Source organism: Mesorhizobium sp. M0563 (assembly GCF_040321065.1).
Classification (GTDB): domain Bacteria; phylum Pseudomonadota; class Alphaproteobacteria; order Rhizobiales; family Rhizobiaceae; genus Mesorhizobium.
Genome location: NZ_JAMYQV010000006.1, coordinates 1 through 56,957, shown reverse-complemented (window position 1 = coordinate 56,957; position 56,957 = coordinate 1). Strand labels below are relative to the sequence as shown.

At 63.2% G+C, this 56,957-nt stretch carries 49 protein-coding genes and 2 pseudogenes (1 of these 51 running past the window's edge); 28 read left to right on the top strand and 23 right to left on the bottom strand.

The window, feature by feature from the left end; all coding sequences use genetic code 11:
- Both xdhB and xdhC read left to right on the top strand, forming a co-directional pair.
- On the top strand, nt 1–1,152 hold the 3' end of the coding sequence (gene xdhB, locus NKI50_RS10460; protein ID WP_352716571.1) for a xanthine dehydrogenase molybdopterin binding subunit. The gene continues 1,200 nt to the left of window position 1, outside the view; only the last 1,152 of its 2,352 coding nucleotides appear in the window; its start codon lies beyond the left edge, outside the window; it ends in the stop codon at nt 1,150–1,152.
- Nucleotides 1,153–1,214: 62 nt separating this feature from the next.
- Nucleotides 1,215–2,177 carry a xanthine dehydrogenase accessory protein XdhC gene (gene xdhC, locus NKI50_RS10455; protein WP_352716569.1) on the top strand — a complete coding sequence of 321 codons (963 nt, stop codon included), beginning with the start codon at nt 1,215–1,217 and terminating at the stop codon, nt 2,175–2,177.
- A gap of 9 nt (nt 2,178–2,186) precedes the next feature.
- Here xdhC and dps read toward each other — a convergent pair whose 3' ends face one another.
- The 4 genes and pseudogenes from dps to NKI50_RS10435 all read right to left on the bottom strand — a co-directional run bounded on the left by dps (nt 2,187) and on the right by NKI50_RS10435 (nt 6,073).
- Complete coding sequence (dps, locus tag NKI50_RS10450) at nt 2,187–2,675, bottom strand: DNA starvation/stationary phase protection protein Dps (protein ID WP_023718076.1); 489 nt, start codon at nt 2,673–2,675, stop codon at nt 2,187–2,189.
- Nucleotides 2,676–2,819: 144 nt separating this feature from the next.
- A pseudogene (locus NKI50_RS10445) lies at nt 2,820–4,072 on the bottom strand (LLM class flavin-dependent oxidoreductase).
- Nucleotides 4,069–5,076, bottom strand: a complete 1,008-nt coding sequence (locus tag NKI50_RS10440) for an LLM class flavin-dependent oxidoreductase (protein ID WP_352716450.1) — start codon at nt 5,074–5,076, stop codon at nt 4,069–4,071. Before NKI50_RS10440 ends, NKI50_RS10445 begins: the two are co-directional and overlap by 4 nt.
- Before the next feature lie 76 nt (nt 5,077–5,152).
- Nucleotides 5,153–6,073 (bottom strand): LysR family transcriptional regulator, encoded by a 921-nt coding sequence (locus tag NKI50_RS10435; RefSeq protein ID WP_023718073.1) that lies wholly within the window; start codon nt 6,071–6,073, stop codon nt 5,153–5,155.
- 139 nt (nt 6,074–6,212) lie between these two features.
- Here NKI50_RS10435 and NKI50_RS10430 point away from each other — a divergent pair, with 139 nt between their 5' ends.
- The 4 genes from NKI50_RS10430 to NKI50_RS10415 all read left to right on the top strand — a co-directional run bounded on the left by NKI50_RS10430 (nt 6,213) and on the right by NKI50_RS10415 (nt 10,763).
- Nucleotides 6,213–7,430 (top strand): urate hydroxylase PuuD, encoded by a 1,218-nt coding sequence (locus tag NKI50_RS10430; protein ID WP_023718072.1) that lies wholly within the window; start codon nt 6,213–6,215, stop codon nt 7,428–7,430.
- Nucleotides 7,427–8,740: a guanine deaminase gene (guaD, locus tag NKI50_RS10425; protein WP_023718071.1), complete on the top strand. Its 1,314-nt coding sequence runs from the start codon at nt 7,427–7,429 to the stop codon at nt 8,738–8,740. The genes NKI50_RS10430 and guaD overlap by 4 nt, the downstream gene beginning before the upstream one ends.
- 75 nt (nt 8,741–8,815) lie before the next feature.
- Entirely contained in the window at nt 8,816–9,322 is a 507-nt protein-coding gene (locus NKI50_RS10420) for a heme-degrading domain-containing protein (RefSeq protein WP_352716448.1), read from the top strand.
- A gap of 175 nt (nt 9,323–9,497) precedes the next feature.
- A complete protein-coding gene (locus NKI50_RS10415; RefSeq protein WP_352716446.1) occupies nt 9,498–10,763 on the top strand; it encodes a glycerate kinase type-2 family protein in 1,266 nt (421 codons plus the stop codon).
- A gap of 1 nt (nt 10,764) precedes the next feature.
- On the opposite strand, the gene NKI50_RS10410 is transcribed toward NKI50_RS10415, so the two are convergent.
- The 3 genes from NKI50_RS10410 to NKI50_RS10400 all read right to left on the bottom strand — a co-directional run bounded on the left by NKI50_RS10410 (nt 10,765) and on the right by NKI50_RS10400 (nt 14,392).
- Entirely contained in the window at nt 10,765–11,487 is a 723-nt protein-coding gene (locus tag NKI50_RS10410; protein WP_280940411.1) for a UdgX family uracil-DNA binding protein, read from the bottom strand.
- A gap of 86 nt (nt 11,488–11,573) precedes the next feature.
- Nucleotides 11,574–12,995 carry a glutamine synthetase family protein gene (locus tag NKI50_RS10405; protein WP_352547943.1) on the bottom strand — a complete coding sequence of 474 codons (1,422 nt, stop codon included), beginning with the start codon at nt 12,993–12,995 and terminating at the stop codon, nt 11,574–11,576.
- 14 nt (nt 12,996–13,009) lie between these two features.
- Complete coding sequence (locus NKI50_RS10400) at nt 13,010–14,392, bottom strand: aspartate aminotransferase family protein (protein ID WP_023718066.1); 1,383 nt, start codon at nt 14,390–14,392, stop codon at nt 13,010–13,012.
- Between the two features lie 89 nt (nt 14,393–14,481).
- On the opposite strand from NKI50_RS10400, the gene NKI50_RS10395 reads away from it, so the two are divergent.
- Nucleotides 14,482–15,003: a hypothetical protein gene (locus tag NKI50_RS10395; RefSeq protein WP_348633211.1), complete on the top strand. Its 522-nt coding sequence runs from the start codon at nt 14,482–14,484 to the stop codon at nt 15,001–15,003.
- A 4-nt stretch (nt 15,004–15,007) separates the two neighbouring features.
- Here the strand turns inward: NKI50_RS10395 and NKI50_RS10390 are convergent, their stop codons facing one another.
- Nucleotides 15,008–15,982 carry a WD40 repeat domain-containing protein gene (locus NKI50_RS10390; RefSeq protein WP_352495212.1) on the bottom strand — a complete coding sequence of 325 codons (975 nt, stop codon included), beginning with the start codon at nt 15,980–15,982 and terminating at the stop codon, nt 15,008–15,010.
- 153 nt (nt 15,983–16,135) lie between these two features.
- Nucleotides 16,136–17,197, bottom strand: coding sequence for a CobW family GTP-binding protein (locus tag NKI50_RS10385; RefSeq protein ID WP_023718063.1), 1,062 nt, complete (start codon nt 17,195–17,197; stop codon nt 16,136–16,138).
- 186 nt (nt 17,198–17,383) lie between these two features.
- On the opposite strand from NKI50_RS10385, the gene NKI50_RS10380 reads away from it, so the two are divergent.
- Both NKI50_RS10380 and NKI50_RS10375 read left to right on the top strand, forming a co-directional pair.
- The gene (locus tag NKI50_RS10380; protein ID WP_352716444.1) at nt 17,384–18,106 is read left to right on the top strand and encodes an intradiol ring-cleavage dioxygenase; all 723 of its coding nucleotides are present in this window, start codon (nt 17,384–17,386) and stop codon (nt 18,104–18,106) included.
- A 203-nt stretch (nt 18,107–18,309) separates the two neighbouring features.
- Nucleotides 18,310–18,792, top strand: coding sequence for a MarR family winged helix-turn-helix transcriptional regulator (locus NKI50_RS10375; RefSeq protein ID WP_023718061.1), 483 nt, complete (start codon nt 18,310–18,312; stop codon nt 18,790–18,792).
- 1 nt (nt 18,793) lies between these two features.
- Here NKI50_RS10375 and NKI50_RS10370 read toward each other — a convergent pair whose 3' ends face one another.
- Nucleotides 18,794–19,666 (bottom strand): AraC family transcriptional regulator, encoded by an 873-nt coding sequence (locus tag NKI50_RS10370; protein WP_352716442.1) that lies wholly within the window; start codon nt 19,664–19,666, stop codon nt 18,794–18,796.
- Between the two features lie 51 nt (nt 19,667–19,717).
- Between NKI50_RS10370 and NKI50_RS10365 the strand changes: the two genes are divergently transcribed.
- From NKI50_RS10365 to NKI50_RS10345, 5 genes are all read left to right on the top strand, one after another.
- Nucleotides 19,718–20,125, top strand: a complete 408-nt coding sequence (locus NKI50_RS10365; protein ID WP_352640551.1) for a DUF2000 family protein — start codon at nt 19,718–19,720, stop codon at nt 20,123–20,125.
- A 185-nt stretch (nt 20,126–20,310) separates the two neighbouring features.
- Nucleotides 20,311–21,195: a DMT family transporter gene (locus tag NKI50_RS10360; protein WP_352484377.1), complete on the top strand. Its 885-nt coding sequence runs from the start codon at nt 20,311–20,313 to the stop codon at nt 21,193–21,195.
- A gap of 68 nt (nt 21,196–21,263) precedes the next feature.
- Complete coding sequence (locus NKI50_RS10355) at nt 21,264–22,286, top strand: LacI family DNA-binding transcriptional regulator (protein ID WP_023676245.1); 1,023 nt, start codon at nt 21,264–21,266, stop codon at nt 22,284–22,286.
- Entirely contained in the window at nt 22,283–23,263 is a 981-nt protein-coding gene (locus tag NKI50_RS10350; RefSeq protein ID WP_023718057.1) for a 2-hydroxyacid dehydrogenase, read from the top strand. Before NKI50_RS10355 ends, NKI50_RS10350 begins: the two co-directional genes overlap by 4 nt.
- 154 nt (nt 23,264–23,417) lie before the next feature.
- Nucleotides 23,418–23,813, top strand: a complete 396-nt coding sequence (locus NKI50_RS10345; protein ID WP_352484378.1) for a hypothetical protein — start codon at nt 23,418–23,420, stop codon at nt 23,811–23,813.
- 6 nt (nt 23,814–23,819) lie between these two features.
- Here the strand turns inward: NKI50_RS10345 and NKI50_RS10340 are convergent, their stop codons facing one another.
- A complete protein-coding gene (locus tag NKI50_RS10340; RefSeq protein ID WP_352484379.1) occupies nt 23,820–24,593 on the bottom strand; it encodes a gamma-glutamyl-gamma-aminobutyrate hydrolase family protein in 774 nt (257 codons plus the stop codon).
- Between the two features lie 285 nt (nt 24,594–24,878).
- Here NKI50_RS10340 and NKI50_RS10335 point away from each other — a divergent pair, with 285 nt between their 5' ends.
- Nucleotides 24,879–25,988: a TRAP transporter substrate-binding protein gene (locus NKI50_RS10335; protein ID WP_023718055.1), complete on the top strand. Its 1,110-nt coding sequence runs from the start codon at nt 24,879–24,881 to the stop codon at nt 25,986–25,988.
- Nucleotides 25,989–26,138: 150 nt separating this feature from the next.
- On the opposite strand, the gene NKI50_RS10330 is transcribed toward NKI50_RS10335, so the two are convergent.
- From NKI50_RS10330 to NKI50_RS10310, 5 genes are all read right to left on the bottom strand, one after another.
- Nucleotides 26,139–26,513: a VOC family protein gene (locus tag NKI50_RS10330; protein WP_352484380.1), complete on the bottom strand. Its 375-nt coding sequence runs from the start codon at nt 26,511–26,513 to the stop codon at nt 26,139–26,141.
- A 275-nt stretch (nt 26,514–26,788) separates the two neighbouring features.
- Complete coding sequence (locus NKI50_RS10325) at nt 26,789–27,814, bottom strand: zinc-dependent alcohol dehydrogenase family protein (protein ID WP_023718053.1); 1,026 nt, start codon at nt 27,812–27,814, stop codon at nt 26,789–26,791.
- 16 nt (nt 27,815–27,830) lie between these two features.
- Nucleotides 27,831–29,603, bottom strand: coding sequence for a TRAP transporter large permease (locus NKI50_RS10320; protein ID WP_352716567.1), 1,773 nt, complete (start codon nt 29,601–29,603; stop codon nt 27,831–27,833).
- Entirely contained in the window at nt 29,603–30,187 is a 585-nt protein-coding gene (locus NKI50_RS10315; protein ID WP_352716440.1) for a TRAP transporter small permease subunit, read from the bottom strand. The genes NKI50_RS10320 and NKI50_RS10315 overlap by 1 nt, the downstream gene beginning before the upstream one ends.
- 204 nt (nt 30,188–30,391) lie before the next feature.
- Nucleotides 30,392–31,297 (bottom strand): branched-chain amino acid ABC transporter permease, encoded by a 906-nt coding sequence (locus NKI50_RS10310; protein ID WP_023718050.1) that lies wholly within the window; start codon nt 31,295–31,297, stop codon nt 30,392–30,394.
- Nucleotides 31,298–31,457: 160 nt separating this feature from the next.
- Between NKI50_RS10310 and NKI50_RS10305 the strand changes: the two genes are divergently transcribed.
- The 11 genes from NKI50_RS10305 to NKI50_RS10255 all read left to right on the top strand — a co-directional run bounded on the left by NKI50_RS10305 (nt 31,458) and on the right by NKI50_RS10255 (nt 45,241).
- Entirely contained in the window at nt 31,458–32,081 is a 624-nt protein-coding gene (locus NKI50_RS10305) for a CGNR zinc finger domain-containing protein (RefSeq protein ID WP_023718049.1), read from the top strand.
- Nucleotides 32,074–32,619 carry a hypothetical protein gene (locus NKI50_RS10300; RefSeq protein WP_023718048.1) on the top strand — a complete coding sequence of 182 codons (546 nt, stop codon included), beginning with the start codon at nt 32,074–32,076 and terminating at the stop codon, nt 32,617–32,619. Before NKI50_RS10305 ends, NKI50_RS10300 begins: the two co-directional genes overlap by 8 nt.
- Nucleotides 32,620–32,843: 224 nt before the next feature.
- Nucleotides 32,844–36,323, top strand: coding sequence for an indolepyruvate ferredoxin oxidoreductase family protein (locus NKI50_RS10295; protein WP_352716438.1), 3,480 nt, complete (start codon nt 32,844–32,846; stop codon nt 36,321–36,323).
- A 152-nt stretch (nt 36,324–36,475) separates the two neighbouring features.
- A complete protein-coding gene (locus tag NKI50_RS10290; protein WP_023718046.1) occupies nt 36,476–38,788 on the top strand; it encodes a putative bifunctional diguanylate cyclase/phosphodiesterase in 2,313 nt (770 codons plus the stop codon).
- 148 nt (nt 38,789–38,936) lie between these two features.
- A complete protein-coding gene (locus NKI50_RS10285; RefSeq protein WP_023718045.1) occupies nt 38,937–39,716 on the top strand; it encodes an N-acyl amino acid synthase FeeM domain-containing protein in 780 nt (259 codons plus the stop codon).
- A gap of 125 nt (nt 39,717–39,841) precedes the next feature.
- Nucleotides 39,842–39,991 (top strand): DUF3096 domain-containing protein, encoded by a 150-nt coding sequence (locus NKI50_RS10280; RefSeq protein ID WP_023718043.1) that lies wholly within the window; start codon nt 39,842–39,844, stop codon nt 39,989–39,991.
- Between the two features lie 236 nt (nt 39,992–40,227).
- On the top strand, nt 40,228–40,452 hold the full coding sequence (locus NKI50_RS10275) for an aa3-type cytochrome c oxidase subunit IV (protein WP_023718042.1): 225 nt from the start codon (nt 40,228–40,230) through the stop codon (nt 40,450–40,452).
- A gap of 81 nt (nt 40,453–40,533) precedes the next feature.
- Entirely contained in the window at nt 40,534–41,808 is a 1,275-nt protein-coding gene (locus NKI50_RS10270; RefSeq protein WP_352484384.1) for a Re/Si-specific NAD(P)(+) transhydrogenase subunit alpha, read from the top strand.
- Nucleotides 41,808–42,230, top strand: a complete 423-nt coding sequence (locus NKI50_RS10265) for an NAD(P) transhydrogenase subunit alpha part 2 (protein ID WP_036244434.1) — start codon at nt 41,808–41,810, stop codon at nt 42,228–42,230. Before NKI50_RS10270 ends, NKI50_RS10265 begins: the two co-directional genes overlap by 1 nt.
- Nucleotides 42,231–42,236: 6 nt before the next feature.
- On the top strand, nt 42,237–43,634 hold the full coding sequence (locus tag NKI50_RS10260; protein ID WP_352484385.1) for an NAD(P)(+) transhydrogenase (Re/Si-specific) subunit beta: 1,398 nt from the start codon (nt 42,237–42,239) through the stop codon (nt 43,632–43,634).
- 140 nt (nt 43,635–43,774) lie between these two features.
- Entirely contained in the window at nt 43,775–45,241 is a 1,467-nt protein-coding gene (locus tag NKI50_RS10255) for a hypothetical protein (RefSeq protein WP_352484386.1), read from the top strand.
- Between the two features lie 103 nt (nt 45,242–45,344).
- Here the strand turns inward: NKI50_RS10255 and NKI50_RS10250 are convergent, their stop codons facing one another.
- From NKI50_RS10250 to NKI50_RS10235, 4 genes and pseudogenes are all read right to left on the bottom strand, one after another.
- Nucleotides 45,345–46,262 carry a hypothetical protein gene (locus NKI50_RS10250; RefSeq protein WP_023718037.1) on the bottom strand — a complete coding sequence of 306 codons (918 nt, stop codon included), beginning with the start codon at nt 46,260–46,262 and terminating at the stop codon, nt 45,345–45,347.
- A 248-nt stretch (nt 46,263–46,510) separates the two neighbouring features.
- The gene (gyrB, locus tag NKI50_RS10245) at nt 46,511–48,982 is read right to left on the bottom strand and encodes a DNA topoisomerase (ATP-hydrolyzing) subunit B (protein WP_352716434.1); all 2,472 of its coding nucleotides are present in this window, start codon (nt 48,980–48,982) and stop codon (nt 46,511–46,513) included.
- A gap of 146 nt (nt 48,983–49,128) precedes the next feature.
- On the bottom strand, nt 49,129–51,795 hold the full coding sequence (locus NKI50_RS10240) for a caspase family protein (protein ID WP_352716432.1): 2,667 nt from the start codon (nt 51,793–51,795) through the stop codon (nt 49,129–49,131).
- Between the two features lie 58 nt (nt 51,796–51,853).
- Nucleotides 51,854–52,422: pseudogene (locus NKI50_RS10235) on the bottom strand (NADPH-dependent FMN reductase).
- 184 nt (nt 52,423–52,606) lie between these two features.
- Between NKI50_RS10235 and NKI50_RS10230 the strand changes: the two are divergent.
- Nucleotides 52,607–53,980, top strand: a complete 1,374-nt coding sequence (locus NKI50_RS10230) for a cytochrome P450 (RefSeq protein ID WP_023718033.1) — start codon at nt 52,607–52,609, stop codon at nt 53,978–53,980.
- 27 nt (nt 53,981–54,007) lie between these two features.
- On the opposite strand, the gene NKI50_RS10225 is transcribed toward NKI50_RS10230, so the two are convergent.
- Entirely contained in the window at nt 54,008–54,982 is a 975-nt protein-coding gene (locus NKI50_RS10225; RefSeq protein ID WP_352716429.1) for a complex I NDUFA9 subunit family protein, read from the bottom strand.
- Nucleotides 54,983–55,225: 243 nt separating this feature from the next.
- On the opposite strand from NKI50_RS10225, the gene NKI50_RS10220 reads away from it, so the two are divergent.
- Nucleotides 55,226–55,495, top strand: coding sequence for a hypothetical protein (locus NKI50_RS10220; RefSeq protein ID WP_352484389.1), 270 nt, complete (start codon nt 55,226–55,228; stop codon nt 55,493–55,495).
- A 57-nt stretch (nt 55,496–55,552) separates the two neighbouring features.
- Here the strand turns inward: NKI50_RS10220 and NKI50_RS10215 are convergent, their stop codons facing one another.
- On the bottom strand, nt 55,553–56,554 hold the full coding sequence (locus NKI50_RS10215) for an Ldh family oxidoreductase (RefSeq protein WP_023718030.1): 1,002 nt from the start codon (nt 56,552–56,554) through the stop codon (nt 55,553–55,555).
- 33 nt (nt 56,555–56,587) lie between these two features.
- The coding region (locus NKI50_RS10210; protein ID WP_352716426.1) for an ABC transporter permease subunit at nt 56,588–56,957 on the bottom strand (370 nt) is incomplete at its 5' end.

The following is a 56,957-nucleotide window of genomic DNA, read 5'->3' as shown; positions in this document are numbered from 1 at the left end:
ATCACGCCCTATCACCAGACGGTCGAGGACAACATCATCCACCGCATCGTCGCCGAGCTGGAGGCGAGTTCCGACTATGCGAGGCGCCGCCGCACCATCGATGCTTTCAATGCCAACAGCCGCTTCATCAAGCGCGGACTGGCGCTGACGCCAGTCAAGTTCGGCATCTCGTTCACCGCCACCCACTACAACCAGGCCGGCGCGCTGGTGCATGTCTATACCGACGGTTCGGTGCATCTGAACCACGGCGGCACCGAGATGGGGCAGGGCCTCTATGTCAAGGTGGCGCAGGTCGTGGCGGAAGAGTTCCAGATCGACCTCGATCAGGTCAAGATCACCGCGACGACGACCGGCAAGGTGCCGAACACCTCGGCCACCGCCGCGTCTTCCGGCTCCGATCTCAACGGCATGGCGGCGCAGAATGCCGCCCGCCAGATCAAGGACCGGTTGATCAATTTCGCCGTCGAGAGATACCAGGTGCCGCGCGACCAGGTGCTGTTCTTGCCCAACCGCGTGCGCATCGGAAACCAGGAGATCGCCTTCGCCGATCTCGTCAGGCAGGCCTATATGGCGCGCATCCAGCTTTCGGCGGCGGGTTTCTACAAGACGCCGAAAATCCATTGGGACCGCGACAAGGGCGAGGGCCATCCCTTCTACTATTTCGCCTATGGCGCCGCGTGCTCGGAAGTCTCGGTCGATACGCTGACCGGCGAATATGTCGTCGAGCGCACCGACATCCTGCACGAAACCGGCCGCTCGCTGAACCGCGCCATCGACCTCGGCCAGATCGAGGGCGGCTTCATCCAGGGCATGGGCTGGCTGACGACGGAGGAACTGTGGTGGGACGACAAGGGGCGGCTGCGCACCCATGCGCCATCGACCTACAAGATCCCGCTCGCGTCGGACCGGCCGAAGATTTTTAATGTGACTTTGGCCGACTGGGCGCAAGCAGGCGAGCCGACGGTGCACCGCTCCAAGGCGGTCGGCGAGCCGCCCTTTCCGCTCGCAATGTCGGTGCTGCATGCGCTGTCGGACGCAGTTGCGAGCGTTGCCAGCCACAAGATCTGCCCGCGCCTCGACCCGCCGGCCACGCCGGAGCGGGTGCTGATGGCGATCGAACGGCTGAAGCGAGAAGCCAGGACCGGCACTTGAATCCCGGAAAACGTGCAATTCAGGCCGAAAAACTCTATATTTCCCAACAGGGAACGCGAATGATGAACGCGAAAATGCAGAGCCTGAAAGCCCTTCTTGCCGGTGCCTGCCGGGTCGCCTTGGTTGAGGTGGCCGGGACAAAAGGCTCGACGCCGCGCGAGAGGGGTGCCTTCATGCTCGTCTCAGGATCGGCCACTTTCGGCACGATCGGCGGCGGCCAGCTCGAATATATGGCGATCGACAAAGCGCGGCAGATGCTTGGTCGATCGGCCTCAGGTTCTGGCGAATCTGTCGAGGCTGGCGCCGCCCCTCATCCGCCTGCCGGCCCCTTCTCCCCGTATAGTTACGGGGAGAAGGGGGCTGGCCGCAACGCTGTCGCGACGCTCGACGTCGCGCTCGGCCCGGAGATCGGGCAGTGCTGCGGCGGCAGGGTCGAGGTGCTGATCCGGCTGGTTGACGCCGCGCTTGAGGCCAAGTTGGTCGCGGCGGCGGAAGCCGAGGAGGCGCAGCTGCCGCATGTCTACATCTTCGGCGGCGGCCATGTCGGCCATGCGTTGGCCTCGGCGGTGGCTTTGCTGCCGGTGCATGTCGTCATTGCCGAGACGCGAGCCGGAGCGCTGGAGGGCATGCCAGACACGGTCGAAACCTGTTTGACGCCGATGCCTGAGGCGATGGTGCGCGAAGCCCCGGCTGGATCCGCCTTCGTCGTCCTTACCCATGACCACGCGCTGGATTTCCTGATCGTCGCCGAGGCGCTGAAACGCCGGGATGCCGCCTATGTCGGCATGATAGGCTCCAGAACCAAGAAGGCGACGTTTCGGAACTGGTTCCTTAAGTCGGCGGACGGAAGCGAGGCGGAATTTGACCGCCTCGTCTCGCCGATCGGCGGCGATGCCGTCAAGGACAAGCGCCCGCAAGTGATCGCCGCACTCGCCGCAGCCGAGATCATGACGGCGTTGGCCGCCCACGCGATAGAACCGGCAGCTCCGTCCAAAGCACGTCGTGGCAAGGCGATGGCGGGCTGACGTTTCCTTCTATTCCTGTTCCTGCGTGTGTGCCTCGAGGAACCACAGCAATTTGTCGAGCGAGCGTGAATAGGCGGTGAAGATGTCGGCGGTGTCGGCGTCGCCCGCTCCCGCCGCTTCGTCGATCGCCGCGCGTGCCCGCTTGGCGGTCGCGGCATAGCGGTCGATCAGCGCCGCCAGATGATCTCGGGTCTTGTGGATGTCGGTCGGATAGGCCTCGAGCATAGTCGCCTTCGACACCTCCTGCGACGTGCCGAGCGCCGTGCCGCCGAGCTGTACGGCGCGCTCGGCAATGGTGTCGACATGTCCGTCGATCTCCTCGCGGAACGTGTCGAGCATCTCATGGATGGCGATGAATTGCGGCCCCTTGACGTTCCAGTGCGCCTGCTTGGTGATCAAGGCCAGATCTATGGCGTCGGCGAGGCGGGCGTTGAGAAGATCGATACACTCTTTCTTGGCATTGGATTGCAGGTCGTTGCGGGTGGCGATGGCATCCATGATCGGCTCCTGTGGCGGTTGCGTCCGCGTGGTTTGAAGAGGGCGAAGGTTGTGGAAGGTCAATCGAACATGCGCGCAGACGCCCTCATCGCCGCGGCACAGCATCCCAAAACGGCGATCTCCGACTTTCGTTCCGCTCGTCGTTTACGCTGGCCTTTTCAAGCCCAGATGGTCGCGCAGCGTGCTGCCGTCATAATCCGTACGGAACAGACCGCGCCGCTGCAGCTCCGGCACGACAAGCGTGGCAAAGGCATCGAGTTCGCCGGGAAAATAGGATGGCATCAGGTTGAAACCGTCTGCCGCGCCGCCCTCGAAGCGTGCTGCGAGCTGGTCGGCGATCTGGGCCGGAGTTCCGACGACGCGCCAATGGCCGCGCGCGCCGGCGAAATGACGGGCAAGCTGGCGAATGGACAGGTTGTCGCGGCGCGATTGCTCGATGACGAGCGCCTGCCGGCTCTGCATGCCTTCGCTGGCCGGCAGCTGCGGCAGCGGTCCGTCGATGGGATAGCGCGAGAGATCGGATATGCTGAGATAGCTGGAAAGCAGCGCAACGCCGACATCGTCCGGTATCAGCTCCTGCAGTTCATCATGTTTGCCCGGGCTTCCGCTTCGCTTGCCGCGACGACCGGCGCCACCCCAGGCATGATCTTGAGGTCGTCCGGCTTGCGCCCATAGGCAGCCAGCCGTCCCTTGAGGTCGTCGTAGAAGGCCTTCGCTTCCTCGAATGTCTGCGCCGCCGTAAAGACCACGTCGGCGGTCCGGGCGGCGAGGTCACGACCCTCGTCCGACGCTCCCGCTTGCACCATGACCGGTGCACCTTGTGGCGAGCGCGGCAGATCGAGCGGGTCACGCACCGAAAAACTTCTGCCTTCGTGTCCACCCTGGCCTCGCCAAAGGCCGGCAACCACGGCAGCGAATTCGCGCGCCCGCCCGTAACGGTCCGCATGCGGGCGCAGACCGGTCGAGCCGAAATTGGCGGCCTCGATCTGGCTGGCCGAAGTGACAAGGTTCCAGCCGGCACGCCCGCCGCTCAGATGGTCGAGCGACAGGAAGGTCCGCGCCAGCCCGTAAGGCTCGTTGTAACTCGTCGATGCCGTGGAGACGAGGCCGATGCGCTCCGTCTGCACCGCGAGCGCCGCAAGCAGGCTGATCGGCTCGAAGCCAATCGAGCGCGACGTTTGGCTGGCGATGTCGACATTGGCCTCGCGCACACCGGCGGCGTCCTCGCAGAAGATCATGTCGAACTTCGCCGCTTCCGCCGTCCGCGCCAGCTGGATGTAATGATCGATGTCGATGCCAGCCGTGACATGCGCCTGCGGATGGCGCCAGGCGGCGATGTGGTGGCCTGTCGCCCATAGGAAGGCGCCGAGCTTCATCTGGCCTCGACCGGCGCTCATTGCCGATCCTCCCCTGCAAGCCCGAGATGGGCCCGCAGTGTCGCCGCGCTGTAGCCGGACCGGACAAGGCCGCGGCGGCGAAGCTCCGGCAGCACGAGACCGATGAAATCGTCGAGCGCCGACGTGAGCGGCACGGCGATGTTGAAACCGTCGCAGGCTTTCGAGCGAAAGCACTCTTCGAGCCTATCCGCAAACATATCCGGCATGGCGGCCATCTCGCCATCCGTGACAACATTCATCAGCACCTTCAGCCCCTCCGGCCTGCGCCCGAAGGCAAGCGCACGGCGCTTCAGATCGTCAGCCCAGTCGATCGATCGCTGGTCTAGCAGGACAACATCGGCGGTGCGGGCGGCGATATCCATGTCGGGCTCGGACAGGCCCGACATGACCAGCACCGGCGTGTCCTGCGGCGACCGCGCCACGTTGAGCGGCCCGCGCACAGAAAAATATTCGCCCCTGTGGTCGAGAAGGTGCATCTTCTCGGGATCGAAGAAGCGGCCGCCACTTTTGTCGAACAGAAGCGCGTCTGCGTCCCAGCCTTTCCACAAGCCTTGCACGATGCCGACGAATTCCTCGGCGCGCAGGCGGAATGCGTCGCCGGAAAACCCTTCCGGTCGGCTGAAATTGGCCGCCTCGCGCGGGTCGGGCATCATGCTGGCGTTCCAGCCGGCGCGGCCATGGCTGATAATGTCGAGCGAAGCGAAACGGCGCGCGAGATTATAGGGCTGGTGGGCGACCATTGACGCCGCGGCGATGAGACCGATCTTGCTTGTCACCGTCGCCAGCGCTGCCAGCAAGGTCGTTGCTTCGAAGCGCATTTGCCGGTTCGGTCCGCCTGCAACCGGCGCGGAATCGGCGAGCAACACCATATCCAGGCCGGCCGCTTCGGCTTTTTGCACGGACCGCGTCAGCAGACTGAAATCCGGAACGACGTCGGACGGAGAGGAGGGAGCAGTTTCCGGAGCTAGTGAAACGGCTAGATGCATTGTGGCGCCGCTGGCCATCGGTCTTCCCTGGTGAGTGAGATTCCATAAGAAATATCTTCGCCGGCTGGACGGAAAGCAACCGGCCAGCCGGCGATCATTTGCCGGCCAGAATATCCCTGATCAGCCGCTGGCAGCGCTCGGCCATGAAGTCGAGCAGCAGCCGCACCTTCGGATCCTGCAGCTTCTTATGCGGGTAGACGGCGGCGAATTGCACCGGCGTCGGCGGCGTTTTGCTCAGGATCACCTTCAGCCGCTGGTCGCGGATAAACGGCTCGACCTCGAAGCGCGGCTTGTTGATGATGCCGCGGCCGGACAGCGCCCAGCCGGTCAGCACGTCGCCGTCATCGGTATCGTAGGGGCCGTGCACTTCGAACTTTTGCGGCCCGTTCCGCGTCTGCAGGGTCCAGACATATTCGCGCGCGCCGGAATAGCGCAGCATCAGGCAATCGTGCTTCTTGCCGATCAACTCGCTCGGCTCGCTCGGCTCGCCGCGCGCCTCCAGATATTGCGGAGCCGCCACCAGCACTCGCTCGCAGTCCATGATGCCGCGCATCCTGAGGCTGGAATCCTCGATGATGCCCAGCCGGAACGCAACGTCGATGCCTTCCTTCATGATATCGACATTGTGGTCGGAAAGCCGGAGCCGCACCTCGATATCTGGGTATCTGTCGTGGAAATCCGGGATGCCGGATGCCACCAGTCTCCGCCCGAGGCCGAGCGGCGCTGTCACCTTTATGGTGCCGCGCGGCTGGCCGGATAACGCGCTGACCGCAGCTTCGGCCTCGGTGACCGCCTCGAGCACCTGCTTGGCGCCGGAATAGAACACCGTGCCGTGCTCGGTCGGCATCAACTGCCGCGTCGTGCGGTTGAACAGCCTGACACCGAGATGCTTCTCGAGCTCCTTGATCCGGTTGGAAGCGACCGCCGGCGAAATGCGCATGTCGCGCCCAGCCGCCGACAAATTGCCGAGTTCGACGACGCGAACAAAAACGGCGATGTTATCGAGATAGGCCATGCGGCTTTCGGGGCTCTCATGTGGCTGCGTATGATCAGCCTAGTATTTTCCAATTTTTTTTGAAAGTCATCGTGCACCTCAGCCCTTTCCGTTTGCGCTCCAGTCCGTAAAGTCAGTCGATCGGCAGGGACGATTTTTCATGATGGATTTCGCGATATTCTGGGATTGGCTGAGTTTCGCCGTGCGCTGGCTGCACGTCGTCACCGGCATCGCCTGGATCGGCTCGTCCTTTTATTTCGTCGCGCTCGACCTCGGCCTGCGCCAACGCCCGGGCATGCCTGCAGGCGCTTTCGGCGAGGAATGGCAGGTGCATGGCGGCGGCTTCTACCACGTGCAGAAATATCTGGTGGCACCGGCCGAAATGCCCGAGCACCTGACCTGGTTCAAGTGGGAATCCTACGCCACCTGGCTGTCAGGCTTCGCGATGCTGTGCGTGGTCTATTATGCCGGGGCGGACCTGTTCCTGATCGATCCGAATGTGCTTGCCATGTCGGTGCCTACAGGCATCTTGCTGTCGCTGGCGACGATCGGCGTCGGCTGGGTGGTCTACGATCTCCTGTGCCGTTCGCCGCTCGGCAACAGCGACACCGGCCTGATGCTGGTGCTGTATGGGGTGCTGGTATTCATGGCCTGGGGACTGACCCACCTGTTCACCGGCCGCGCCGCGTTCCTGCATCTTGGCGCCATCACCGCGACGATCATGTCGGCCAACGTCTTCATGGTCATCATCCCCAACCAGAAGATCGTCGTCGCCGACCTGATCGCCGGCCGTAAGCCCGATCCGAAATACGGCAAGATCGCCAAGCAGCGCTCGCTGCACAACAACTACCTGACGCTGCCCGTTTTGTTCCTGATGCTGTCGAACCATTATCCGCTGGCGTTCGGGACAGAGTTCAACTGGGTCATCGCCTCGCTGGTGTTCATCATCGGCGTGCTGATCCGGCACTATTTCAACACCAGGCATGCGCGCAAAGGCAATCCGACCTGGACCTGGCTGGCGGCGGCCGTGCTGTTCTTGGTCATCATCTGGCTGTCGACGGTGCCGAAGTTGCTGACCGGCGAGGCGAAGGCGTCGGCGGCGGCCCAGGTCTACGTTGCCTCGGCGCATTTCCCTGCCGTGCGCGATACGGTGCTTGGCCGCTGTTCGATGTGCCACGCCGCGGAGCCGTCCTACGAGGGCATCTACCACGCGCCGAAGGGCGTGATGCTCGACACCGATGCCGGCATCGCCGAGCACGCCGGCGAGATCTACCTGCAGGCCGGCCGCAGCCACGCCATGCCGCCCGCCAACGTCACCCAGATCACCGACAAGGAACGGGCGCTGCTGGTGGCATGGTTCGAAGGCGCAAGGAAATGACCAGCACGCTCCTGCGCGGCCGCACGCTGTCGTTTTTGCGCTGGCCCGAAACCGTCGACGACCATTCCGCCTGGCGCTACGAGCAAGATGGCGGCCTGCTGCTCCGCGATGGTAGGATCATTGCCGCCGGCGCCTATGCCGAGGTCGAGAAAAAGGCGGGCGAGGGAACAAGAAAGGTCGACCATCGGCCGCATCTGCTGCTGCCCGGGTTCATCGATGCGCACGCGCATTTTCCGCAGATGCAGGTCATCGCTTCCTTCGGCGCCGAGCTGCTCGACTGGCTGAACACCTACACTTTTCCGGAAGAGACAAAATTCGGGAACGCTCAGCATGGCCGCCGTATCGCCAGGCTGTTCCTGGATGAAGTATTGCGTCATGGCACGACGACTGTCGCCGCCTATTGCTCGGTACACAAGGAATCGGCCGAGGCGTTCTTTGCCGAGTCGCATGACCGCAACATGCTCAACATCGCCGGCAAGGTGATGATGGACCGCAACGCGCCGGACGGCGTGCTCGACACGCCGCAATCGGGTTATGACGACAGCAAGGCGCTGATCGAGGAGTGGCACGGCAAGGGGCGCCAGCACTATGCCATCACCCCGCGCTTCGCCATCACCTCGTCACCCGAGCAATTGGAAACGGCGGGCGCGCTCTGCCGCGAATATCCGCAATTGCATATGCAGACGCATCTGTCGGAAAACCACGCCGAGATCGCCTTCACGCAGCAGCTTCATCCGCAGGCGCGCGACTATACCGATGTTTATGAGCATTACGGGCTGCTCGGGCGCAGAAGCCTGTTCGGCCATTGCATCCATCTGTCGGAACGCGAGGCGGATGCGCTTTCCGATAGCGGCTCGGTGGCGGTGTTCTGCCCGACCTCCAACCTGTTTCTCGGCTCGGGCCTGTTCGATTATCAGCGCTATCGCCGCCGCGAGAAGCCGCTCCGCATCGCCGCCGCCACCGATGTCGGCGGTGGCACCAACTATTCGATGCTGCGCACCATGGACGAGGGCTACAAGGTGATCGCGCTGAATGGCGAGAAGCTCAATCCGTTTCAGTCATTCTGGCAACTGACCCGCGGCAATGCTGAGGCGCTGTCGCTTGTGGAAAAGATCGGCACTCTGGAGGAAGGCAGCGACGCCGATATCGTCGTGCTCGACGCCCGCGCCACGCCGGCGATGCGGCTGCGGGTGGAGACGGCGGACACGCTCGCCGAGGAATTGTTTCTGCTGCAGACGCTCGGCGACGACCGCGCCGTGCACGAGGTCTATGTCGCCGGTCGGGCAGCTAAGGCGGACATGGCGACCTAGCTGGTCCCGGCGTCCCGGCTTGACCGAACGGCAGCCATCGGCCAAAGCGTGCGGCGAGATTGACAGGGGAACGACATGGCCGTTGCGGACGACATCGCTCTGATCAAGAAACAGGAAGCCGCGCTTGTTTTCTCCGCCTTCGACGAGGCTGTCGCTTTCGAGATCGGCTCGGCGATCCGCGACCGGGCTTTGACCGAGAACCTGCCGATCATCATCGATATCAGAACCTTCGATCGGCCGCTGTTCTATGCGGCAATGCCCGGCTCGAACGCTTCCAATCCGGACTGGGCGCGGCGCAAGATCAACGTCGTGCGGCGATTCCTGAAAAGCACCTACCACATGGTGCTGGAGCAGCAGCGCCCCGACCGCAGCTTCAAGCCTGGCGAGGGGCTGGACATTGTCGACTACGTGCTGGCCGGCGGCGGCTTTCCCATCACTGTCAAGGGCGCCGGTGTCATCGGCGTGATCGCCGTCTCGGGCCTGCCGGAGCGTGAGGACCATGGTGTGGTCGTCGATGCGCTCTGTGCCTATTTGGGCGTGGATAACCAGGAGTTGGTCCTGCCGCCGGAAGCAACATCGTGACGTTGGCGCCGCCCCTCATCCGCCTGCCGGCACCTTCTCCCCGTCTAGCGACTGGGAGAAGGGAAGCGCTCCAACGCTGGCTACCCCCTCTCCCCGTCTCTAGACGGGGAGAGGGTAAGGGTGAGGGGCAGCGCAAACGCCGCAGAAGTTCGCAGAACGTCGGTGGCAGCTCAGTATGACCATTCTCGACCCGAAATCCTTCCTTATATCCATCTTCAACGCCGCCGTTGCCGCCGCCGATCCCCAGAGGACGATCAAGAATCATTTGCCCGCAAGGCCGAAGGGCCGCACGATCGTCATCGGTGCAGGAAAAGGCTCGGCGCAGATGGCGGCGGCTTTCGAGAAAGTGTGGGACCGGCCGATCGAAGGTTTGGTCGTCACCCGCTACGGCTATGGCGCGGCCTGCCGGCGCATCGAGATCATCGAGGCGGCGCATCCGGTGCCGGATGCCGCCGGGCTGGAAGCTTCGCGACGGCTGCTCGAAAAAGTCCAGGGACTGACTGCGGACGACCTGGTCATAGCGCTCATTTCCGGCGGTGGCTCGGCGCTGCTGCCGTCACCCGCCGAAGGTCTGACGCTGGCCGATGAGATCGCCGTCAACGAGGCGCTGCTCGCCTCCGGCGCGCCGATCGCCGCGATGAACACGATCCGTAAGCACCTTTCCACCATCAAGGGCGGCAGGCTGGCGGCCGCCGCATATCCGGCCAAGGTGGTCTCGCTGGTGGTATCAGACATTCCGGGCGACAATCCGGCTCTGGTCGCTTCTGGTCCGACCGTGCCGGACATAGGCAGCCGTGAGGACGCACTGGCGTCGATCGCTGCCTATGGCATGAAGCTGCCGGCTTCGGTCATGGCGCATATCAAGTCGCCGGCGGCCGATGCGCCACGTCCGGACGATCCGCGTTTTATCCGCAACGAGGTGCATCTGATCGCTTCGGCCGGCGTCTCGCTGGAAGCAGCAGCGGCCGAAGCGAAGCGCCGAGGTATTCAGGCCGTCATTCTCTCCGATTCCATCGAGGGCGAGGCACGCGAGGTCGGTGGCATCCACGCCGCAATCGCGCGCGAGGTGGCGACGCGCAGCCGGCCATTTGCAAAGCCGGTGCTGATCCTGTCGGGCGGCGAGACGACGGTGACCCTGCGCGCGAAAGGCAAAGGCGGCCGTAACTCGGAATTCCTGCTCGCCTTCGCCATCGGCATCACCGGCATGGCGGGCGTGCACGCACTGGCCGCCGACACCGACGGCATTGACGGTTCGGAAGACAATGCCGGCGCCTTCGCCGACGGCTCGACAGTTTCGCGGATGCGCGCGGCGGGCGTCGATGCCAAGGCCATGCTTGCCGGCAACAACGCCTGGACGGCATTCAATGCCGTAGATGACCTTTTCGTACCCGGTCCGACCGGCACAAACATCAACGATCTCCGGGCGATATTGATCAAATAGCTCAGGCCGCCATCAGCCTTTTCACCGCTCTCATATCCTGCAGGAACCGCTCGCGTTCGGCCCGCTTGTCCGCCGGCTCGCGAATGCGCAGAATGAAGGACGGGTGGATGGTGACGAAGACACGCAAGCCATCGTCGCGCTCCACTACCGCCCCGCGCATCTTCATGATCGGCACCACCTTGCCGAGCAGCGCCTGCGCTGCAGTGGCGCCGAGTGCCACCGCCAGGTTGGGCTTGATCAGATCGATCTCTTTGTCCAGCCACCAGCGGCAAGCCTGCACCTCGCCGGCATTCGGCTTGGAGTGGATGCGCCGCTTGCCGCGCGGCTCGAACTTGAAATGCTTAACCGCGTTGGTGACGTAGACTTTCAGCCGATCGACGCCGGCATCATCCAGGATCGCGTCGAACACCTTGCCGGCCGGACCGACGAAAGGCTTGCCCGCCAGGTCCTCTTGGTCGCCCGGCTGTTCGCCGACGAAGATCACCTTGGCTTTATCAGGACCCTCACCGAACACGGTCTGCGTGGCATCGCGCCATAGCGGACAGCGGCGGCAGATCTTGGCCGTTTCGCGCAGTTCAGGAATCGTCCTGGCGTCGATTTCTGTCGTGTCCGGGGACTTGCTTGCAGGCAAGCCTCTCGACTGCACCTTGGCATGGTGCGGCGTCGGGGTTGTCTGCATCCTGGCGATCATGACTAAGGCGGCCTTGTTCGCTCCTGCAATCAGACACGCAATGAGCAAAGCCCGCCGAAGGTTCCGCTGAAATTATTTCGCATGGGCCTTCACCGGCAGATGGCCGACGATGTGAAGCCCTAAACCTCGTGCAGATAGAGGTGATAATCCAGTTCGCTGACCGTGCGCGCCACGCGCAGATATTCCGACTGCTTGATCGCCACGAATGTCCGGTGCAGGTCTTCGCCCAATGCGCCCTTGAGGAAGGTCGACGCCCTTGCCGCCTCGATCGCGGCACGCCAGTCGACCGGCATCGTCGTGCGCGTGACGGCGGATTCGTAGCCATTGCCGGTGGTTTCAGGGCCGGGGTCAAGACCTTCGTCGAGACCCCTAGTGATGCCGGCCAGCACCGTTGCCGCGACTAGATAAGGGTTGGCGTCGACGCCCGATGGCCGGTGCTCGATGCGGCGGTTCTTGGCATCGCCGGCCGGCACACGCAGCGCCACCGAACGGTTGTTGACGCCCCAGGTCGGCGCCACCGGCGCATAGGATTGCGATACGAAGCGCCGCCATGAATTGGCGTGCGGCGCGAACACCAGCATCGATTCCGCCATCGTCTGGATCAGTCCGCCGAGACCGCGCAGCAGCGGAAGCGACCAGCTTTCGCCGCCGGCTTCGGCAAAGACGTTCTTGCCGGCATCATCCAGCAGCGAGACATGAAAATGCATGCCAGAGCCGGCATACTTCTCGATCGGCTTGGCCATGAAGCAAGCGGTGACACCATGACGGCGTGCCTGCGCCCGCACCAGCCGCTTGAGCATGACGAGATCGTCGGCCGCCCGCATCACGTCCTTGCGGTAATTGAGCGTCAGTTCGTACTGGCCGGGCGCATATTCCGAGATGACCGTCTCGGCCGGGATGCCTTGCACCTTGGCCGCGGCATAGATGTCGGAAAACAGCGGCTCCATGCCGTGCAGATGGTCGACGGAATAGACCTCTGTCTTGGCCGAGCGGCGGCCGTCGAGCACCGCATGCGCCGGCTGCACCTTGCCTTCGGCATCGCGCTCATTGGCGAGCAGGAAGAACTCGAGCTCGAAGGCGCCGGCCGGATGCAGGCCCTTGGCCGCGAGGATATCTACCTGGCGGGCGAGCGCCAGCCGCGGGTCGGACGACATCGGCTGGCCATCGAGATGGTACATCGCCATCAACACCTGGCCGCGCGGCGGCTGGGTGCCGAACAGCGGCACCAGCGTGCCGGGGATCGGCCACGCCCGCAGGTCGCCGTCGCCGGTCGTCCAGATCAGCCCGGTCTCGTGAACATCCTCGCCGGTGATGTCGAGGCCGAGGATCGAGATCGGCATGTGCCGGCCGCCCTCGAAGATGCTCATCAACTCATGTCGGCGCACGATCTTGCCGCGCCCCACGCCATTGGCGTCGGTCAGCACGATGTCGAACGCTTCGATCTCCGGATGGGCGTCGAGAAAGGCCTGCGCCTCGGCGGGCGTCGAGCCCGAAGGGGATGCCGTGACCAGGTTCAAACTTTGCTTGGGCGCTTGTTTCATGCTGCCAGCTTGTCTCATGCCGTAAGCTTTGCCGCAACCGCGCCGAAGGCGGTGATCAGCCGGTTCACCTGGGCGGCGCGAGTTGCCGGCGAGATCAGCATCATATTGTGGAACGGTGCGATCAGCACGCCGCGATTGACCAGCGCGACATGCATCGCCGCTTCGAGCTCCGGCGCATGCGCCCTCTCGGCTTCGCCGCCATTCCTCAGCGGGCCTGGCGCGCAGATGAACTCGACGCGGGCGCCGACCCGAGCAACATGCCAGGGCAGGCGATAGCGATCGATAACGGCAGTCAGCCCGGCGTCGAGCCGCCGCGCCAGATGGTCCATATGGCTGTAGTTCTCGTCGGTCATGACGTCTTCGAGCGTGGCACGCATCGCCGCGAATTGCAGCGGATTGGCCGACAGCGTTGTCCCCATGCCGGAATAGCCGGGCTCTTTCCGGCTGATATAAGCGGCATAGCGCGCCGCAACGCCTTCGCTCATGCCCCACACACTCGCCGGTATGCCGCCGGCAATCGGCTTGCCGAGCACGAACAGGTCCGGCTCCAGCCCGTATTTGCTTGTATAGCCGCCGGGACCGGTCGAGATCGTATGCGTCTCGTCGATTAGAAGCAGCGTGCCGGTCGCACGGGTGAGACGCCGCAAGCCGTCATGAAAGCCGGCTTCGGGCAGCACCATGCAGGAATTGGTCAGCACCGGCTCGGCGATGACGCAGGCGACATCGTTGCCCTGAAGTGCGGCCTCAAGCGCCGGCAGATCGTTGAACTCGACGATATCAGTTGCCCGCGTCAGGTCGCGGAATTCGCCGGCCAGTCCCGGTCGGTTCACCGCTTTGCCGTCGACCAGCCGGACCATCGTCTCGTCGACCGAGCCATGATAGCAGCCGTTGAAGACCAGGATCTTCTCCCGGCCGGTAACGGCACGGGCAACCCGCAGCGCGAAGCGGTTGGCGTCGGTTGCCGTCGTCGCGATCTGCCACAACGGCAGACCGAAGCGCTGTTGCAGCAGCGGGCCGATGGCGAGCGCGTCCTCGGCAGGCAGCATGTAGGTCAGACCGCGTCCGGCCTGCCGGCGGATGGCGCGGGCGACCGGCGGCGGCGAATGACCGAACATCGAGCCGGTGTCGCCGAGGCAGAAATCGTCGAGCCGGTTGCCGTCGATATCTCTGATGGCGGTGCCTTTGGCCTTATCAACGAGGATCGGGAACGGCGTCGGCCAGTCGTTCATCCAGTGCATCGGCACGCCGCCGAAGAAGCCGGGCAGGCCATTGCCGATTTTCGCCATCGATTTCGGCCGCGCCTGGCGGAAGGCTTCTGCCTCGGTCTCGCGCAACTCGGCAATCCGGGCCGGGCCGATGCCGCCGATGGAGGTCTTTGAATGGTCGATGACGTTCATGGCGGCCCTCTCCGCCGCACTTTAGACAATCGGCATCCGCCACCGCAATTGGCGGGCGGCTGCCCTGTGTTGGGTCAGCGGTCATTTGAATGGAACAGGCGCTTGACCGCGAGCCGCCTTCGGGCGCCAATGGCACTTCGGCTGGAGGGGACACGATGGTGCGGGCGATCATCTGCGCGGCAACGCTGCTGTCGTCGGTTGGTGCGGCTTTGGCATCCGGCGGCATCTGGTGTTCCGCCGAGGATGCAGCCGTCAAATTTGAGGTCGATGCCGGGGTCACCAGAGGCATGGGCGGGCCGACCTTCAATTTTCGCGGCGAGCTCGAAATTCTGGGCAGGCCAGTCGGCGACAGTCTGCGCAAGACTGTGTTCGAGGATCAGAACCTCACGCAATATTGGCTCGACAACAAGGAATTGCGGCTGCTCGTCTATCGCGAACGGCAGGTCGAAAACGCCTACGACTATGTCGAACTGGCGATCCTGACCAAGGCCAGCGACGAAGGCGTCTATGACGGCCGCTATTTGCTCTCAATCTATGATGTAACGGACGATGCCGAAAAGGATGGCAAGCCGGCTGAATTGACCGGCAAAGTATCTTGCGGAGCCGACTAACGGGCTAGGCGGAAATGTCGATGACGCCGCAATCGCCGGCGGCGCTGCCGAACGCGACGCGGCGCTCTTCCTTGTCCCACATCATCGATGTGATGGCGCCCTTGCCTGGCCGGCGCAACAGCACTTCCCTGGCGTCGGCGAAGCGCACCGCCATCACCATGCCGTCATCATACCCTATCGCCACTACATCTTGGCTCGGATGGCAGGCGACGGAGGTGACCATCGCATTGCCGCGCGTGCCGAGTTCCAGCGGCGCCTTGCCCATCGGCCCATCCTTGCCCGAAAACGGCCAGACGATCGCCGCCGGAGCGCCCGAACTCGCCAGCCATTTGCCCTTGGCGCTCCACGACAGGCTTTTGACCTTGCCGGGATAGCCGGACATCCGCATGTGCTTGCCGTCGGCGAGTTTCCAGCCATGCAGCGCGTTTTCCTGCATTGTGGTGACGACGAAGCCGCCGTCCGGCGAAAACGTGATGCCGGTGTGGGCGCCGGCCCATTCGAGCTCGACCGGCTTGCCGTCGGCGGCCGGGAAATGCAGCGTCGCGCCATTGTAGCGGGCAACGCCGAAGCGCATGCCCTTGGGCGAGAAGGCCAGCCCCTCGACCGAGCGCGGATGCGAGAATTCCCTGGTCTTGCCGTCAGCAAAACGCACATAGGCAATTTTGCCCGAAGCATACGCAACAGCGCCTTGCGGCCCGGCGGCGACGCTGGTGATCCATTTTTTGCCTGCGGTCGCCAATTCCGCAGTATTGCCGCCTGCGGTCACGGCAAAGATCTTGCCGTCCTCACCGCCGGTGATCAGCCGGTCGTTTGCGCCATCGTGAAGGGCGGCGAGCAGCCCGTCATTGGCCTGCACCGTCTTGTGGCCATGGTCGAGCCGATGGATTGTGCCGTCGGCCAGCGCGAAATGCGGCACGTCGCCAAGGAACACGGCGGCGAGGCAGTGGCCTTCGAGATCGAGCGGGGCGACTGTCGGCATGAGAGACCATTCCGTTCGAGATTTCTGCTGCCCCACCCTTAAGGGGTTGAGCTGCGGGTCTCAACCCGTGCTTCGGATCGTCGTGAGGAGAGAGCGCCAGCGTTGCGGGCGCCCCTTCTCCCACAAGGGGAGAAGGGGGAAAGGGCAGCTAAATCAAGCGGCGTGGCAGGCCTGGAAGCTTGTCTTCAGCCGCTCGGCGTCGAGTTCGCGGCCGATGAACACCAGCCGGCTCTCGTGCTTCTCGCCGTCCTTCCAGGCGCGTTGGTGGTCGCCTTCGATGATCATGTGCACGCCCTGGATGACATAGCGCTCGTCATCGCCTTTCAGCGCGATGATACCTTTCAGCCGCAGGATGTTCGGGCCTTCCATTTGGGTGACCTTCTCGATCCACGGGAAGAACTTTTTCGGGTCCATCTCGCCGCCGCGCAGCGACACCGACTGCACCGTCACATCATGGATGTCGGAAGGGTGCGCGTGATGATGGTCATGCCCGTCATGATCGTGATGATCATGGCCCTCGTGATCATGGTGATCATGATCATGATGGTCGTGATCGTCATGCGCCTCGAGGAAGTGCGGATCGTTCTCCAGCGCCCGGGACAGGTCGAACGCACCGCGATCGAGCACCTCGGACAGCGCCACGCCGGCGCGTGTGGTGCGATGGATGCGTGCCGCCGGGTTGATGGCGCGGATCGTCGCCTCCACCTTGCTCAGCTCTTCGGGGGTGACCAGGTCGGTCTTGTTGAGCACGACGACATCGGCAAAGGCGATCTGGTCCTCGGCCTCGCGGGAATCCTTGAGGCGCAGCGGCAGGTGCTTGGCGTCGACCAGCGCCACCACCGCATCGAGCCTGGTCTTGGAACGCACATCGTCGTCCATGAAGAAGGTTTGCGCTACCGGCACGGGATCGGCGAGGCCTGTGGTCTCGACGACGATGGCGTCGAAGCGGCCGGGCCTGCGCATCAGACCTTCGACGACGCGGATCAGGTCGCCGCGCACGGTGCAGCAGATGCAGCCATTGTTCATCTCGTAGATTTCCTCGTCGGATTCCACGATCAACTCGTTGTCGATGCCGATCTCGCCGAACTCATTGACGATGACGGCGTAGCGCTTGCCATGGTTTTCCGAAAGGATGCGGTTGAGCAGTGTCGTCTTGCCGGCGCCGAGATAGCCGGTAAGGACGGTAACGGGGATCTGCGTCTGTGCGTCGCTCATATTGTGCCTCGAATAGGGATTGTCGGCTCCATATAGGATGTGTGCTCGGCTTTTGCACGAGGCAAACCGATGGGCCAAAGAGGCCGGTATTGCCGAACTTTCCTCACATTGCCGAACGTTCATTGGCGCGGGCTGGCGGTGGGGCCTAGATAGGGCGAGGGGTTGTTCGCACTGAGGAGGCGCCAGATGTCCGACAAGTCCTTGCCATTAAGCCGGCGGCAGGCTCTCGGTCTTGTAGCGGTCACCACGGGCGGCATATTCCTGCCCGCCGGCGCAAGGGCCGGGCAGGTCTCGCCCTATGCCGGGCTTGCTTTGTTCGAAGCCGGTGCCGGCGTCTGCACCATGACGCCCGAGGTCACCGAAGGACCGTTCTATTTCGACCCGAAGCTCGAACGCGCCGATATCACCGAGGGCAAGAAGGGCGTCGCCCTCAATGTGCGGCTGCAAATCGTCGACGCCGCCTGCCGGCCGCTTCCCGGCGCACGCGTCGATATCTGGCATTGCGACGCCCAGGGCGCCTATTCCGGCTATCCCGGACAGGGCGACGGGCAGGATATCGACACGTCCGGCCAGAGCTTTCTGCGCGGCTGGCAGAGAAGCGATGGAAGCGGCATCGCTTCTTTCGCCACCATCTATCCCGGCTGGTATCGCGGCCGCACCACCCACATCCATTTCAAGATCTTCCCCGACGACCGCTCGGCAATGACCGGCCAGATGTTCTTCCCCGACAGCTTGAGCGAGCAGATATTCGCCACCGTCGCGCCCTATAACGATCGCCCCGGCAAACGCGATACATCGAACATGCGGGACGGCATTGCGCGGCAGGCCGGGCCGCCGTCGCAGGCAGCGCTGCGGGAAATGGCGGACGCCTATCAGGCCTTGATGGTGGTCGCGGTGAGGGCCGGTTGAGGACACCTCGTCACGTCGCCATCCAGCCGTCGCGGAAAGTCGTTTGTCATCTAACTGAAATAAACATCTGGCATTAGCCACGGCGAACACCGCGATGCTTGCCGGCAAAGCTATTTTCCGAGCCGGAATGTTTTCGATCGTCATTGCCAATCGGCGGCCTGCTTCTATGCTGTCCGCACCGGTTCGGCCGAGGAGGGATGAGCATGGCCAAGGCGGACAAGACTGCAACAATGAGCCGGCTGCATTCGGCGGCGCGGCTGGCGCGCACGGCGCTCGCCGCCCGGCTTCTGGCGCATGGCTTCTATGCCGGTCAGGACCAGATCATGCTGGCGCTCGACCGCGAGGACGGGCAGACGCCCGGCAATCTTGCCGGCCGCCTCGGCGTGCGTCCGCCGACCATCACCAAGACCATCAACCGGCTGCAGGCGCAGGGTTTTCTGGAAAAGCGGGCCTCCTCCGCCGATGCCCGCCAGGCGCATATTTTCCTCACCGACACCGGCCGCGAAATTATCCACGCCATCGAGAAATCGGTGAAGAAGACCGAAAAGCAGGCATTGAAGGGTCTCGACAAGAAGGATCAGAAATCGCTGTTCAAGCTGCTTGCCCGTGTCGAAGCGAATCTTTCGAACGGCGAAATGGTGCTCCCCGATGACGAACTGGATATCGAGGACAAGATCCTTGAATAGGTCACGCGTTCGCCGCTGACGGCCGGCGCGTCAGTGCCGACCAGCGTCCGGGTGTGACGCCGAACGCCTTCTTGAAATGCCGATTGAAATGGCTTTGGTCACTGAAGCCGGCTGCGATGGCGATTTGCGCCAGCGGCTCGTCGGCTTCGATCATCCGACGGGCTCGCTGAAGCCGGCGCATCAACAAGAACCGGTGCGGGCTGGTCGAGAAGGTGGCGCGGAAATGCCGCGACAGGGCATAACGGTCCAATCCGGTGATCGCCTCCAATTCATCCGAACGTACAATCCGCGCGACATTTTTCTCCAGATAGTCGCGCGCTAGGCTGGCGGCGCGCCACGCAGTTTTCGCAACCGGTTTCCCCGGCCGACCGGCGTGCCGGGCCAGGCTTTGCATAAGCTGCGTCATGAAATCGACGACAAACAGCTCGTCCAGTTCCTGATTCAGCGGCCCGAGCGCCGAAAGCAGCGTCGCGCGGAGATCGCGGTCTGTCACCACGGCATTCCCGACGAATGGCAGTGATCCGCCGCCGAGACAATCGAGCATCAGGGACGGCTCCAAATACAGCATTCTGTATCGCAAGCCGTCTTCTGTGCCGGCGCCGCCATCGTGCATTTCGTCGGGATGAAGGATAATGATCTGGCCAGGCAGGCTCTGATGCGTCGCGCCGCGATAGCGGAAGCTCTGTACGCCATAAAGCGTCACCCCGATTGCATAGGTGTCGTGGCGATGGAGATCGAAGGCGTTGCCGTGGAACCGGGCCTCGATGCGTTCCATGCCGGCAGTACCGGGTGCCGATACGATGCAGTTCTCGGCTGCATCCACGCACAAACGTCCAAGACCCTGAAAGGCTTCCCCGTCTAGACCGTGCGGCATCGCTTCACTCGCAGCCTCGGATTGGCCCCCTTTCGGATTGGAAACTGTCGCATGTTCGATACGAAATTTGCAATCGTGCTCAGGGACGATCTTCCCGTCTGGCAGAAGCTCAACGTCACCGCCTTTCTGACCAGCGGCATCGTCGCGCAGTTTCCCGAGCTCATCGGCGAGCCCTACCGTGACCGCGCCGGCAATATCTACAACCCGCTATCGATCCAGCCGGTCATCGTGCTTTCGGCAGACGGCCAGGCGCTCGGAACGATCCAGCGGCGGGCGCTGGAGCGTGGTGTGAGGGTTTCGCTCTATGTCGAGGAAATGTTTTCGACTGGGTACGATCTGGCCAACCGTGCCGTCTTTGCCGAATTTGCGCCGGAGGATGCCAAGGTGGTCGGCATCGCGCTTCGCGCCGAAAAGAAGCTCGTCGACAAGATCACCAAGGGTGCCCGCATGCACACCTGACTCTCCGGCCACCAGGAACAAAACTGAGCCTGTCGTCGCCTGTCGGTGTGCCAGCCTCTTTTGGCTTGCCCGCTGGCGACAATTCCCGCATTGGTGAGGGACTGCCTTGCTTCCCGTCCGGCCTGAAATTGAATGCTCCCCCAAGACAAGACGAAAGCGCGACGTCGCCGGCGGCGATCCTGTGCATGCTTTCCGTCTATGTGTTTTTCACCTTCCTCGACACCAGCAGCAAGTACCTTGTGCTGGCTGGCGTCTCGGCGCTGATCGTCGCCTGGACCCGCTTCGCGGTCCATGTCCTGCTTGTCGGCGTCTTTCTGCGCGGATGGCGTGAGCCGTTGCGTTTTCGTCCCGCCAACCTGCCGGCGCATCTCACGCGCGGTCTGCTCCTGTTCGGATCGACCATGTTCAACATTCTGGCGCTGCGGACGCTGCAGCTGGCGGAAACCACCTCGATCTACTTCTTCGGCCCGATGGTGATCACCGCGCTTGCCGGTCCGTTGCTCGGCGAATGGGCCGGCTGGCGGCGCTGGCTGGCGATCATGAGCGGCTTTGTCGGCGTCCTCATCATCACCCGGCCGGGCATCGGGGTTTTTGGCGTCGGCCATCTCTTTGCGCTCGGCTCGATGCTATCGAACAGTTTCTACGTCATCATGACGCGCCGTATGTCGGCGACGGAAACCTCGGAAAGTCTCATCCTGTTTTCGGCGCTGGCGCCGGCCGTGCTGCTGCTGCCGACACTGCCGTTTTCGCTTTCGCTGCCGCAGGATGGCTGGCACTGGTTCATATTGCTGATGCTTGGCGTCTTCGGCGCCATCGGCCATTGGCTTCTTGTGCAGGCCTATCGCCTTGCCACCACCACGGCCCTGGCTCCCTATCCCTATTCGCAGATGATCTGGATGATCATCTCCGGCCTGATCGTCTTCAACCAGTTTCCCGACCGCTGGACGCTGGTCGGTGCCACCGTCATCGTCGCCAGCGGCCTCTACATCGTCCACCGCGAGCACCGGCTTCGCTTGCACAACCGCGCGACGCTGGACGCGGAGGCGGAAGCGCTGGCAAAAAAACTTTGATTTGCTCGGGATCGATGGCATAAGAGCCGGCCTTTAAACAGTTTAAATTGCTTCGGGAGCGCAGGGCGCTGGCACAGAAGATCAAGCTTTCGACCATCGCGGATGCGCTCGGCGTGTCCACGGCCACGGTCTCGCTGGCCTTGCGCGACAGCCCGCTGGTCGCCGGCGGCACCCGCGACCGTATCAAGGAACATGCACGCGCCATCGGCTATATCTACAACCGCCGCGCCGCCAGCCTTCGCACCTCACGCTCGGGCATTGTCGGCGTCGTCGTCCACGACATCATGAACCCGTTCTTTGCCGAGATACTGCGTTCGATCGAGAGCGAACTCGACCGCAGCCGGCAGACCTTCATCCTGTCGAACCACTACGACCAACTCGAGAAACAGCGCACCTTCATCGACACGCTTCTGCAGCTCGGCGCTGACGGCGTCATCATGTCGCCAGCCATCGGCACGCCGCCCGAAGACATAATCATGGCCGAGGAGAACGGTCTCCCGGCAGTGCTGATTGCACGCACCGTCGAAGGTGCCGACGTGCCGGTGTTTCGCGGCGACGATGCCTATGGCACCGGGCTTGCTACCAATCATCTGATCTCGCTTGGCCACAAGCGCATCGCCATGATCGGCGGTACCGACCAGACGTCGACCGGCCGCGACCGTTATCAGGGATATGTCAACGCCATGGAGGCGGCAGGGCTCGAGGTCAGGCCGTCATGGCGTATCGCCGGCCCGCGCACCAAGCAGGCCGGCTTCGAGGCTGCCGGGCAGTTCTTGGCGCTGAAAGACAGGCCTACCGCGGCCTGCTGCTGGAACGACCTCGTCGCCATCGGCCTGATGAACGGCATTGCGCGCGCGGGGCTGGTGCCGGGCATCGACATCTCCGTTACCGGCTATGACGACCTCGAGGAAGCGGCGATCGCGACGCCGGCACTGACCACGGTCTGGAACGGCCAGCGCGAGGTTGGCCGCCGCGCCGCCAGCGCGCTGCTCGACAAACTCAACGGACAGACGGTGCGGCCGTCGCAGGAACTGATCAAGCCGGAACTGCATGTGCGCCAGTCGACCGGCAAACCGGTGGAACGTGCATGACAAAAACCGAACAGCAAGCTGTCGCCATTCTGGTGCCGGGCCAGTTCAACGACCATGCGGTCGGCCGCATCGACGGGGCGTTCAGCCGCGTCCGGATCGAAGGCGCCGATCCGTCGCTGGTCACCGACGACATGCGCCGTACGGTGCGCGGCATAGCCGCCTTCGGCGGCATAAGCGCCGCGTTGATGGACGCGCTGCCAAAGCTCGAGATCATCGCCAATTTCGGCGTCGGCTATGATTCTGTCGATGTCCGCCACGCCGTACAGCGCGGCATCATGGTCACCAACACCCCGGATGTGCTGACCGAAGAGGTCGCCGATACGGCGCTCGGCTTGCTGATCAACACCATCCGCGAACTGCCGCGCGCCGAGGCCTGGCTGCGCGACGGAAGTTGGCTGCGCAAAGGCAACTATCCGCTGAGCCGGCTGACCCTGCGCGGGCGCCATGTCGGTATCTTTGGCATGGGCCGCATCGGCCTCGCCATTGCCCGCCGGCTCGACGCTTTCGGGCTGCCCATCGCCTACCACAACCGGCGCCGCGTCGAAGGCCTGTCCTATGACTATCACCCGACGCTGAAAGGTCTCGCCGAGGCGGTCGACACACTGATCTCGGTGGCGCCCGGCGGGGCCGCGACGGAAAGGGCAGTCAATGCCGAAATCCTCTCGGCTCTTGGGCCGAACGGCGTCTTCGTCAATATCGGCCGGGGCAGCACGGTCGACGAGCCAGCCCTTGCCGCCGCACTTGCCAGCGGCAGCATCGCCGCTGCCGGGCTAGACGTCTTTGCCGACGAGCCGAATGTGCCAGCGGCGTTGCTTGCCGCGCCCAACACCTCGCTTTTGCCACATGTCGGCTCCGCCTCGCAGCACACCCGCCGCGCCATGGCGGACCTATGCGTCGACAATCTGGTCTCGTGGTTTTCGCAGCGCAAGGCACTGACGCCGGTGCCGGAGACGGCAAATGTCAAGGCAAGGCCGTAAGCGGGCTGCCATATCTATTAACTTCAGCTTAACCCTTCGGAATCATTCTGGTCCCTTCCTAGTGTCTGTCCGCCTGACAGCACATGACAGCAAGATGAAGCGCGCCTCCTGATCTCTTCGAACGCGGCGCGCTTGAAATGCGCGGAGAAACAGGATGAAAACGCTTCCTGCATTGATGGCGGTTGCTGTGCTGTTCGGCAGCGTCCAGCTGTTTTATGCCGGTAGCGGTGAAAGCCGTGCAGCCAGTGAGTCACCACCTTCATCCGGCAACTACCGGCTGGTAGCCCATGGTGACGAGGCGTCTTGTGCGGTCAGCCGTGGCGCCGAGATTTCGCAAGGCTTGTCGCTGTTGACGGTCGCCGCGAATTGCCGCCGGGTGTTGCCCGGTGTCGAGCAGGCGAAGTTCTGGCGAGAGCAGAATGACGGCACGGTCACATTCAGCGCCAACGGCACCGATCCAATCGTCATGTTCTCAGTCGCCGATGGCGACGGTTACGAATCCTACGCGCCGGCGCTGCCGCTGCTATCGCTGGCGTCGGCCGGCAACTGACGAGCGCTATTCTGCCGCTGCGCGCGCGCCCGATTTCGCCGCCTGATGCAGACGTACAGCGTCGCCGAAGGCGCGGAAAATCTTTGCCGAGATGTTGTCAGATTCGACCCAGTACTCTGGATGCCACTGCACGCCAACAGCGAAGGCGCGGGCGTCCTTGACCGAAACCGCCTCGACAGTGCCGTCGGCGGCGACCGCTTCGACCTGCAGCTTCGGGCCAAGCCGATCGATGGCCTGGCGATGCACCGAATTGACCAGGATGTCGCCGGCGCCGAAGACCCCGGCCAGGCAGCTGCCGGGTTTTATCGACACGCTCTGGCGGATGGCGAAGCGTTCGTCCTGATTGTCGCTTGCCGGCGCACGATGGTCGAGCGAACCGACGCGTTCCTGGATTTCGGTCGCCAGCGTGCCGCCCAGTGCCACATTCATCTCCTGGATTCCGCGGCAGATGGCGAGCAGCGGTACCCCGCGCTCCACCGCCCGGCGGATCAGTGGCAACGTCGTCGCGTCGCGGGCGGAGTCGTAAGGACCATTGGCTTCGCTGGCGTCACCGCCATAGAGCGAGGGATGAACGTTGGACTTCGAACCGGTGACCATGACGCCGTCGACGGCGGAAAGCAGTTCATCGAAGTCGAGCCGGTCGCCGAAGGACGGTACCAGCAGCGGGAACACGCCTGCACCCGAAAGCGCCGCTTCAAGATATTGCTGTGGCGCGGCATGCCAGATGTAATTGTCGAACTGGCGGACGTCGGTCGATATGGCGACGAGCGGCTGGTGCATTTGGTCCGGATCCCATGGGGTGCAACGAATTATCTGCCTGCAAAATAGGCGATCCGAAGGCGCATTTCCATGGCAAGTTTCGGCGTGTCGCGTAGGCCAGTTAATCGACCTTAGACTATAGTTGCAAGATCTGCCCCAACGCCGTGAATTTCCCCGAAATGCGCCACTCAAACCGGGCTGCCACGCTGGACTCGACTCCTTGCCTGTGTATTGTCGGGCTCGAAGCCGATCCGGGCCCCGAAGCGTCCCGAATGTCGGTCAGTTGATCCAAAAGGGAGGAACTTCATGGATCGTCGTTCGTTCATCCGCAAGGCCGGCACCACCGGTTTCGGCGCCGCGGCCGCTGCCGCGACACTTGCTGCGCCGGCCATCGCCCAGTCCAACCCGAAAGTGACCTGGCGGCTGGCGTCGTCCTTCCCGAAGTCGCTCGATACGATCTATGGTGGCGCCGAAGTGTTTTCCAAGATGCTGTCGGAGGCGACCGACGGCAACTTCCAGGTCCAGGTCTTCGCCGCCGGCGAACTCGTTCCCGGCCTGCAGGCCGCCGACGCCACCACTGCCGGCACCGTCGAGGCCTGCCATACGGTGGCATACTATTACTGGGGCAAGGACCCGACTTGGGCGCTGGGGGCGGCGGTTCCGTTTTCGCTCAACGCGCGCGGCATAAACGCCTGGCACTATCATGGCGGCGGCATCGATCTGTTCAACGAGTTCCTGGCGACGCAGGGTCTGTTCGGGCTGCCGGGCGGCAATACCGGCGTGCAGATGGGCGGCTGGTTCCGCAAGGAGATCAAAACGGTCGCCGACCTTTCCGGCCTCAAGATGCGTATCGGTGGTTTTGCCGGCAAAGTGGTGCAAAGGCTCGGCGTAGTTCCGCAGCAGATCGCCGGTGGCGACATTTATCCGGCGCTGGAAAAAGGCACGATCGACGCCGCCGAATGGGTTGGCCCCTACGACGACGAGAAGCTCGGCTTCTACAAGGTTGCGCCCTATTACTACTATCCCGGCTGGTGGGAAGGTGGACCGACCGTCCATCTGATGTTCAACAAGGCGAAATACGACGAACTTTCGCCGGCTTACAAGTCGCTGGTGCACACTGCCGCCCAAGCGGCCGACGCCAACATGCTGCAGAAATACGACTACCTCAACCCGGCGGCGGTGAAGCGGCTGGTTGCCGGCGGCGCCAAGTTGAGCCCGTTCAGCCAGGAGATCATGGCCGCCTGTTTCGAAAAGGCCAACGAAGTCTATGCCGAGATGGAAGCCTCGAACGCGCCGTTCAAGAAGATCTGGGACTCGATCAAGGCGTTCCGCAAGGAGCATTATCTCTGGGCGCAGGTGGCCGAGTACAATTACGACACCTTCATGATGGTCCAGCAGCGCAACGGCAAGCTCTAGAATATTCTGCGACGCCGAGTGGCTCCACTCGGCGTCGCAGAAAAGGGCTAAAACAAAGCGGATGTCCCGTTTGGTTTGAATGCATTCCGCTCCAGGCGTTTGATGGATCTCGTCAAAGGACCGCGAGCCACGCCCCGCGGTCCTTCCCTGTCAGCCTTCGGACGCACTGACTTCGACCAGTACTCCACCCGGCGCATGGCAATAGAACGTCGTCGACTGGATGCGGCCGCGCATTAGCTGCTGGACCTCGCCCGGTTGCAGGCCGGCATCGGCAAGCCCGGCTCGCTTTGCATGCACAAACTCCGGCTTGCCGACGAAGAAGCCAACGTGAAAGCCGTCCGGATAGCTGGCGGGCTCGCCTTTCCCCGGCTTCATCAGATTGAGGATGAAGCCATCGATGCCACGCAGAACCGCGAAGGCGTCCTTGCCGCGCACGGCGACAAATTCAAAGCCGAAATGGCTGGTGAAGAAGCGGGCAAGGCCGGCAACTTCGGTGGTGACGAGATTTATGTGGTTCAGTTTCATGATGCGTCTCCTGCCACGGGTTGAATGCGGACAGGCTTCGACCGAAGAGCGCAAACCGGCGGGACCGCTACATCCGAAAATCCGGACGTGACCCGACCGGCTCGCGAGTTTCGCCTCGCTTGCCGGCCGCGGGTTCTCCCACAAGTAATGTGGCGAACAGGCTTCCCCGAGCATCGTGCTCAGGACGGGAAGAGCCGGACTACCGAACCGGCAATGTCTTTTTCGGCGTAGTTTCTGTAACCGGTCGCCCCGCCGGTGGCAACTGGCCCGATCGATCAGCCCTGAGGCACTACCAGGACCTTGACCTCACCTGGTGCCGACGGGTTGGCAATGATCGCCACCGCCTCGTCGAGGTCGACTTGTCGGGATATCAGCCGGTCTACCTCGATCGCACCCGAGGCGATGAGATCGGCGGCCCGGCGATGGGTAAAGGGATTGAGGAAGGAGCCCAGGACCTTCAACTCGCGGAACAGCAGGTCGAACGGTTCGAACGCCGCTTTCATGCCTTGCGGCATGACGCCGACGACGACAATTGTGCCGCCCGCCTTGGCCAGCCGCATCGCTTGCTCGACGGTGTCTTTCACGCCGGCGCATTCGAACACCACGTCGACGCCGCCCGGCATCAAACCCGACCGGCCGACGATCGCGTCGGTGATGTCGGAAGCGCTGGGATCGACCGTCGCCGTTGCGCCAAGTTCCTCGGCAAGGGCGCGCCGCGAGGCCTGGCGCGTCGACAGGATGATGGTCGTCGCACCGGCGAGCTTTGCCAGTTGAACGGTGAGCAGGCCGATCACGCCGCCGCCGAGCACGGCAACCGACGAACCTGGTCTGATCGCGGCAAGGTCCACGCCATGCAGGCAGCAGCCGAGCGGCTCGCAGAACGCACCATGCGTCGGCGTCAGATCGCCTGGCAGGACGAAAGCCTGTTTCTGCGGCAGGGCAAGATATTCGGCAAAGCCGCCATCGCGATGGATGCCGATGGCACGCAGATTGCCGCAGAGGTTGACCCGGCCGGCCTGGCAATGCGCGCACCGGCCGCAGGCGATGTTGGGATCGCCGGTGACGCGGTCGCCGACGGCAAAGCCGGATACGGCAGGTCCGATCGCCTCGACGATGCCGGAGAATTCATGGCCGAGAGTCACCGGCGGCGTGCACGGGAATTCGCCATGGAAAAGATGCCGGTCGGTGCCGCAGACGCCGCACGCCTCGATCCGCACCAGCAGCTCGTCCGGTCCGGCAGTCGGTTTCTCGACCTCGCACACGGCGAGGCCGCCCACTCGCTCCAGTCGCACCGCCTTCATGGCTGCCGGGCCTTCGTCAATTGAAACTCGGTGGTTGCGACAGATCGGTTGCCGGTGCCGCCGGTTTCGCGGGCGGCTTTTCGTCGAAGCTTGGCGGCTGCGACAGGTCCTGCGCGCCGGGCGCAGCGGGTGCCGTGCTGCCACCGGCCGGCGGCGTGCCGAGCGGCGACAGGCTGGGCATCTCCGGCACCTTGATGTCGATCGTCGCTGGATCGACGACGGCGCCTTTGTAGTGCATCACCATCTGCGGGAAGGCGATGGTCAGGCCGATCATGATCACCTGGATACAGACGAACGGCACTGCGCCCCAATAGATCTGCCCGGTGGTGACGGGCGCGATCTGTTTGCCGGTGAGCCGGTCGAGATAGGGCACGCGTGCGGCGACCGAGCGCAGATAAAACAGCGCGAAGCCGAACGGTGGATGCATGAAGCTGGTCTGCATGTTAACCCCGAGCAGCACGCCGAACCAGATCAGGTCGATGCCGAGCTTGTCGGCCGCCGGCGCCAAAAGCGGCACGATGATGAAGGCGAGCTCGAAGAAATCGAGGAAGAAGGCGAGCACGAAGACGAGGATGTTGACGCCAATCAGGAAACCGACTTCACCGCCCGGCAGCGACGTCAACAGGTGCTCGACCCAGATGTGGCCATTGACGCCGTAGAAGGTCAGCGAGAACACCCGCGCGCCGATCAGGATGAACAGCACGAAGGACGACAGCCGCGTCGTTGAGGCCAGCGCCTGCTTGACCACGTCGAGCGACAGCCGCCCCTTCATCGCCGCCATCGCCAGCGCGCCGACGGCGCCCATGGCGCCGCCTTCCGTCGGCGTGGCGATGCCGAGGAAAATGGTACCCAGCACCAGGAAGATCAGCGCCAGCGGCGGGATCAGCACGATGATCACCTGCTGTGCCAACCTCGACATCAGGTTGATCTTCAGGCGCTGGTCGATGATCGCCACGACATAGATGAAGATCACGCCGATGGTGGCGCCGAGGATATCGGCATTGCCGCCATGGTTTGGCGCGAGGTAGCGATACGCGGCATAGGAAACCACCGCCGCCGCCAGCAGCGCCGCCAGCAGCGACAGCACACCGTGGCCGAGCGTGCGGGCCTCCAGCGGCAGTGCCGGCATCGACTTCGGCCGGACGATCGACATGAGCAGGATGTAGAGCATGTAGATGCCGGTCAAAATGAGCCCGGGGATCAGCGCCCCCTTGTACATATCGCCGACCGAGCGGCCGAGCTGGTCGGCCAGCACGATCAGCACCAGTGACGGCGGGATGATCTGGGCGAGCGTGCCCGATGCTGCGATGACGCCGGATGCCAGCCGCCGGTCGTAGCCGTAGCGCAGCATGATCGGCAGCGAAATCAGCCCCATGGCAATGACGGAAGCCGCCACCACGCCGGTCGTCGCGGCCAGCAGCGCGCCGACGAAAATCACGGCATAGGCCAGGCCACCACGGACCGGTCCGAACAACTGGCCGATCGTGTCGAGCAGGTCTTCGGCCATGCCGGATCGTTCGAGCACGATGCCCATGAAGGTGAAGAACGGGATCGCCAGCAGCGTGTCGTTCGACATCACCCGGCTGCCGTAGAAATTGTCCGGCAACGCGTGCAGCAACGGCCATGCAAGGTTGATCGAGCCGCCCGAATAGGGCGACAGCAGCACGCCGATGAAGAAGAACATCAGGCCGTTGGCGGCAAGCGAGAAGGCGACGGGATAGCCGATCAGCAGGAAGAAGATCAGCGAGGCGAACATGATCGGCGCCATGTTCTGGGCGATGAACTCGATCACGAGCGCACCTCTTCGACGAGCGCCTTTGCTTCTAGCTCGGCTTGCTCATGCACCGATATGAACGGAGTGGGATCGTCCATATGACCGCGCATGATGGCGATTTTCTTGATGATTTCGGAAATGCCCTGCAGCGCAAGCAGGAAAAAGCCGACCAGCAGGATCGCCTTCGCCGGCCAGATGATCAGCCCGCCGGAATTGTTCGACATCTCGCCGCTGCGATACGACAGCGACACATAGGGAACGAAATAGACCACCATCAATGTCACGAACGGCATCAGGAAGAAGACGTGACCGAAAAGGTCGATCCAGTGCTGCACGCGGCGCGAGAACATGCCGTAGACGATGTCGATGCGGATATGGTCGTTCTGCTTCAGCGTGCAGGCGGCGGCCAGCATGAAGGCGGCGCCGAACAGATACCACTGCAATTCCAGCCAGGCGTTCGAGGACATGTCGAACAGCTTGCGGATGACGGCGTTAGCGGCGCTTACCAGAATTGCGAGCAGGATCAGCCACGATACCCATTTGCCGATGAATTCGTTCAAACGGTCAATGGTTCTGGAAAGAGCGAGAAGCCCTGCCATGCATTCCTCCCTTGTGTCAGAGCGCGGCGGTTCCCTGTCCGTTGCGCCGCTGTGGACCAACGGTATGCAGTGCGTGGTTCGGCGGGTCAACACGGGCCTGCCCGCATAAACACAGTTGTGAGGTGACGACCGGCAAAAAAGCTGCCGCGTCCTTTGCATGTCCAAGGACATGCGGCTCTTTCACCAACCAAAGTCGGGTGCGGCTCAGGCGATCTTCTGTTGGTCGCGGCCGGCGCCGATCAGCACAAGCATGGCGACGAGGAACAGGTACATCCAGGCATCGCGCCATTCGAGCGGGAAATAGCCGGCCCATAGCGATTCGGCCATGCCGAAAGCGGCGGCGCCCAGTGCCGCCCGCAGCGGCGAAAGATAGCCGCCTACTGCCGTCACGAACAGGATCTTCAACCCGTAGACCAGGCCGGTGCCGAAGCTGATGTTGCCGTAGTAGAAGCCGGCGAGCACGCCGGCCAGCGCAGCGCAAAGGCCGCCGAAAAGCACCGCACGCCGAAACACCGCGCGGACATCGACACCGCACATCGCAGCAGCCTTGGGATCGTCGGAAACGGCGCGCCAACTGCGGCCGAAGCTCGAATGTGTGAAGCCCCACGCAGCCAGCGCAATGGCCGCCAGCACGGCAGCGCAATCGAGCAACTGGATCAGCGTCAACGTCGCCTTGAAGCTGGCACTCTGCGCGAAGACGATGGTCTGGGCCAGCATCGGTGGCAACCACAGATCGTGGGTGTTGGCGGCGATGCGGCTGGCTTCCGACAAGACCAGCAATATACCGAGCGTTGTCACCACGATCGCATTGGGCGAGCGGTCGGCCAAGGGTTCGAAGATGCTTCGTGACAGAACGTGGCTGATCAGCGCCGCGTAGAGAAACGCCGCAACTATGCCGAGCGCGACCGATGCAAGCAGCGTCAGCCACAGTGCCTGATAGCCGAATGCCGCGGTGAGGATCATCGTTTGCCCGCAAAAGGCGAACAGCGCGCCATAGGCAAGATTGGTGCGGTGCAGGATGCCGTTAGTCAGCACATAGCCGAAGGCAAGCAGTGCGTAGAGCGCGCCCGAATGCAGCCCGTTCAGAACCTGCTGGAAGAAATAGAGCATGCAAAATCCTCGGTGCATGGCTCCGAATAATCGGAAATCGACTTTCGCTGGGATCATGCACAAAATCAAAGTGCTACAAGCCGCGGCGCTCGCAGCCGTGAAGAGCGTTGCACTCGGAATCTAACTTGTCAAATGCGATTTATCGGTTAGATTTCATCGCATGACGGTATCCTGGACTCCGCACCGCTTCACCGGCGGCATGCTTGCGCTCGACACGGCGAACACCGTTGTGCTGCGGCACCATCCGGAGAAGACCTTCGACCGTTTCGACGATCCCGCCGAGATTGCCCGCTTTGCCGAAGCCGCCAGCGGCTTTCGCGCCGCCGAGCTCGGCGGCAGGCGGCTGGAGGCCCCGTCGCCGGACAAGATCGCGCCGGTGGTACTGTCGATCCGCGAAACCACCGATCGGCTGTTTCGCCGCGCGGTGTCGAAAGGTGCGATCGCCACCGCCGACATGCCTGAATTCCTGGAAGCCTGCGCCGACGGCCTCGCCCATGGCCGCACCGAAATCGGGACGCTTGGAAAACCGTTCGGCGACCCGGCGACGCCGATCGCCTTTGAGGCGGCATTGGCGGTCTCGGCGCTGTCGCTGCTGCGCGGCGACACCATCGCCAGGCTGAGGATTTGTCCCAACTGCAGCTGGCTGTTTGTCGACCGAAGCCGCAATTCCAGCCGCCTTTGGTGCGACATGGCGGTATGCGGCAACCGCCAGAAGGCAAACCGTCACTATCGCCGCCGGACGGCGGCGAACGAGGTCCACAATGGCGAGGTCCAGAATGGCTAGGCTGTTTTCGCGCTCGATCGTTGTCGGGGTTGCGCTGATTGTGGCTGCAGCGCTCGGCGCCTGTCGCGAGACGGGCACGGACGACAACGGCGATGGCAAATTGTTCGAGATTTCAGGCAAGATATTCGTGTTCAACTATCGCCTCGCCAGGGCGACCTACCTCGTTACGCTGCGGCCGTTGCGGCCGATGGGGGAGGGGCAGGTCGCGGTCGCCAGCTTCCAAAACCCGGCCGGCGGCGAGCCGCTGGCAGTCGAGCAGAAAATCTGGCCGAAGCTCGACAAGGTGACGCTGGAGAGTCCGGCGCTTCAATGCGTCGTCAAGGACAAGCCTTACGCGATCGCGATCAGCATCAAGGACGCTGACGGCACGATCCTCCAGAAGATCGACACCACTCTGATGTCGACGGAGGACCAGTCCGTCCTGCCCGACCGGCCGCTGGTCATCGATCAGCTTTATACGCCCAATCCGGACCTTGCCGGCCACCCGGACGGCAAGTTGCCGAACGAACCTAAGCCCGACTGTTCGAAAGGTCTCTGACGCATTTTTCGACGGCATCGGATGGCGCGGAATTTTATTGCTGTCGAAAACAGCCGACGCGCGGTTTCTTACGCCGGCGGGCGCGGCGTTGATGATTTGTTGCGGACCGCCTGGCGGCTTCGATTTTGTTTGACCTCCCCGGCAAGGGAAGAAAGACTATAGGTACTTGACTCCGACGTTGGCCGCGCACCCTCCAGGTGCGGCTTCCGCACAGGAAATGCCTGATGACGCTGCACAATGTCGCGCTCGACGACAAGTTCGACCTGGCAAAGGAGCGCATCTTCCTGTCGGGTGCCCAAGCAGTCATCCGCATGCTTCTGATGCAACGCGAGCGCGACCGCCGGGCTGGCCTGAACACCGCCGGTTTCGTCTCCGGCTATCGCGGCTCGCCGCTCGGCGGCCTCGACATGCAGCTGTGGAAGGCCCGGGACCAGCTCGCGCAGTCGGACATCGTCTTCCAGCCCGGTCTCAACGAGGAGCTCGCCGCCACCGCCTGCTGGGGCTCGCAGCAGGCCGAATTGCTGGGCGAGGGCACTCGTGACGGCGTTTTTTCGGTCTGGTACGGCAAGGGTCCGGGCGTCGACCGCTCCGGCGACGTGTTCCGTCACGCCAATCTCGCCGGCTCGTCGAAACATGGCGGCGTGCTGGCCCTGATGGGTGACGACCACATGGCCGAATCCTCGACCAACGCGCATGCCACCGAGTTCCTGTTTGTCGACACCATGGTGCCGATCCTCAATCCGGCCGGTGTCCAGGAGATCATCGACTACGGCCTCTACGGCTTTGCCATGTCGCGTTTTGCCGGCACCTGGGCGGCGATCAAATGCGTCAAGGACAACATCGAATCGACGGCCTCGGTCGATGCCGCGCTCGACCGGCTAGATATCGTCATCCCGGACTTCGACATGCCGCCCGGCGGCCTCAACATCCGTAACGAGATCGACATGCTCGGCCAGGAGGAGCGGTTGCATGAATACAAGCGCGCCGCTGCTTCGGCCTTCATCCACGCCAACGGGCTGAACCGGATCGTCTATTCAGGCGGCAGCAGCCCGAAGCTTGGCATCGTCACCATCGGCAAGAGTTATCTCGACGTTCGGCAGGCGCTCGAAGACATAGGCATCGACGAAGTGGCCGCCAATCGTATCGGTATCAGGCTGTTCAAGGTCGGCTGCCCGTGGCCGCTCGACCTGCAGCACATCGCCGACTTTGCTCGCGGCCTAGACACCATCGTTGTCGTCGAGGAGAAACGCTCGCTGATCGAGGTGCAACTGCGCGAGAACCTTTACGGCACCGCCACGCAGCCGGTCATCGTCGGCAAGAAAAACGAACGCGGCGACTGGCTGTTCCCGGCCAAGGGCGCGCTCGACCCCAACGACATTGCCATCGCACTCGGCGAGAGGATCTTGCTAACGATCGGCCCGTCGGAAGAAATTGCCGCGCGGGTGGCGAAATTGCGCCAGTTCCAGGCGATGCTGGCCGACACGTCAGACATCGCCTCGCGCACGCCCTTCTTCTGCTCCGGCTGCCCACACAATTCCTCGACCAAGGTGCCGGACGGCTCGCTCGCCGCCGCCGGAATCGGGTGTCATTTCATGGCGCTGTGGATGGACCGCAACACCGTCGGCTTCACTGCCATGGGCGGCGAGGGCGCGCAGTGGGTCGGCCAGGCGCCGTTCTCGAAGCGCGAGCACATCTTCCAGAATCTGGGCGATGGGACCTACAACCACTCGGGTGTGCTGGCGATCCGCTTCGCGCTGTCGACCGACGCCAACATCACCTACAAAATCCTCTACAATGACGCCGTCGCGATGACCGGCGGGCAGCCGCACGAGGGCGGCCTGACGGTGGACATGATCGCCAGGCAGGTGCGCGCCGAGGGCGTCGAGCGCATCGCCATCGTCACCGACGAGCCGGACAAATATACCGGCAAGGTGGAATTTCCCGCCGGCGCCACCATCCACCACCGCGACGACCTCGATCTCGTCCAGCGCGAGTTGCGTTCGGTCAAGGGCGTCTCGGTGCTGCTCTACGACCAGACCTGCGCCGCCGAGAAGCGCCGCCGCCGCAAACGCGGCACCTTCCCCGATCCCGACAAGCGCATCTTCATCAACGAGCTGGTCTGCGAAGGTTGCGGCGATTGCGGCGTGCAGTCGAATTGCGTCTCGATCCAGCCGGTCGAGACCGAATTCGGCCGCAAGCGCAAGATCGACCAGTCGAGCTGCAACAAGGACTTCTCTTGCGTCAATGGTTTCTGCCCGTCCTTCGTCACCGTCCACGGCGCCAAAATCAGGAAAGCCGAAGGCATAGCCGGCGCGGCCGACCCGCTCGCGGGGGTGCCGGCGCCGGCGCAATTTACGCTCGGTGAACAAGGCTGGGCGGCAATCATCGACGGTGTCGGCGGCACCGGCGTCGTCACCATTGGCGCAGTGCTCGGCATGGCAGCCCACCTCGAAGGCAAGGGCTGCGGCATGATCGACATGGCCGGCCTCGCACAAAAGGGCGGCTCCGTGTTCACCCATGTCCGTATTGCCCGCACGCCGGACGACATCCACGCCATTCGCGTATCGGCCGGCAAGGCCGATCTCGTGCTTGGCTGCGATCTCGTCGTTTCGGGTGCAAAGAAGGTGCTGGCCGCGGTGCGCGAAGGCTATACCATCTTCCTCGCCAACACCGCCGAGATCATGCCGGGCGAGTTCGCCCGTTCGGCCGATTTCTCGCTGCCTATCGAGCGGCTGAAGAAAGCGATAAGAACTGCCGCGGGCGACGACAAGGCGCATTTCTTCGACGCCACCCGCACCGCCACCGCGCTGTTCGGCAGTTCGCTCGGCGCCAACATGTTTATGCTCGGCTTTGCCTTCCAGCATGGCGGCTTGCCGCTGTCGGACGAGGCGGTCGAGAAGGCAATCGAGCTCAACGGCGAGGCGGTGGCGATGAATATCGCGGCATTTCGCTGGGGTCGCCGCGCCGCCCACCAGCCGGATTTCGTGCGCGGCCTTCTCACCCAGCCGGGCAAGGCCACGCAGCCTGCCGCGATTGCCGAGACGCTGGCCGACATCATTGCCCGCCGCGTCGCCTTCCTGACCGCCTATCAGAACGCCGCCTATGGCAAGCGCTATGCCGACAGACTGGCAGCGCTGCGTAAGGCCGAAACCAAGGTCGTGCCCGGTTCGACCGTGGTGACCGAAGCTGCCGCAAAGAACCTGTTCAAGCTGATGGCTATCAAGGACGAATACGAGGTGGCGCGGCTCTATACCGACGGCTCCTTTGCCGCAGATCTCGCAAAGCAGTTCCAGAGTTACGACAGGCTCGAATTCCATCTCGCACCGCCGATCATGGGCAGGCGCGGCAGTGACGGCAAGCCGAAGAAATCGAGCTTTGGTCCGTGGATGATGAACGGGTTCCGCCTGCTGGCGGCGATGAAGGGCCTGCGCGGCACCGCTTTCGACCTGTTCGGCTACAGCGCCGAGAGGCGTATGGAGCGGCAGCTTCTTGCCATCTATGAAGCCGACCTGGAGCTTGTCGCCGGCGCGCTGGCACCGGGCAAGATCGAGGCCGCTGCCGCGCTTGTCTCGGTGCCGGCGCTCATCCGCGGCTATGGCCACGTCAAGCGGGCCAGTGCCGAAAAAGCCGCCGGCGAACGCCAGCGTCTGCTCGACCGCCTTTCGACGGCGCCACTGCGGCCGCAGCTTCAAGCCGCCGAATGATTCCGCACCGTGATACGCCTTGTTTACCTGAACGGTAGTTTCCCTGTTTCCGCAGCGTCAGCGGGGGATCCCGGCAGGTCTCAAACCGCCTCTCTAAACCTTTCTTAAGGCCAATGTGACACTGCTGGGTTCCCAAGGGTTGGGATCCAGGCGTGAATCTGAAAAGACAAAACGAGATTCCGGTCGACGTTTACATTCCGTTCGTGGAAACTCTGTTTCGCGACGGCGTTACGCTTTCGATCGGCATTGTCGCGCAGACCTTCCTGATCGGCCTTGTCTGGTGGAAAAGCGGCGACCCGCTTTATCTGCTTGTCGCGATCGCGATGGTTCTCGTCGGCATCTTCCGTATGAGAAACTTCCGCAAATACAACAGCTTGCCCCCGCCGGCGACCTGGGAAGAGGCGCACAAGCGCGAGAACGACTACATCCTCTATGGCTCCTTGCACGGGCTCACGCTTGGCGCCTTCTGCCTGCTTGGCATCTATTTTGCGCGCGACAATTTCGCTGAGATCGCCTCCGTCTGCCTGACGCTGGCCACGGCCACCTCCATTGCCGGGCGCAACTATGGCTCCCCGCGCATGGTCACCATCCTGACGCTTGCCTTGACGTGGCCGATCTCGTTGGGGTTCCTTTTACGTGGCGATATCTACCACATCCTTCTCGGGCTCCTGTCCGCCCCATTCCTGTTTGCTATTCGCAAATTCGCCGACACGGTCCGCGACGTGCTTTTTGCCGCCGTCTCGGAGGAAAAAAAGGCGAACCGCATCGCACAGCGTTTCAACCGCGCCCTCAACACCATGTCGCATGGTCTTGTCATGCTCGGTCCGGACGGCCGGGTAGCGGTGGCCAATGCCGAAGCCGCGCACCTGATGTCGCTCAAATCGCCGGATGCCTTGCTCGGACGGTCGATCCACGGTCTGCTGATGCGCGGCGTTGCCGGCGGCATGCTGGCGCCGAAGGATTGCCGCTACATCGAAGCCCAACTGACGCGCGCCCTGCGCGAGGGCCGCGACCGCAAGGTTCTGGTCTCGCTCGCCAACGGCCAGCACTATGAATTTTCTGCCCGGGAAGGCAGCCAGGAACTGGGCGTCATCACTTTCGAGGATGTGACCGCCCGCGTCGAGGCGGAGGACAAGATCCGCTTCATGGCGCGCTACGACAGTCTCACCGGTCTGCCCAATCGCGCCTATTTCCATGAGCTGGTCGTGGAGGCCATGGCCTCGGGCGATCCGGATCGTCTCTGCGGGCTGGTCGTGCTCGACCTCGACGATTTCAAGAGCGTAAATGATACGCTCGGCCATCCGGTCGGTGACGGTTTGATCTACGCCGTCGCTGAGCGGCTGGCCGCGATCGCCGGGCCAGGTATCACCGTCAGCCGCTTCGGCGGCGACGAGTTCATGATCTTCTTCGAACGCATCGAAGATGAAAGCCATCTGACCGGCCAGGTTGATGAGATCTTTGTCAATCTACAGGGCGAGGTCGATGTCGCCGGCCACGGATTGCGCATCCAGGCCAGCGGAGGTGCGGCGCTCTCGCGGGTCAGGGATACCGACGTCGATGCCATGATCGTCAAGGCCGACCTTGCACTCTACAAGGCAAAGGAGCTTGGCAAGAACGGCTGGCGGCTGTTCGAGGCCTCCATGGACGCTGCCTTCCGCAGCCGCCAGCTGATGAAGGCGGATCTGCGCAGTGCGGTGGAAAACAAGGAGCTGCGAGTCGTCTACCAGCCGATCGTCGCGATGAACACGATGCGGATCGCCAGTTGCGAGGCGCTGTGCCGCTGGGATCATCCCGACCTCGGGCCGATCTCCCCCGGTATCTTCATTCCTCTTGCGGAGGAAATGGGCATCATTTCCGACATCAGCACTTTCGTCCTGCATGCGGCCTGCACGGAATGCGCCAAATGGCCGGCCCAGACCAGCGTGTCGGTCAATCTCTCGGCCAAGGATTTCCGCAATCGTGATGTCATCCAGAAGGTTCGCGATGCGCTGGCCGGTTCCGGTCTGCCGGCCGACCGCCTCGAGATCGAGGTCACCGAGACGGCGCTGCTCGATGACAAGTCGCTGACACGCCAATATATCGAGGAATTGAAGCGGCTCGGCGTTCGCATCGCGCTCGACGATTTCGGTACCGGTTATTCGAGCCTCAGCTATCTCCACAAACTGCCGCTCGACAAGATCAAGATCGATCGCTCGTTCCTGATCGACGTTACCCAGAACAGCCGGTCGCTCGAATTGCTCAAGGGCATCGTCAACCTGTCACGGCCGCTGGGACTTTCGGTTACCGTCGAAGGTGTCGAGACCTTCGAACAGCTCAAGATTCTAGCATTGCAGGTCAAGCCGGACCTGGTCCAGGGCTTTCTGTTCGGGTCGGCACTCAGCGCGTCCGGCATCGAGACGATGTCAAGCACCGTCTGGCCATTCGCCAAAGACATCCAGACCGCAAGGAAGGCGCCGCGGCGCTGATTTGCGCTGAAAACCGCGTATTTTAGTATAATTTTATTAATTGTTAACCTTAACGAGCGGTAAACGAGCTCGTACTTATTTTCATCTTTACATCTCATGACCCGTCCGTAGTGTCGGCTGGTGGCGGTAATCGCGGGGAATAGAGTTCATGTGTGCCCAGTTGAGTTCGCTCGGCCATGCGGCGAGCGCGGGCGGTGAAAATTCGTCCGAAACTATGTCTAGTTTCGCCAGGAATGTTTCGGCGATGCTGGAGCGGACGGAATACCGCCGTTGCGACAAGGGCGAGGATCTCGAGGACATCTATCGCCTGCGCTACAAGTCGTACCGTTCCAACGATATGGTTCCCGATAACGAGAACCACACCATTCACGACGAACTCGACGAGGTGCCTAACGTCTTCCGGTTCGGTGTCTACATCGACCAGGAACTCGTCAGCACACTGCGTATTCATCACGTAACGCTGTCGACGCCAAGATCGCCTTCCACCAAAGCTTTCGGTGACATCGTCATGCCGATGCTCGAGGAGGGCATGAGCTTCGTCTGCCCCAGTCGGTTCGCCTCCGACCCGGAATGGTCGCGCGTCTATCCGCAAATACCCTATCTCACGCTGCGGCTCGCCGGCATGGCATGTTTTCACTTCAACGCGCCCTATTGCCTTTCGACCATCCGCGAGGATCACGCCGGCTTCTACAAGCGGATCTACTACGCCGAGAAGATCAGTGAGCCTCGTGCCTATCCTGGCGTCTATAACAAGGTCGTGCTCTACCGTGCTGATGTTGGCGCTATTCGCGAACGGTCGCTGTCGCGCTTTCCATTCTTCCGTTCGACGCCAATGGAGCAGCGTATGTTATTCAATGCGCCCGGTGCCGGCGAACTCGCTCCGCTGACCATCCTGCCAACCGCCAAGTATTTTCGCGAAGCCGCCTGAACGAGCCCATGGAGCCTTCCGGTAGCTTCGGCGTTCTGGATAACGGCAAGGGTGCTGGTGGTAGGTCGGCACGGCCGATATCCGCCACGTATCGCTTCGACAGCCATCCGATCAAAGGAACCGATATGACCATTTCCACGCTCGCCCTCACCCCGCTTATCTCACTGATTGCAGGCGTGCTGATCCTGGTGATGCCGCGGCTGCTCAATTATATCGTCGCCCTTTATCTGATCGTTGTCGGCCTGCTCGGGCTGTTCCCGCATCTCGCCAGCTAACGACATCGGCAATAGCGGACCTGCCATCCATTGTGATTGGTATCGCCGCGCTCCGACCCGCCTCGTTTCAGGGGTTGGGTCAGTCATAGCCGCTGCGCACGTTGCGCCACATCATTGACGCAGCGATTTCAAGTTTCGCTTGAGACTGTTGGCTGCGGCGATGCGGCAATAGCGCCATTGCCCTTAACGCGGCTTTTCGCTATGTGCCTGAAAGATGTCTTCGAAGGGGTATTCCTATGGCTGAACACACGCCGACCGGTCCTGTCGAACTGGGCGCGAAGATGGACTATGCCGAGCACGACCGCACCTATGCCGGCTTCCTGATGCTGGCCAAATACGGGTCGCTGTTTTGCGCCGCAGTGCTTCTGGCCATGGCGTTCGGCTTCTTTGTGGGCGGCTTCTTCTCGGGGACCATCCTGTTCGTTCTGATCCTGGCCGTCGGCGCCTTTATTCTCCGATAACTCCTCCAATTTTTGTCGAGGACGCCGCCGGGGGCCGGCCGGCGTCTTGCGGTAACGGGTTGCGGCCGAAAGGATCATGCGGTGGGACAGACGGTTTTCATCCCTCGTGAGCTCGACGCGAACGAACCGCGCGTCGCGGCCTCGCCCGACACGGTGAAGCGGCTGGCGGCGCTGGGTTTCGACGTGGTCGTCGAAGCTGGCGCCGGCGCGGCGTCGCGCATTCCCGACGAGGAGTTTGCCAAGGCCGGCGCCGCGATCGGCAAGGCCGGCGATGTTTCCAGGGCTGATGTCGTGCTGAAGGTGCGCCGGCCGAGCGATGCCGAGCTGAAAGTCTATCGGCCGGGCACTGCCGTGATCGCCATCATGGATCCCTATGGCAACGATGCCGGCGTCGCCGCGTTGGCCAGGGCCGGTGCTACTGCTTTTTCCATGGAGTTCATGCCGCGCATCACCCGCGCCCAGTCGATGGACGTTCTATCCAGCCAGGCGAACCTCGCCGGCTATCAGGCGGTGATCGACGCGGCTGCCGAATATGACCGGGCGTTGCCGATGATGATGACGGCGGCTGGCACGGTACCGGCGGCGAAGGCCTTCATCATGGGCGTCGGCGTCGCCGGTCTGCAGGCCATCGCCACCGCGCGCCGCCTCGGCGCCGTGGTCACCGCCACCGATGTGCGCCCGGCTGCCAAGGAGCAGGTTGCTTCGCTCGGCGCAAAGTTCCTGGCGGTCGAGGACGAGGAATTCAAGGCGGCCGAGACGGCCGGCGGCTACGCCAAGGAAATGTCCAGGGAGTATCAGGCCAAGCAGGCGGCGCTGACCGCCGAGCACATCGCCAAGCAGGACATCGTCATCACCACCGCGCTGATACCGGGCCGGCCGGCGCCGAAGCTGGTTTCTGCGGCAATGGTCGCCTCGATGAAACCCGGCTCGGTGATCGTCGACCTTGCGGTCGAGCGTGGCGGCAACGTCGAGGGCGCCGTTCCGGGGCAGGTGGTGACCACCGCCAACGGGGTAAAGATCGTCGGCCATCTCAACGTTCCCGGTCGCGTCGCCGCCTCCGCCTCGCTGCTCTATGCGAGAAACCTCTATGCCTTCCTCGAGACGCTGGTTGACAAGGCGACGAAGACGCTTGCCATCAACCGCGACGACGAGCTGGTCAAGGCAACCATGCTGACCGATGCCGGCAAGGTCGTGCATCCCGCCTTCGTCAGGGCTGAGCAGGAGCCGCCAAAGGGCCAACATGTCGAACCGCCGGCCATTCCGGCCAAGACGATGGTTGCCGAGGCTTCGGCAAAGCCGGCTGCGAAGAGGCCGGCCGCTTCGAGGAAGCCCAAGACCACCGGAGGGATCGCGTGATGGATCAGACCCTGCAGAAAGCCCTCGACCAGCTCGACCAGGCCACAGCTGCCGTCCGCCTTGCGGTCCAGAACCTGGCCACCGCGCCCGGCACCGAGGCCGCTGGTGACGCCGCGCACGCGCTGTCCGGCGGCGCGATCGATCCCTTCGTCTTCCGCTTCGCCATCTTCGTGCTGGCGATCTTCGTCGGCTACTACGTCGTCTGGTCGGTCACGCCGGCGCTGCACACGCCATTAATGGCGGTCACCAACGCCATTTCCTCCGTCATCGTCGTCGGCGCGTTGCTTGCCGTCGGCATCTCGGCCTCGGGCATCGCCACCGGCTTCGGCTTTGTTGCGCTGATGCTGGTATCGGTCAACATCTTCGGCGGCTTCCTCGTCACCCAGCGCATGCTGGCCATGTACAAGAAGAAGGAAAAGTAGGCCGCTATGAACGCCAACTTCGCCTCCTTCCTCTATCTGGTCTCCGGCATCCTGTTCATCCTGGCATTGCGCGGCCTGTCGCATCCGACCACCAGCCGCCAGGGCAACATGTACGGCATGATCGGCATGGGCATCGCCATTGTCACGACGCTGGCGCTGGCCACCCCTTCCGCCGGCCGCTTTGCGCTGATCGTGCTCGGCCTCGCCATCGGCGGCTCGGTCGGTGCGGTCACGGCACGGCGCATTGCCATGACCTCGATGCCGCAGCTGGTCGCCGCCTTCCACTCGCTGGTCGGTCTTGCCGCGGTCATGGTGGCGGCCGCCGCCATCTATGCGCCGGAAAGTTTCGGCATCGGCACCGTCGCCGATATCCATGCCCAGGCGCTGATCGAGATGAGCCTCGGCGTTGCCATCGGCGCCGTCACCTTCACCGGCTCGGTCATCGCCTTCTTGAAGCTCGACGGCCGCATGTCGGGCAAGCCGATCATGATCGGCGGCCGTCACTTCATCAACGCAGCCCTGGGCATAGCGCTCATTGTGCTGATCATGCTGCTCGTCACCACCGAGTCCAAGCTGGTGTTCTGGCTGATCGTTGCCGCCTCGCTCGTGCTCGGCGTCCTTCTCATCATCCCGATCGGCGGCGCCGACATGCCGGTGGTCGTATCGATGCTCAATTCCTATTCGGGCTGGGCAGCGGCGGCACTCGGTTTCACGCTCGGCAATCTGGCGCTGATCATCACCGGCGCGCTGGTCGGCTCATCGGGCGCCATCCTGTCCTACATCATGTGCAAAGGCATGAACCGAAGCTTCATCTCGGTCATCCTCGGCGGCTTCGGCGGCGAGACATCAGCCGCTGCCGACGACGGCATCGAGCGCACCGTCAAGCAGGGCTCTGCCGAGGATGCCGCCTATCTGATGATGAATGCGCAAAAGGTCATCATCGTGCCGGGTTACGGCATGGCCGTCGCCCAGGCGCAGCACGCGCTGCGCGAAATGGCCGACAAGCTCAAGGCCAACGGCGTCGACGTCAAATACGCCATCCATCCGGTGGCCGGCCGCATGCCCGGCCACATGAATGTGCTCTTGGCGGAAGCCAACGTGCCTTACGACGAAGTGTTCGAGCTGGAGGACATCAACTCTGAGTTCGCGCAGGCCGATGTCGCCTATGTCATCGGCGCCAACGACGTCACCAATCCGTCCGCCCGCGACGACAAATCGTCGCCGATCTATGGCATGCCGATCCTCGACGTCGACAAGGCGCGCACCTGCCTGTTCGTCAAGCGCTCGCTCGGGTCCGGCTATGCCGGCATCGACAACACGCTGTTCTACAAGGACGGCACCATGATGCTGCTCGGCGACGCCAAGAAGATGACCGAGGAGATCGTCAAGGCGATTGATCACTGAAACGGCGTCGTTGCCAACTCACTGCCGGTCGTCGAAATACAGCCCTGGCTCCGCGCCGGGCTTTTTCTTGGCTGTTACCGGTTCTGAAGCTACGATAGCGACCCGTCGTCTTGTCTAACGGCGTCATCGGTGGAGGTGCTGTGCCCGACCCTGGTTCTGCCGCGTCGCCGGCCGCCGATCTGACCGCAGCAGAGAAGGTGCCGCGCAAGCGCAGCCAGGCGGTGGTGGTCGTGCACGGTATGGGCGAACAGCGGCCCATGGACACGTTGAGGGGATTTGTCCAGGCCGTTTGGAGCCACGATCCGGCCCGTGCTCCGTTCTATGCCCATGTCGCTGATCCGGCCGACCCAATGGGTGCGAAGATCAACCAGAGCTGGATCACGCCCGACAGCCGGACCAATTCGCACGAGCTTCGCCGGATCACCACACCGTATGATGTCGATGGCCGCCGCACCGATTTCTACGAGCTTTACTGGGCCGACATCACCCAGGGCACGACCCGGAGCCGCCTTGCTGCCTGGGTGACGACCCTGCTCTGGCGCAAGCCCGCCGATATTCCGCGCGATGTGCGCAAACTCTATGTCGTCACGCTTTTGGCCACCATCGTCGTCCTTGGCGCGGCGCTGGCGCTCGCAACGTCGGCCTGGCAAGGCTATATCTCCTGGACGACCGGCGTGCTTGTCACCGTCCTGGCGTCGTTCGTTATCTGGTCGGTGGACCAGTTTGGCCTGCCCTATTTCGGCGATGCCGCCGCCTATGTGCGGGCCGAAGCGGCGACGGTCGAGAAGCGCGCGCTGGTCCGCGAGCGTGGCCTCAAGCTGCTGAAGCGCCTTATGGTGGACGACGCCTACGACCGCATCGTGCTGGTCTCGCACAGCCTGGGGTCGATCATAGCCTATGATCTGTTGCAGATATTATGGGCCGATTTCAGGCCTCGAAAGCTGGAAGCCATTCGCGACAGAGCGAGGCTGAAGGCGATCCACGCCGTCGATAAGGCGATGCTGGCCACCGATGCTTCCGCCTGGCCCGACCGCCTCGATGACCTCCCCACATTCCGGCGCGGCCAATGGGAACTCTACCGGCAGCTTCGCGACAGTGACGCCGATCATCCGCTGCCGTGGAAGATCAGCGATTTCGTCACGCTCGGCAGTCCGCTGACCCACAGCGAGTTTCTGGTGACCTACAATCTTGCCGAGTTCAGGCGCGGCATCGCCGAGCGGCTGTTCTCGGCATGCCCGCCGATCGCCGACAGGGCGGCGGGCGGGACTATGCTCTATCAGGAAGGCCGCAGCCATTCGGGCAAGCCACAGCGGGCGGTGCATCATGGCGCGATGTTTGCCGCGATGCGCTGGACCAACATTTTCGACAGAGGCAATGGCTGGTTGACCGGCGACCCGATCTCCGGGCCGATGACGGAGAACTTTGGTCCGGGCGTGGAAAACATCCAGGTCGAGCTGCGCGGCTCGCTCGGCCGCGTCTTCACACACACGCTCTACTGGTCGTTGACGGCGAGCGGCGTCGAGGCCAACGCACCGTCCGGCGTGCCGCGCTCGCACCTTGCCGTGCTGCGCGATGCGGTCGATCTCGGCCGCAAGCTGGGGGACTGAGCTGTCGGTGGCGAGCAACGCACGACAATGCTGCGCCGACAGCTCAAAGCAAGGTCCGCTTCGGGGTAATCTTCGAAGCGGACCGAGTTCGCTTAGGCGCCGATCAACGATTGGTCAGGAAAATCGCTTCCTCGTCGTCGCGCTGCCTGCCGCCAAGTGCTGCAGCCGCACTGGCAATGAAAGCCCCGACGACCAGCGACAGCGCGCCAATCAGTGAGAAGGTGGCGCCTGCCTTTCTGGCGGTGTCGGCCGCCTGCTGGGCCTTGACCTTGGCCTCCTGCGCTTTGGCGATTACCGCATCGACGCGAGCGGTGGCATCGGCTTCGGACAGGCCTGTGCGGGCGGCCACCAGCCGCGACAGATAGGTCTTGTCGTCGGCCGATATTTCGCCTGCTGCGGCACTCGCGATCAGAATGCGCGATGCCTGCGCCGTTGCCGCGGCGTCGCTCTCCGGATTGGCGGCAGCGAGCCTTGCCGGATCGGCCGGGCGGAACAGCGTATCGACGAAATACGATGTGGCGTTGTCAGTCGAGGCGCCACCAGCGTTTGCAGCAGCACCTGCCGAAGCGCCCATTGCCGCGCCGGATGCCACAGTCGAAGCGGCCTGGACACCGGTACCTATCGCGGCCGAAAGCGCCGTGCCGAGCACGCCGGCGACGAGCAGCGTCGCCAGCGCCCAGGCCAGGAAGCCGTGAGCGGTATCGCGGAAGAAGACTTCATCGGTGTGGATGCCGACCCATTTGGTGCGCAGGCGTCCGGCGAGGTAGCCGCCGAGGGCCGACGACAGCCACTGCACGACGATCAGCCAGACGGCGGTGGAAACGGCGAAAGTTGTGACTGACGCACCCGAGCCGGACCATGGCGACACCATGCTAAGTCCAAGCCCGGAGCCGAGCAGCATCAAGATGAAGGTAAGCGTCGACGCAGCAAAGGCGCCGGCGACGATTGGTCCCCAGCTGACGGCGGGGGATGAGGATTCCGTCGGTGCGGAAACCTCGGTAGTCGTTAGGGTGGACGGCATGGAAGCCTCCTACCTTGCAAAAAGCAGAATCAGAATAATGATCGGAATCGGGACTCCGAGAAGCCAGAGCAAAATGCCACGTCCCATGAATGCCTCCTGCGGCGATTGTGATCAACTACAATGCCTTGAAAGACTTTCCGTTCCGGGAGATCCTCGGTGATCTTTGTTGCGGTGCAGCAGTCGGCGTCGGTGCGCCAAGATGCACCAATGCACTTCATGCCTGCAGGCTGGGTATTCTGGATGGCGGCTCAGATGTCCAGATTGGCGACCGACAGCGCGTTTTCCTGGATGAATTCGCGCCTTGGCTCAACCTCGTCGCCCATCAGTCGCGAAAACAGTGAGTCCGCGTCAGTCGCGTCATTGACCTTGACCTGTAAGAGCGAGCGCACATTCGGGTCGAGCGTCGTTTCCCAGAGCTGCTCGGCGTTCATTTCGCCAAGGCCCTTGTAGCGCTGCATGGTCAGACCCTTGCGGCCGGTGGCAAACACGGCATTGAGCAGTGCCAGCGGCCCCGAAATTGTTTCGGAGACATCCTTGCGGCGCAGCACCGGCGGCTCGCCATAGATTTCTGCCAGGCGCGGCGCATAGCGGTCGAGCTGGCGTGCGTCGGCGGAATTGATCAGCGCCAGGTCGAGATGCGCGAACTCCTTGACGCTGCGCACCGTGCGCTCGAATACATAGCCGCCGACGCCCTCGTTGGAGGTCGACATGCGGCCTGTCCAGCCGCGCTCGGTGTCCTCGGCGATAATGTCGAGACGGCGGGCAACGCGCTCGGCCATCTCGTTGGCGCGACCGAGGTCGGTGAAGATTTCGGGGTTGAGCGCGCCGGCAATCGCTGCCTGCTCCACCACGCCTCTGTTATAGCGCGTATGCAATCCGTTGATGAGTTGGCGGACAGCCAGGGCATCGTCGATGGCGCTGCGCAGATCCTGTCCGGCCCGCACCTCGCCCGTGCTGAGCGCAAGCGACGCTTCTTCCAGCCCCGAGCCGATCAGGAATTCCTCGAAGGCGGCTTCATCCTTGATATATTGCGAGCTCTTCCCTCGTGTCACCTTATAGAGCGGCGGCTGCGCGATATAGAGATGACCGCGTTCGATCAGTTCCGGCATCTGGCGGAAGAAGAAGGTCAGCAGCAAGGTGCGGATATGGGCGCCATCGACATCGGCGTCGGTCATCAGGATAATCTTGTGGTAGCGCAGCTTGTCGGCATTGAACTCGTCCTTGCCGATCGAGGTGCCGAGCGCAGTGATCAGCGTGCCGATCATGTCGGAGCCGAGCATGCGGTCGAAGCGGGCGCGCTCGACATTGAGGATCTTGCCGCGCAGCGGAAGAATGGCCTGGTTCTGGCGCGAACGGCCGCCCTTGGCCGAGCCGCCGGCGCTGTCGCCCTCGACGATGAAGATCTCGGATTTCGCCGGATCGCGCTCCTGGCAATCGGCCAGCTTGCCGGGCAGGGAGGTGACGCCGAGCGAGCTCTTGCGGGTGATGTCGCGTGCCTTGCGCGCGGCTTCACGCGCGGCAGCGGCCTGGATGACCTTCTCGATGACCGCCTTGCCCTCGGTCGGGTGCTCCTCGAGCCAGGTGCCGAGCGCCTCGTTGACGAGCCCTTCGACCACCGGGCGAACCTCGGACGACACCAGCTTGTCCTTGGTCTGCGAGGAGAATTTCGGGTCGGGAACCTTGACCGACAGCACCGCGGTCAGCCCTTCGCGGCAATCGTCGCCGATCAGCGACACTTTTTCCTTCTTGGTCAGGCCCGAGGAGTCGCCATAGCCGGTTATCTGACGTGTCAGCGCACCCCGGAAACCGGCGAGATGCGTGCCGCCGTCACGTTGCGGGATGTTGTTGGTGAAGGCCAGCACGTTCTCGTGGTAGCTGTCGTTCCACCACATGGCGACTTCGACGGTGATGCCGTCGCGCTCGGCGCGGATCGAAATCGGCTTGTCGAGCAACGGCTTCTTCGTTCGGTCGAGATATCGGACGAACTCTTCCAGCCCGCCATCATAGTGCAGTTCATGGCGCACGATGTCGGCATGGCGGGCATCGGTCAAAACGATGCGCACGCCGGAGTTCAGGAAGGCGAGCTCGCGCAGCCGGTGCTCCAGCGTACCATAGTCGAACTCGACCATGGTGAAGGTCTCGGACGACGGCAAGAACGTGATTTCGCTGCCGCTGCGCCCTTCATAGGTGCCGGGGACCTTGTCTTGTTCATAACTGCCGGTGATGCGCAGCGGCGCGTCGGCATCGCCATGCGTGAAGCTCATCTCGTAGATCTGGCCGTTGCGACGGATCTTCAGTTTCAGCCAGGCCGACAGTGCGTTGACGACCGACACGCCGACGCCGTGCAGGCCGCCCGACACCTTGTAGGAGTTCTGGTCGAACTTGCCGCCGGCATGCAGCTGCGTCATGATCACTTCGGCCGCCGAAATGCCTTCGCCGGTGTGGATATCGGTCGGAATGCCGCGGCCATTGTCGATGACCGTCACCGAGCCGTCCGGATTGAGCGTCACCGTCACCAGGTCGGCATGGCCCGCCAGTGCTTCGTCGATGGCGTTGTCGACCACCTCATAAACCATGTGGTGCAGGCCCGAGCCGTCGTCGGTGTCGCCGATATACATGCCCGGCCGCTTGCGAACGGCGTCCAAGCCCTTCAAAACCTTGATGGAATCGGCGCCGTATTCGGCTTCAACGCCGTTGGCGATGTCGGTCTGGTCGCTCATGAAAACCTGTCTGATTGGTGCCGTGTGCAGAGCGCGAAAAATCGGCGTCGAATCGCGCATTCCTAGTGTCGTAGATATAGGCGCAAAAGGCGGTTTTTCCAAGGTTTGCAGGCATTTCCGAACGGAATGACCGTCGCGTGAACCCGCTACCGGCGCCTGGCTTCGATCCTGGCCAGCCGCTCACGCAAAAACTTGATCATGAACTTGTATCGCGGCGCCAGCCGACCGGTCCGGTCGAGCTCCAGCGTCATGTCGAGTGCCTTGGAAAGGACGGCTTTCGGGTCCTTTGCGACTTGGGCGTAGTCGATATAGGCAACCACCAGGTCGCGCTGCCAGGTGGCGTTGTCCGGATCTGACTGGGCAAGTTTCTCGCGAATGGCAAGGCTGTCCTGAAGGGCTTGCCGGGCTCCCCTGACGTCGCGCTGCCTGAGGCGGAGCGTGGCGACTTCGGACAGCGTTATCGACAAGTCCCGCTGCCAGTCGGAATTGGCGGAATCGAGCTTCGCCAGCCTCTCCGCAATCGCGTAGCTGTCCAGATAGGCTTTCAGTGCGCCTTTGTGGTCGCCCTGTATCGCCAGGACGCCGGCGACCTTCTCGAGGCACACGGACAGGTCGCGCTGCCAATCGGTGTTGTTCGGGTCGCCGGCGGCGAGCGCGCTGGCTTGCGAGAGTGCCTGACGATAAGCCGAAAGTGCCGCCGGCCAATTCTGCTGGTCGCTCAGCGCGTTGCCGACCTTGGCGTTGCCGACGGACAGGTCGCGTTTCAGCTCGGTGTCGTCCGGATCGCGTTTCGCCAGTTGCTTGACGATCGCCAGGCCTTCCTTGTAGGCCGTCAGCGCCCCAGCGGCGTCGCCGCGTTCGCGCAGCAGGTCGCCTATCGTATCGTGGCTGACCGAGACGTCACGCTGCCGATCGGCGTCTCCCGGTCTGTCCGCCGCCAGCGCCAGCCGCACCTTCAGGCTCTCTTGATAGGCCGCCTGTGCGTTGTCCAGTTGACCTGCGACATGGGCAAGGTGGCCGATCTCATCATAGGTGATGGTCAGGTCGCGCTGCAGTTCGGCACGGTCGGGCTCTCCGGCAGCGAGCTGTTTCTTGATCGACAGGCTTTCCTGATAGACCTGTGCGGCGCCGGCCAGATCACCTTGCGTCGCCAGCACGTTACCGATCTTGTCGTCGGTCATGGCGAGGTCGCCGAACCACTCCAGATTGTCCGGCTCTGCCTCGGTCAGGTCCTGCAGAATGGTCTTGGCCGTTTCATAGTTTTGCAGCGCTGCCGGCAGATTGCCTTGCGCCATCCGCACGTTGCCGAGCTTGACGTGGCTGACGGCGAAGTCGCGCTTCACGTTGGGATCGGTTTCGTGGCGCGACCGCCGCTCGAGATCGGCTTGCAGCGCCTCGAAGGCGCGGCCAGCAGCATCGATGTTGCCGACCGTGGTATAGAGCTTGCCGAGCTCGTCCAGCGTGCGGATCAAGCGGTCGGCGTCGTCGAGCGACAGCACCACCTGTCCGGCTTCGCCATAAAGCGTGAGCACGGATTCATAATCCTTGATGGCTGTGGCGTAGTCGAGGTCGGCGCGCGCTGCCCCGCCGGACAAATAGCGCGTCGCGGCTTCGGAAAGCGTGCGACTGACGAAATTGGCCTTCAGCGCGTTGCGCGAGATATTGTCGATCTCGGCTGCTTCGGCAAGCTTTTTCCGCGCGGCATCGAACGCTCCCAGCGAAAGCTGCTCTTCCGCCTGCCGGCGCAACGCTGCCACTCTGAGATCGTCGGAGGAAAGCGTCTGCATTTCGCTCCGCACCTTGACGAAGGCGTCGGCTGCCTCACGCAGCCTGGCGTTCAGACTGTCCGCGGAGAGGCGGCCGGCATCGGAACTGATCAACGCGCCATAGAGCGGTGCCAGCGGCATGTCGGCGTCGCTGGCGATCTTTTCCACCTCGCCACGCATCGCGGGCGTCACCTCGGCCATGGCCAGCAACAAGCGTTCGCGCTCCGGCAGTTTCTCCTTGGCTGTCGTGGCAAAGAACAACTGCGGCAGGCCGCTCTCGACATAGGGCAATTGCCTGCCGCGCGAGAGATCGTAGACCTCCTGCTGCACGAGCGTCAGCACGGAGCGGATCTCAAGACCCTCGGTGCCGAGGTATTTCGTCAGCGCCGCGGTGAACGGCGAATTCTGGCCGGTCCCATCCGAGGCGGTCTCGCCGGGCGCCGCCGAGAAGGCAAACAGGATGTTTTCTGCCCGCCCGATGCGGCCAAGACCCGGCCGGACCTTGTCGCTGACCTCTTTTACCAGCGCCGTTGCGCCGCGGCCTTCGCCGCCCGTGGCAGCAAACGGATCGCTGCGGCAGGCATCGAGCACGATCAGTCCGACCTTGCTGGTGGCGGCGACGGCCGCGCGGATCTCCTCCAGCGGCAGGCTGGTCCCTTCCAGCGTAGCGAGCGACGACGCGTCTGCATCCACCGGCAGGAGCCGATTCTCGCCGGCGATCTCGACGCCGTGGCCGGAGAAGAACACCAGTGCCACGTCGGCGCCTTTAGCATCCTCGCGGAAATCGTCGAGCGCCCGGCGCATGCGCCGCAGGTCGCGGTTGGTTTCGAGGAAGACCTCGAAACCGAGCTTCCTCAGCACCGTTTCCATGACCTCGCCGTCATTGACGGGATTGGCGAGCGGCCGGATCAGCCGGTAGTCGTTCTCGGCGATGACCAGCGCAACGCGCCGCTCCGCCATGGCACCGGAGGCCGTCGAGAGGATCAGCAGCACAGCAAACAGAAGACGCAAATCGAACCGCCCCGGCCCGGTCATTTCCCGGAGCATTCCATCTCTTTATGGCATGAGCAAGTTATGGCATCGGCAAGCCCGGCCGTTCGCGTTGTTAGCTGGCGCGCATCGGCCTCAGCGCTTCGCTCCAGCGGGACAGCTCGTCCAGCATGGTCTTGGCTCCGCCGAGCACCTGCTCGCTGGGCAGGAAGGCGCCGGTCTCGTCGAGCAGCTTCTGGTACATCGGGAGCGCCACGCCTTCCGGAATCGGCATGACGCCGACCGCGGTCAGCAACGGTTTGACCGCCTGCGCCGCTCGTAAGCCACCGGAGACACCGCCGTAGCTGAGGATGGCGGCCGGCTTGTAGGCCATTCCCTGAGCAGGTAGTCGACCGCGTTGACGATCGCGGGGGCTGCGAAATAATTGTATTCCGGCGCTACGAAGACGAACGCGTCGGCGGCGTCGATTGCTTTCGACCAGGCTTTCGTGTGGCTGTTTTCGTATCTGCCGAGTCTAGGATGATGCGGCTCGTCCAGCACCGGCAGGTTGAAGGCGGCGATATCGGTGAGCAATGGCTCGAATTTGCCGTGTTCGCGCGCAAAACTTTCCAACCACCTTGCGAAAACGGGTCCGGCGCGGCCCGGCCGCGTGCTGCCGATGATGACGTTCAACTGGTGCTTCAAGGCAGGCTCCCGCCGGTTAGTGGCATCTGTGGTGCTGCCACCTAAGACACACAGCCGGACACAGCAAGCAGGCACTTTCCGGTGCCCCGGTCACATTCCAGAGAGCGGATGCTTCGCCTTGTCGTCCGGCCACATGGACGCTTGCCTTGCCAGCCACTACATTGAGGGGTCAGCGGAGCAAGCCATGGACAGTCAGCCCGTCCCCTTCGTCCCGCCGGCGCCGAAGCCGCGCACCGCGCCGCCTTCGACGCTGGAGATGATCCGCATTGTCTATCGCAATCCGCTCGAACTGTGGGGCGAGGCGACCTACAACGAGCCCTGGATTTCGGTGAACGGCGTCGGTGGGCCGCTGGTCATCGCCAACGATCCCGGCCTCATCCGCCATGTGCTGGTCGACAACGCCAAGAACTACAAGATGGCGACGGTGCGCCAGAAGATCCTGCGGCCGATCCTGCGCGACGGGCTGCTGACCGCCGAAGGCGAGGTGTGGCGGCGTTCGCGCAAGGCGATGGCGCCGGTATTCACGCCGCGTCACATTTTCGGCTTCGCCGAGCCGATGCTGAAACGCACGCTCGAATTCGTCACCCGTTACGAGCAAGGTGGCACGTCGGATATCGCCCACGACATGACGCTGCTCACCTTCGACATCCTGGCTGAGACGCTGTTTTCGGGCGAGATATCGGGCGAGCCGGGCAGCTTCGCCAAGGAGATCGACCGCCTGTTCGAGACGATGGGCCGGGTCGATCCGCTCGACCTTTTGCGTGCGCCCGATTGGCTGCCGCGCCTGACCCGCATCCGCGGCCGCAAGACCATGGCCTACTTCCGCAAGATCGTCACCGACACGGTGCAGATGCGCGAGGCGCGGCTGAGGCGCGCTCCGGACACGGTGCCGCAGGATTTTCTCACGCTGCTGTTGAAGGCGGAAGGACCGGGCGGGCTGACCCGGGCCGAGGTCGAGGACAACATCATCACCTTCATCGGCGCCGGCCACGAGACTACAGCCAGGGCGCTCGGCTGGACGCTCTACTGTCTCGCCGAAGCGCCATGGGAGCGCGAAAAGATCGAGCACGAGATCGATGCTGTGCTGGCGCGTGAGCCCGACCCGACGAAATGGCTCGACGCCATGCCGCTGACCCGTGCCGCCTTCGACGAGGCGCTCAGGCTCTATCCGCCGGCGCCCTCGATCAACCGCGAACCGATCGAACCCGAAACCTGGAACGGCCTCTATATACCGCGACGCGCCGCGGTGCTGGTGATGCCGTGGGTCGTCCATCGCCACAGGAAATTATGGGACCGGCCGGACGCTTTCATGCCGGAGCGCTTTCATCCGGGGAATCGCGAAAAGATCGACCGTTTCCAGTATTTGCCGTTCGGCGCCGGCCCCCGCGTCTGCATCGGTGCCAGCTTCGCCATGCAGGAGGCGATCATTGCGTTGGCGATCATGCTGTCGCGCTACCGTTTCGACACCACCGCGGAGACCCGCCCCTGGCCGGTGCAGAAGCTGACGACGCAACCGCAAGGCGGGCTGCCGATGCAAGTCACCCGGCGCGCCTCGTAAGCGGCTGAACGTCCATTCGCGCCGGTATTATGCGGCGGACTTGCGTTGGAACTGGCCCGCGGCGCGGTAGCGCCAGAGATAGCTGGGCAGGATGGTTCCGATCGACCGTGGCTGGATTCCGAGGCCGGCGAGCGTCCTGTTGTCCTTGACGGCGGCATCCGACACGACATTGTGCTGGCGCAACAGCAGGACCTGGTCCTTGGTCAACAACGGATTGGGCAGCAGCCCGAGAATTGATGCCTGGAGGTTCGCCAGCCACCACGGCATAGGCAGCAAAAACCGCTTGCGTTCGATGATAACAAGCGATTCTTGCATGCATTCCTTGAAAGTGAGCACCTGCGGCCCGCCGAGCTCATAGATATGGCCGCCCTGGACCTTGCCGTCGACCGAGTGCGCCACCGCTTCGGCGACGTCGCCGACATAGACCGGCTGGAATTTCGTCTGACCGCCGCCGATCAGCGGCAGGACTGGGGAAAAGCGGGCCATGTTGGCAAAGCGGTTGAAGAAACCGTCCTCCGGCCCGAAATTGATCGATGGCCGCAGAATCACAGCGTCCTGGACCGTCTCAAGAACGGCCTTTTCGCCAAGCGCCTTGGTGCGCGCATAGTCCGATTGTGCGTGGAGATCCGCGCCCAGAGCCGAGATGTGGGTGAGGCCGGCGCCGACGGCGCGCGCCGCTTCAGCGACAGCGCGCGCGCCGAACTCGTGGACGGCAGTGAATTTCTGCCGGCCGGCCTCATGCGCGATCGCCACCAGATTGACGACATGGTCCGCGCCTTGCACGGCGCGGTCGACCGACCAGCGCACCCGGACATTGGCCTGCACCGGCTGGATCTGCCCGACATTGCCGAGCGGCTGCAGGTGGCCGGCGAGATCGGGCCGACGGCAGGCGACCCGGATGCGGTAGCCGCGCCTGGCCAGCGCCCGCACGACATGACGACCGACAAAGCCGGAGCCGCCGAACACGACGACGAGCTTTGGGGTCTGCAGGATTTCGGTCATGGCTGGCTCCGGCGGGCTATCCAGATGGCTTGGTTGAAGCCGTTTCATAGTCCGTTTCGCGCCAAAGGCAAAGGGCGACCATAGGTCGCCCGGCATTGTTGAAGCATGATTTTCCGGATCCGCTCGAAACGGCAGAAAACTCCGCCGAGGCCCGGCTTTGCGGTAACTCCATTCGAAACAGGAACCTTTGTTCGGTCGGCGATTTTAGATGTATGGTTTGATTCCGAATGAAGGATATTGCCAATGACAAAACGCGTTGCGATCTTCGCTCTGGCATTAGCAGCAGGCTGCAGCATTGGCGCCTCGGCATTCGCCGGAAACCGGCATCACCACCAAGCTCAACCCGAACGTTATGTTCCCGCCAACGGCGACATCATCGAGTTCCTGTTCGGTGGCCCGCGCTACTATGACAACCACCTGTTCACGACAGCCGCCGAACCCTGCTCCTACAACAGGGTAGGACCGGACGCGAATGCGGCGAACGTCATCAACGATCATTATTGCGGGAAGTAGGCTCGCGCTGCCGGATCGGCCGGCCTCCTCAGCCGCTCATCGGACAAACGAATTTCTTCAGGACGAATAGCGCGCGGCGAATTCGGAAATGCGTTGCACCACAGCTTTCGGCGCGCTTATGCCGCGCGCCGCCGCCTTCTCCGCGGCCTCGGCCCGGGCACGCCCCGGCACATGCACGCCATAGCGCCGCCGCAACCGGTCGAGCTGGTCCTTCATCCGTTTCTCGAAGTCCGGATCGAGCAGCTTGGGCTCGACGGCGAGCACGAACAGGCCGGTCCCCGGACTGTCCTGCCCGCCGTCGAACCATGGCGCATCGAGCGACCAGTTGGCGCCCGACAGGCCGGCAGCCAGCACCTCGACCATCAGCGCGATGTTGGCGCCGCGCTGGCCGCCGAAGGCAAGCATGGCGCCTTTCATGGCGGCTGCCGGGTCCGTGGTTGGATTGCCGCTGGCGTCCAGTGCCCAGCCTTCGGGGATCTTCTTGCCGTCCTCGGCCGCCTTGCGGATGTTGACGAAGGCGGTGGCGCTCGACGACTGGTCGATGACCAGCGGCGCCCCGTCCGCGGCCGGTGCGGCAAAGGACATCGGGTTGGTGCAGTAGACCGGCTTGACCGAGCCCGAGCCGGCAAGCACGGCCGGGCCGTTGGTCGCGGCGAACGATACCAATCCCTGCGAGGCCAGCCGTCCGGTGAAATAGCCGAGCGCGCCGCACGTATAGGCATTCTTCTGCGAAAAGATGGCAACGCCGAACAGCCGCGCCGCCTTGGCGAGGTCATCGATCGTGCGGTCGAAACCGGTATGCGCCAGTCCGCCGCGGGCATCGGAGAGATAAACCGCGAGCGCTGGCCTGGTGATGACAGGATCGGCATTGCCGTCGATACGGCCGGCTTCCAGCGCTTCGAGATAATCAATGAAATGCGACAGCCCGACGGTCGATAGTCCTTCAGCCTCGGCCGCGACGATCGAGGCAGCCAGCGACTGCGCCGCCTCTTCGTTGGCGCCGGCGCCAAGTGCGGCCATCCGGCACAGCCCTGTCGCCTGGTCGAGACTGAGTTGCATGGTAGCTGCCCTGAATTCGCGACTTTAACAGCTTTAGCCTAGCTTGCTCGGGATCCGTGCCTCGAGCCGGCGGAAGCCGAACACCAGGATACCGGTGATGGACATATAGACCAACGCCAGAAGCAGCAAGGGTTCGTAGGTGACGAAGAGATCCTGGCGCACCCGCGAGGCTACGGCATAGATGTCGACCATGGTTATCGTTGCCACCAGCGGTGTTGCTTTCAGCTGGAGAACGGTTTCACCCGCCAGCGTCGGCAGCGCCCGGCTGATCGCCTGCGGGAGCCATATTCGCCCGAAGATTTTCCAACGGCTCATGCCGAAAGCGCGGGCCGCCTCGAGTTGGCCGTGCGGTACACCGGCGAAGGCGCCACGCATCACTTCACCTTCATAGCTGGCATACGAG

What these genes read in the sequence shown, in the direction of transcription:
- xdhC (WP_352716569.1), top strand. Translation starts at nt 1,215, where the DNA reads ATGAACGCGAAAATGCAGAGCCTGAAAGCCCTTCTTGCCGGTGCCTGC.
- dps (WP_023718076.1), bottom strand. Translation starts at nt 2,675, where the DNA reads ATGGATGCCATCGCCACCCGCAACGACCTGCAATCCAATGCCAAGAAA.
- NKI50_RS10440 (WP_352716450.1), bottom strand. Translation starts at nt 5,076, where the DNA reads ATGGCCAGCGGCGCCACAATGCATCTAGCCGTTTCACTAGCTCCGGAA.
- NKI50_RS10435 (WP_023718073.1), bottom strand. Translation starts at nt 6,073, where the DNA reads ATGGCCTATCTCGATAACATCGCCGTTTTTGTTCGCGTCGTCGAACTC.
- NKI50_RS10430 (WP_023718072.1), top strand. Translation starts at nt 6,213, where the DNA reads ATGATGGATTTCGCGATATTCTGGGATTGGCTGAGTTTCGCCGTGCGC.
- guaD (WP_023718071.1), top strand. Translation starts at nt 7,427, where the DNA reads ATGACCAGCACGCTCCTGCGCGGCCGCACGCTGTCGTTTTTGCGCTGG.
- NKI50_RS10420 (WP_352716448.1), top strand. Translation starts at nt 8,816, where the DNA reads ATGGCCGTTGCGGACGACATCGCTCTGATCAAGAAACAGGAAGCCGCG.
- NKI50_RS10415 (WP_352716446.1), top strand. Translation starts at nt 9,498, where the DNA reads ATGACCATTCTCGACCCGAAATCCTTCCTTATATCCATCTTCAACGCC.
- NKI50_RS10405 (WP_352547943.1), bottom strand. Translation starts at nt 12,995, where the DNA reads ATGAAACAAGCGCCCAAGCAAAGTTTGAACCTGGTCACGGCATCCCCT.
- NKI50_RS10400 (WP_023718066.1), bottom strand. Translation starts at nt 14,392, where the DNA reads ATGAACGTCATCGACCATTCAAAGACCTCCATCGGCGGCATCGGCCCG.
- NKI50_RS10395 (WP_348633211.1), top strand. Translation starts at nt 14,482, where the DNA reads ATGGAACAGGCGCTTGACCGCGAGCCGCCTTCGGGCGCCAATGGCACT.
- NKI50_RS10390 (WP_352495212.1), bottom strand. Translation starts at nt 15,982, where the DNA reads ATGCCGACAGTCGCCCCGCTCGATCTCGAAGGCCACTGCCTCGCCGCC.
- NKI50_RS10385 (WP_023718063.1), bottom strand. Translation starts at nt 17,197, where the DNA reads ATGAGCGACGCACAGACGCAGATCCCCGTTACCGTCCTTACCGGCTAT.
- NKI50_RS10380 (WP_352716444.1), top strand. Translation starts at nt 17,384, where the DNA reads ATGTCCGACAAGTCCTTGCCATTAAGCCGGCGGCAGGCTCTCGGTCTT.
- NKI50_RS10375 (WP_023718061.1), top strand. Translation starts at nt 18,310, where the DNA reads ATGGCCAAGGCGGACAAGACTGCAACAATGAGCCGGCTGCATTCGGCG.
- NKI50_RS10370 (WP_352716442.1), bottom strand. Translation starts at nt 19,666, where the DNA reads ATGCCGCACGGTCTAGACGGGGAAGCCTTTCAGGGTCTTGGACGTTTG.
- NKI50_RS10365 (WP_352640551.1), top strand. Translation starts at nt 19,718, where the DNA reads ATGTTCGATACGAAATTTGCAATCGTGCTCAGGGACGATCTTCCCGTC.
- NKI50_RS10360 (WP_352484377.1), top strand. Translation starts at nt 20,311, where the DNA reads ATGCTTTCCGTCTATGTGTTTTTCACCTTCCTCGACACCAGCAGCAAG.
- NKI50_RS10350 (WP_023718057.1), top strand. Translation starts at nt 22,283, where the DNA reads ATGACAAAAACCGAACAGCAAGCTGTCGCCATTCTGGTGCCGGGCCAG.
- NKI50_RS10345 (WP_352484378.1), top strand. Translation starts at nt 23,418, where the DNA reads ATGAAAACGCTTCCTGCATTGATGGCGGTTGCTGTGCTGTTCGGCAGC.
- NKI50_RS10340 (WP_352484379.1), bottom strand. Translation starts at nt 24,593, where the DNA reads ATGCACCAGCCGCTCGTCGCCATATCGACCGACGTCCGCCAGTTCGAC.
- NKI50_RS10335 (WP_023718055.1), top strand. Translation starts at nt 24,879, where the DNA reads ATGGATCGTCGTTCGTTCATCCGCAAGGCCGGCACCACCGGTTTCGGC.
- NKI50_RS10330 (WP_352484380.1), bottom strand. Translation starts at nt 26,513, where the DNA reads ATGAAACTGAACCACATAAATCTCGTCACCACCGAAGTTGCCGGCCTT.
- NKI50_RS10325 (WP_023718053.1), bottom strand. Translation starts at nt 27,814, where the DNA reads ATGAAGGCGGTGCGACTGGAGCGAGTGGGCGGCCTCGCCGTGTGCGAG.
- NKI50_RS10315 (WP_352716440.1), bottom strand. Translation starts at nt 30,187, where the DNA reads ATGGCAGGGCTTCTCGCTCTTTCCAGAACCATTGACCGTTTGAACGAA.
- NKI50_RS10310 (WP_023718050.1), bottom strand. Translation starts at nt 31,297, where the DNA reads ATGCTCTATTTCTTCCAGCAGGTTCTGAACGGGCTGCATTCGGGCGCG.
- NKI50_RS10305 (WP_023718049.1), top strand. Translation starts at nt 31,458, where the DNA reads ATGACGGTATCCTGGACTCCGCACCGCTTCACCGGCGGCATGCTTGCG.
- NKI50_RS10300 (WP_023718048.1), top strand. Translation starts at nt 32,074, where the DNA reads ATGGCTAGGCTGTTTTCGCGCTCGATCGTTGTCGGGGTTGCGCTGATT.
- NKI50_RS10295 (WP_352716438.1), top strand. Translation starts at nt 32,844, where the DNA reads ATGACGCTGCACAATGTCGCGCTCGACGACAAGTTCGACCTGGCAAAG.
- NKI50_RS10285 (WP_023718045.1), top strand. Translation starts at nt 38,937, where the DNA reads ATGTGTGCCCAGTTGAGTTCGCTCGGCCATGCGGCGAGCGCGGGCGGT.
- NKI50_RS10280 (WP_023718043.1), top strand. Translation starts at nt 39,842, where the DNA reads ATGACCATTTCCACGCTCGCCCTCACCCCGCTTATCTCACTGATTGCA.
- NKI50_RS10275 (WP_023718042.1), top strand. Translation starts at nt 40,228, where the DNA reads ATGGCTGAACACACGCCGACCGGTCCTGTCGAACTGGGCGCGAAGATG.
- NKI50_RS10265 (WP_036244434.1), top strand. Translation starts at nt 41,808, where the DNA reads ATGGATCAGACCCTGCAGAAAGCCCTCGACCAGCTCGACCAGGCCACA.
- NKI50_RS10260 (WP_352484385.1), top strand. Translation starts at nt 42,237, where the DNA reads ATGAACGCCAACTTCGCCTCCTTCCTCTATCTGGTCTCCGGCATCCTG.
- NKI50_RS10250 (WP_023718037.1), bottom strand. Translation starts at nt 46,262, where the DNA reads ATGCCGTCCACCCTAACGACTACCGAGGTTTCCGCACCGACGGAATCC.
- gyrB (WP_352716434.1), bottom strand. Translation starts at nt 48,982, where the DNA reads ATGAGCGACCAGACCGACATCGCCAACGGCGTTGAAGCCGAATACGGC.
- NKI50_RS10240 (WP_352716432.1), bottom strand. Translation starts at nt 51,795, where the DNA reads ATGCTCCGGGAAATGACCGGGCCGGGGCGGTTCGATTTGCGTCTTCTG.
- NKI50_RS10230 (WP_023718033.1), top strand. Translation starts at nt 52,607, where the DNA reads ATGGACAGTCAGCCCGTCCCCTTCGTCCCGCCGGCGCCGAAGCCGCGC.
- NKI50_RS10225 (WP_352716429.1), bottom strand. Translation starts at nt 54,982, where the DNA reads ATGACCGAAATCCTGCAGACCCCAAAGCTCGTCGTCGTGTTCGGCGGC.
- NKI50_RS10220 (WP_352484389.1), top strand. Translation starts at nt 55,226, where the DNA reads ATGACAAAACGCGTTGCGATCTTCGCTCTGGCATTAGCAGCAGGCTGC.
- NKI50_RS10215 (WP_023718030.1), bottom strand. Translation starts at nt 56,554, where the DNA reads ATGCAACTCAGTCTCGACCAGGCGACAGGGCTGTGCCGGATGGCCGCA.